Raw genomic sequence first — 57,102 nt, forward strand, 5'->3', positions numbered from 1 at the left:
ACCTCGTCGTCAACAACGCGGGGATCTCCGTCTCCAAGCCGCTGCTGGAGACCTCGGCGAAGGACTGGGACCTCCAGCACGACATCATGGCCCGCGGCTCGTTCCTCGTGTCCCGTGAGGCGGCCCGGGTGATGATCGCGCAGGAGCTCGGCGGGGACATCGTCTACATCGCCTCGAAGAACGCCGTGTTCGCCGGGCCCCACAACATCGCCTACTCCGCGACCAAGGCCGACCAGGCGCACCAAGTGCGTTTGCTGGCAGCGGAGTTGGGCGAACACGGCATCCGTGTGAACGGGGTCAACCCGGACGGTGTGGTGCGCGGTTCGGGCATCTTCGCCGGTGGCTGGGGCGCGCAGCGGGCGGCCGTGTACGGGGTGGAGGAGGAGAAGCTGGGCGAGTTCTACGCGCAACGCACCATCCTCAAGCGGGAGGTGCTGCCGGAGCACGTGGCCAACGCCGTGTTCGCGCTGACCGGCGGCGAGTTGACGCACACCACCGGGTTGCACGTCCCGGTCGACGCCGGCGTCGCGGCCGCCTTCCTCCGGTGACCGCCGTGCGCTCGTACGCCGCGGTCGACCTCGGCGCGTCCAGCGGGCGTGTGATGGTCGGCCGGGTGAGCCCCGACTCGCTGGAGCTGACCGAGGCGCACCGGTTCGCCAACCGGCCGGTGCGGATTCCCGAGGGGCTGCGCTGGGACGTGCTGGCGCTGTACGCGGGCGTCCTGGACGGGCTGCGGGCGGCGGGCGTCCGCTGCGGCGGGCGGCTCGACTCCGTCGGCGTGGACAGCTGGGCCGTCGACCACGGCCTGCTGGACGCCGACGGGGCGCTGCTCGGCAACCCGGTGCACTACCGCGACGCGCGCACGGAGGGCGTCGCGGAGAAGGTGTGGGCCACCGTCCCGGCGGCGGAGCTGTACGCGGCGACGGGGGTGCAGTACGCGCCGTTCAACACGCTGTATCAGTTGGCCGCGGCGCATGACACACAGCAACTCGCGCACGCGGAGCGGTTGTTGCTCATTCCCGATCTGCTGACGTACTGGCTGACCGGCGAGCAGGGCACCGAGCTGACCAATGCCTCCACCACCCAGTTGATCGACCCCCGGACCGGGGACTGGGCGTACGACGTGGCCGCCCGGCTGGGCATCGACCTGAGCCTGTTCGCGCCGCTGCGCCGGCCGGGGGATGCGGCCGGACTGCTGCGGGCTCAGGTGCTGGAGGAGACGGGTCTCACCGGGCCCGTGCCGGTGACGGCCGTCGGCTCGCACGACACCGCGTCCGCGGTGGCCGCCGTGCCGGCGACGGGCGAGCGGTTCGCGTACATCTGCACCGGCACCTGGTCGCTGGCCGGGCTGGAGCTGGACACGCCGGTGTTCGGCGAGGAGAGCCGGGCCGCCAACTTCACCAACGAGCTGGGCCTGGACGGCACGGTCCGCTATCTGCGCAACATCATGGGCCTGTGGCTGCTCCAGGAGTGCGTACGGGCCTGGGGCGACCCGGATCTGGGCGTGCTGCTGCGGGAGGCGGCCGGGGCGCCGGCGCTGCGGTCGGTGATCGACGCGGGGGACGCGGCGTTCCTGGCCCCGGGGCGGATGCCGGAGCGGATCGCCGAGGCGTGCCGGGCGTCGGGGCAGCCGGTGCCCGGCACGCCGGGCGAGATCACCCGGTGCATCCTGGACTCGCTCGCGCTGGCCCACCGGCGGGCCGTCGAGGAGGCGCGGGAGCTGGCCGGCCACCCGGTGGACGTCGTGCACATCGTGGGCGGGGGCACGCGCAACGCGCTGCTGTGTCAACTGACCGCCGACGCCTGCGGGCTGCCCGTGGTGGCCGGTCCGACGGAGGCCGCCGCGCTCGGCAACGTGCTGGTCCAGGCGCGGGCGCACGGCCTGGTGGGCGACCGCCACGCCATGCGGCGGCTGCTCGCCCGCACCCAGCCCCTGACCCGCTACGAGCCGCAGGGCGGCACCGGCCGCTGGCGCGAGGCGCAGGCCCGGCTCGACACGTGACGGGGCGGGGCGGGGCTCCCTGCGAGAGGATCCGCCCGATTACGCTGCACTCATCCGATGACAGACCCGAGGAGCCGCGATGCGTGTCGCACTGTTCCTGACCTGTGTCAACGACACGCTGTATCCGGACACCGGCCGTGCCGTGGTGAAACTGCTGACCGGACTGGGCGTCGAGGTCGACTTCCCGATGGCGCAGACCTGCTGCGGCCAGGCCCACTACAACACCGGCTACCGTCACGAGGCCGAGCCGCTCGCCCGGCACTTCTCCGATGTCTTCGGCGGGTACGAGGCGATCGTGACGCCCTCGGGGTCGTGCGGGGCGATGGTGCGGGAGCTGTATCCGCGGATGGGCGAGCGGGCCAGGGCGGAGGGGCGCGGGGGCGCTCTCGCGGCGACGCTGGCGCCGGTGGTGCCCAAGACGTACGAGCTGACCGAGTTCCTGGTGGACGTGCTCGGGGTGACGGACGTCGGGGCGTACTATCCGCACACGGTGACCTACCACCCGACCTGTCACGGGCTGCGCGGGCTCGGGCTGGGCGAGCGCCCGCTGCGGCTGCTGCGGGCGGTGAAGGGGCTGGAGCTGGTGGAGCTGCCGGGCGCGGAGGAGTGCTGCGGGTTCGGCGGCACGTTCGCGGTGAAGAACCCCGACGTCTCGGCGGCGATGGGCTCGGACAAGGTGCGCAATGCGCAGGCGACGGGCGCGGAGGTGCTGTGCGCGGCCGACAACTCGTGTCTGATGCACCTCGGCGGCATGATGGCGCGGCTGCGGTCCGGCATGCGGCCGGTGCACATCGCGGAGATCCTGGCGAGCACCGAGGAGGAGTCGGCCCTGTGAGCGGAACGTTCGTGGGAATGCCCGCGTTCCCGGAGGCGGCGCGGGAAGCCGTCGGCGACCGCACCCTGCGCGGCAACCTCCGGCACGCCACCCACACCATCCGCGCCAAGCGGGCGAAGGCCGTGGCGGAGGTGTCCGACTGGGCGGAGCTGCGCGAGGCCGGCAAGCGCATCAAGGACCACACGCTGCGCCATCTGGACGACTACCTGGTGCAGTTGGAGGACGCCGTCGCGGCGGCGGGCGGCACCGTCCACTGGGCGGCGGACGCCGAGGAGGCCAACCGGATCGTCGTCGAACTCGTCAAGGAGACGGGCAAGTCGGAGGTCGTCAAGGTCAAGTCCATGGCCACGCAGGAGATCGGGCTGAACGAGGCGCTTCAGGCCGAGGGCATCCGCGCCTACGAGACCGATCTCGCCGAACTGATCGTGCAGTTGGGCAAGGACAGGCCCTCGCACATCCTCGTGCCGGCGATCCACCGCAACCGTGGTGAGATCCGGGACGTCTTCCGCGCGGAGATGGGCGAGTGGGGCCGGCCCGCCCCCGAGGAACTGACCGACACCCCGGCCGAACTCGCCGAGGCGGCCCGGCTGCACCTGCGGGAGAAGTTCCTGCGGGCCAAGGTGGGCATCTCCGGGGCCAACTTCATGGTCGCCGAGACCGGGACGCTGGTCGTCGTGGAGTCGGAGGGCAACGGGCGGATGTGCCTCACCCTGCCCGAGACGCTGATCTCCGTCGTCGGCATCGAGAAGGTGCTGCCGACCTGGCGGGACCTGGAGGTCTTCCTGCAGACCCTCCCCCGCTCCTCCACCGCCGAGCGCATGAACCCGTACACGTCCATGTGGACGGGCACCACCGACGGCGACGGCCCGCGCGTCTTCCATCTGGTGCTGCTGGACAACGGACGCACCGACACCCTCGCCGACGAGGTGGGCCGGCAGGCGCTGCGCTGCATCCGCTGCTCGGCCTGCCTGAACGTGTGCCCGGTGTACGAGCGGGCCGGCGGGCACGCCTACGGGTCGGTGTACCCGGGCCCGATCGGCGCCATCCTGAGCCCCCAACTGCGGGGCACGCGGTCCGAGATCGACGCCTCGCTGCCGTACGCGTCGTCGCTGTGCGGGGCCTGCTACGAGGTGTGCCCGGTCGCCATCGACATCCCCGAGGTACTGGTGCACCTGCGGGAACGCGTCGTCGAGGGAGGTCCGGCGACCCGGGACGGCAACAGGGTCGTGCTGCAGCCCGCCAAGGGCCACGCCGGTGAGCGTGCGGCGATGCGGGCGGCCCGCTGGGCGTTCGCCCGCCCCGGAGCCCTGCGCGCCGGGCAGCGGCTGGCGTCCCGTACGCGCCGTTTCCATCCGCGTGCCCTGCCCGGCCCCGGCAGGGCGTGGAGCGCCTCGCGGGAGCTGCCGGCGGTGCCCGCCGAGCCGTTCCGCGACTGGTGGCAGCGGACCCGTGGCGGCGAGGAGGACCCCAAGTGAGCAGCAGGGAACGGATCCTGGGCCGGGTGCGGCGCGCGCTGGCGGACGTACGGCCGGACGAGGAGCCGTACGAGAGGGCGGTGACGCGTGACTACGCGCGCGAGCACGGCCCTCTGAGCGCCTCGGAGGCGGTGGATCTGCTGGCCGAGAACCTGGCCGACTACCGGGCGGTCGTGCACCGCTGCGCTGCCGGCGACCTGGCGGCGACCCTCGCCGGCGTGCTGGCGGCGCGCGGGGCGCGAACGGTGCTGGTTCCGCCGGGACTGCGGCCCGAGTGGCTCGCGGCGGCGGACGTCGAACGGGTCCCGGACCTGCCCGGCAGCACACCGCACGAGCTGGACCTGGTCGACAGCGTGGTGACGGGGTGCGCGGTGGCCGTCGCCGAGACCGGCACGATCGTGCTGGACGGCTCCCCCGACCAGGGGCGCCGCCGGATCACCCTCGTCCCGGACCACCACGTCCTCGTCGTCCGCGTGCCCGACCAGGTCGTGTCCTCCGTGCCGCAGGCCCTCGAACGGCTCGATCCGGCCCGGCCGTTGACATGGATCTCCGGTCCTTCGGCGACCAGCGACATCGAACTGGACCGCGTGGAGGGGGTGCACGGGCCGCGCACCCTGGAGGTGATCCTCGTCGGCTGACCGTGATGTCGCGGATCGGCCCGGGCGGTCACAAATCGCGCCGCTCCAAGGGCTCTTGGGCCGGCCCTTGGACGACCCGGCCCTCGGTGTCGAAGCGGGAGCCATGGCAGGGGCACTCCCAGGCCTTCTCCGCACGGTTGAACGACACCAGGCACCCCAGGTGGGTGCAGCGCGCCGACACGGCGTGCAGTTGCCCGGCCTCGTCACGGTGAACGGCGCACCGCTGCCCCGCGACCCGGACGACCGCGCCGTCGCCCGGGGCGATCTCGTCCACGGCGGTGCCGCTCGTGGAGGGCAGCCGGTCGCCCACGAAGTGCCGTGCCACGTCGGCCTGGTGCTTGAGGAATGTCGCGCCCTCGCGGACGACGGAGGCGATCCGGCGGGGGTCGTACAGGTCGCTCCACGCGCAGTCCCGGCCGGTGATCCGCTCGCTCAGCAGCCGGCCGGCCATGATCCCGGTGCTCAGGCCCCAGCCGCCGAAGCCGGTGGCCACATAGGTGTTCCTGCCGCCGGGGTGGAGCGGGCCGACGAGGGGGACGGAGTCGGTGGAGTCGTTGTCCTGGGTGGCCCAGCGGTGGGTGAAGTCGAGGTCTCCGAAGCGGTCGGTCGCCCAGGCGGCGAGCCGCGCGAAGCGCTCCTCGACGTCGCCGCCCGTGCCGGGCGTGAAGTGCTCGCCGGTGACGAGAAGCAGCCGGCGGCCGCCGCCCAGGGGCGCCGTGCGCACCGAGCGGGTGTTCAGCTCCTGGGTGATGTACATGCCGAGCGGGGCGCGGTCGGCGTCCACCGGTGCGGCGAGCACCAGTTCGCGGCGCGGGGAGAGCCGGGTGAACAGCAGGGCCCGGTCGAAGACGGGGTAGTGGGTGGCGACGACGACGCTGTGGGCGGTGACCTTCGTCGTCGCCGTCGGGGTCCGCACGGTCAGTTCGCAGGGTTCGCCCTCGTCCAGGCCGGTGACCCGGGTGTTCTCGTGGATGACGCCGCCGAGCCGCCGGATGTCGTCGGCGAGCGCCATGAGGTACTTGCGGGGGTGGAACTGGGCCTGGCCCCCCACCCGGACCGCGCCGGCGACGGGGAACGGCAGGTCCGTCTCGGTGACGTACTCGGCGGGCAGCCCCGCCTCCCGGGCGGCCTCCGCCTCGGCCTTCAGCTCGTCCGTGCGGCCGGGGTCCTCGACGTAGGTGTAGGCGGCCGTGTCCTCCCAGTCGCAGTCGACGCCCAGTTCCTCGGCGGTGGCCGCGGCATGCCGGACGGCGTCCATCTGGGAACGGGCGTACAGCCGGGCGCCCTGCGGACCGCGGGTGCGGCGCAGACCGTCGTAGACGAGGGTGTGCTGGGCGCTCAGCTTGGCCGTGGTGTGGCCGGTGACGCCTGCCGCGATCCGGTGCGCCTCCAGCACCGCCACCGAGCGGCCCCGCCGGGCCACCTCCCACGCCGTGCACAGGCCCGCGACACCGCCGCCGACCACGGCCACGTCGACGGTGAGCGGCCCCTCGGGCGGGGGCGCCGGTGTGCCGGGGGGCACGGTGTGCAGCCAGTACGAACCCTCGTGAACGTCGATGCCCGCCTGCTCGTCCATGGGGCCCGGGTGCCCGCGACCGGCCCGGTCACACGGGCCCGGGCGCCACTCCCCCCGTCAGGAGTACACCATCGGACAGCCGTGCCGCAGGGAGTACTGGGCGGCGCGCAGGTAGACCGCCGCGTAGAAGGCCGCGTCCAGGTCCTCGCTCCACGGTCCGGGCCGGGACCCGGCGGCCTCGGCGGCCCCGCCCTCGAAGAACCAGAAGGTCAGTTCGAGGTTGCCGCCCGTCGCCGGCACCAGGTCCAGGGGCAGGCCGACGGCCGTGGCCAGCCGTTCCGCGGCTGCGAGGACCTGCGGGGCGCCCGCGATCACCGTCTCCTCCCAGTACCCCGAGCCGAAGGGAAGTTCGACGCGTTCCTCAAGGGAGGGCGGCACGAGGACCGTCCAGCCGTACAGCGTCTCCCGCTCGGCCTCACCGAGGTGCTCCCGGCACCAAACCTCGAAACCGTCCATCGGCGGGAAGACCTTCTCCTCGAACCAGCCGCGGGCGGCCGGGGATCCGGCCCCCGGCCCGCCGACGCTGTCGAACGCCGGCAGACCGCGCCGCCGCAGCTCCTCGTTCAGGGCGGAGGCGACGGCCGCGTGCCCGCCCTCCTCCTCGCCGAACCACTCACGCCCGTCGATGCTCACCAGGTACACGCCCATGATCGGACGGTACCGGGAGGCACTGACACCGCCCCGCGTCCCGGTGCCTGTCCCCCGGAACCGCCCTCAGGCGGGGGCGGGTTCGATGTTCTGGTTGGCGTGGAAGAGGTTGTCCGGGTCGTAGGTCCGCTTGACCTGGGCGAGCCGGTCGTAGTGCCCCCGGTAGGTGGCGCGGACGCGGTCCTGCCGTTCGTCCTGGCCCATGAAGTTCACGTACGAGCCGCCCATGGAGTACGGGTGGGTCTCCTCCCAGTAGTCCACGCACCACTGCCGCAGGACCTCGGCGTTCGCCGGGTCGGGGTCGACTCCGGCGAAGACGCCGGACCAGACGGCGTCCCGGTAGCCCCACGCGGTGTCCTCCGGAGGCACCCGGTGGGCGGCGGCGTCGACCGGGTACAGGTGCATCAGGGAGAGCGGCGTGGGCAGGTTCTCGCCGTACTTGAGGTGCACGTCCACGGCCGCGTCGGGGATCCGGTCGAAGAAGTCGCCGCGCCAGTACCACTGGTAGCCGGTGGGGATCAGCTCGTCGAACATGCTCTGCAGCGCGGGGTACGGCATCGGCGCGGTGAAATGGAAGGCGGGCCGGGCGGGTTCGTCCACCACGGCGAGGACGTCCCCGGTGCGCTCCGGGTCGCCGGTGTGGCACCACACCACCGCGCACATCTTGTGCCCGTGGAGATCCTCGGGGAACGGCGGGGCCGGCGGGACCGTGAGCAGGGCGAAGAAGCCGTAGACGTCCTCGGGGGCCTGCGGGAGGAAGTCCCGGTACCAGCCGAGCACTTCGCGGGTCCGGTCGACGGGCCAGACGGTGATGCCGGCGCCGACGGTGTCCACGGGGTGCAGACGGTAGGTGAAGGCGGTCACGACGCCGAAGTTCCCGCCGCCTCCGCGCAGGGCCCAGAACAGGTCGGGGTGGTGGTTCTCGTCTGCGGTGACGAAGCTGCCGTCGGCGAGGACGACGTCGGCGGCGATCAGATTGTCCATCGTCAGGCCGTACTTGCGGGTCAGGTATCCGTGGCCGCCGCCGAGGGTCAGACCGCCGACGCCGGTCATCGACACGATCCCGGTGGGCGTGGCCAGGCCGAAGCCGTGCGCGGCGTGGTCGAGGTCGCGGAGCTGGCTGCCGCCGCCCACCTGGGCGGTCCGGGCGACGGGGTCGACGCGCACCCAGCGCATCGGTGACAGGTCGACGGTGACGCCGCCGTCGACCAGGCACAGTCCGGGGCCGCTGTGCCCGCCGCCCCGTACGGCGAGTCGCAGGCCGCTGTCACGGATGTGGTCGACCGCCGCCATCACGTCCGCCGCGTCCGCGCACCGCACGAACGCGGCGGGACGCTTGTCGATCATCGCGTTGTACACCCTGCGGGTCCGCTCGTACTCCGCGTCCTGCGGACCGATGACGGGTCCGCGCAGAGAGGTCTTCATCGCGTCCAAAGCCGCGCTGTCCATGGGTGGTCTCCTCGGGGAGGGCACTCAGGGGTCCTTGCACTGTGCCCGTCCGGGCCGCGCGGCCCGGCACCCCTCAGCCGGGCGCCGGGCACGGGCGGAGCGGCACCGGGCGGAAAGCGACCGCACACCGTGTGGCGTGCGGTCACCGCCTTGCGGTCAGCCCTCCTCGGTCTTCGCGTACTCCGTGGCCATCTGTCCCGCGAAGTCGTACATGATCACCTGCTCGTCCCCGACCACCCAGGCGTCGTGGCCCGGCGGGCACACGAACACGTCGCCCACGCCCACTTCGCTCTCGCCGCCGTCGTCCATGCGGATGTGCATACGGCCCTGGACGACGAAGCCGTTGTGGTGCACCTGGCAGCTGTCGGTTCCCGCGAGCGGTCCCACGGACTCGGTCCAGCGCCAGCCGGGCTCGAACGTCGCCACGGCGAAGTCGAGCCCCGTCATGTGGACGGCTTCCAGGTGGCCGCGTGGGAAGTCGCGCCGCTCGTCAGGCTTGTCGAGCGTCTTCACTTCCAGCATGACGCTCCTCCCTTCCGGCCGCGCACGCCCGCGGCCGGGGCCGGTCCCCCGGCGGCCCTGGACGTCACCGGTGGGGGCCGGTCCCCACCCCTCCATCGTCCGCCCGCGTCCGGGGACCCGCCATCCGGGGACGGCCCTTGAGTCCTTGCTTCGTACGGCGGGTGAGTCCTTCCCTCATACGGCGGGTGCGGCCGGCCCCGACTCGTGATCAGGCGGCGGCCCCGCCGCACAGCCGCGCGAAGCGTTCCGCGTCGACGTTGCCGCCGGAGACGATCACTCCGACCCGGCGCGGCAGGTCCTCGATCCGGCCGGACAGCAGCGCGGCCAGCGGCGTCGCCCCGCTCGGCTCCACGACGATCTTCAGCCGCTCGAAGGCGAAGCGCATCGCGGCGCGGATCTCGTCGTCGGAGACCAACGCGATCGCGTCGACCAGCCTGCGGTTGACGGAGAAGGTCAATTCGCCGGGGGTGTGCAGGGCCTGCCCGTCGGCGATGGTGCGCGGCACCGGCACACTCACCCGACGGCCCGCCTCCAGCGACCGCTTGGTGTCGTCGCCGGCCTCCGGCTCGACGCCGACGATCCGGATGCCGTCGTACAGCGCCTTGGCCGCCGTGGCACTGCCCGCGATCAGCCCGCCGCCGCCGACCGGGGCGAGCAGTGCGCCCAACTCTCCCGCTTCTTCGAGCAGTTCGAGAGCGGCGGTGCCCTGCCCGGCCATGACGTGGGGGTGCTCGTAGGGCGGGATGAGGGTGAGTCCGCGTTCGGCGGCGAGGGCCTCGGCGATCGCCACCCGGTCACCGTCGTAGCGGTCGTACGTCACGATCTCGGCGCCGTAGCCTTCCGCGGCCGCCCGCTTGGAGCGGGGGGCGTCCTCGGGCATGACGATCACCGCGCTGGTCCCGAGTTCCCGGGCGGCCAGGGCGACGGCCTGGGCGTGGTTGCCCGAGGAGTAGGCGGCGATGCCGCGCGCGAGCTGCTCCGGGGTCAGCCGGGAGGCCGCGTTGTAGGCGCCGCGGAACTTGAAGGCGCCCACGCGCTGGAAGTTCTCGCACTTCAGCAGCACCTCCGCGCCGACGGCCTCGTCCAGGGTCCGGGAGTTGAGCACGGGGGTGCGGTGCGCGACCCCCTTGAGCCGGGCCGCCGCGTCACGGACGTCGTCGAGGGTGATCGGCGCGGGTGTGGTCGTCACGGGGTGGCTCCCTCAGGGGTGTCGGGGCGGTCGGGCGTGTCGGGACGGGGGCGTTCGGGCGCGTCTGGACGGTGGGCGTCGGGGGCGTCACGGCTGGGGCGATGGCGGCGGTCGGGGTCGTCACGGCCGGGGCCCTGGCCGTCGGGGTGCCCGGCCGCTCTGGCCTGGGACAGGTAGCTGTAGGCGGAGGCCCGCGAGATGCCCAGGCGGGCGGCGACCTGCTCCACGGCCCGCCGCACGGCGAACACCCCGCGCTCGTCCAGCCCTCGGAAGAGGGCGAGCCGGCGGGCCCGGTCGAGAGCGGCCCAGGTCTCGTCCTGGCGTGCCAGATGGGCGTCGAGCAGGGCGTCGACGACGGAGTCGATGTCGTCGCCGAAGGTGGTCACGGGCGCGTCCGCGGGAGGTGCGCCCGCCCCGGCGAGCGCGGCGAGCAGGCTCCGCGCCCGGTCGACCTCCGTGACGTCCACATTGACACAGAGGGAGCCGAACACCGCGCCCCCGCTGTCGCGCAGCATCATCGTGGACGCCTTCACGAGGCGACCGGAACCGGTGCGGGTCACGTAGTTGAGCTCGTCGGCCGCGTCGTCGCCACGGGCGAGGAGCCGCATGCCGATCTCGCTCATCGCGCCACCCACCGTGCGCCCGGTCACGGTCCCGGCGACGGCGACCACGGAACTCTCCGGCCGCCGGTAGTCGTGCAGCACGACCTCGCAGACGGGACCGAAGGTGGCCGCGATCCCGTCGATGACGGGCGTCAGCGCCCTCAGGATCGCGTCCCGCTCCCTCTCGCGCGCCGCCGGGCGCTGCTCCTTACCCGTCATCCGGCCTCCCTCACCGCCACACACACCCGCAGGCGTCACCCTGCCTTGTACGAGCTTAGACCATGAATCCAGCTTCTGGATATCCAGTCCAGAAGCTCATCCCGAGACGACTCCCGTGTCCCGCCTCCAGGGGAACCTCGATCAAGGGGTGGCACCGCCAATTGCCGTTTCCCTAGGATGGGTTGTCGACCGCGCCGGACCACGGCACGGCTCGGATCTGGGGGAAGAGATGCAGCCTGGCAAGCAGCTGTCCACGTCGATCGACGCCACGGTTCCCACCGCCGCGCGCATGTACGACCACTACCTGGGCGGCAAGGACAACTACGCGGCGGACCGCGCCGCCTGCGAGGAACTCGACAAGGTCGTCCCCAGCACCCGGGCCCTCGCGCTGAACAACCGGCGTTTCCTCCAGCGGGTGGTCCGCACGCTGACGCAGGAGCACGGCATCCGGCAGTTCCTCGACCACGGCTCCGGCCTGCCCACGCAGGACAACGTGCACCAGGTCGCGCAGCGCGTCGACCCGACCGCGCACGTCGTCTACGTCGACAACGACCCGATGGTGCTCGTGCACGGCCGTGCCCTGCTGGAGCAGGACGAGCGCACCACCGTCATCCACGCGGACATGCGAGAGACCGAGGCGATCTTCCAGCACCCCGACACCGAGCGCTTGATCGACTTCTCCCAGCCGGTCGCCGTGCTGTTCAACTCGGTGTTCCACTGCATCCCGGACAGCGAGACCGACGGCCCGCAGGCGGTGGTCCGCAAGGTGACCGAACGCCTCGCGCCCGGAAGCTTCCTGGTGATGTGTCAGCTGGTGAGCGAGGACCCGGCGGTCCGGGACTTCGTCACCAACTTCATGGACCAGGCCACGCAGGGGCACTGGGGCCGGGTGCGCGAGGAGAAGGACGTCGCGGCGCTGTTCGACGGCCTGGAGATCCTCCCTCCGGGGCTGGTGGAGGTCTCCACCTGGCGCCCCGACACGGAGGTGGCGCCCCGCCAACTCACGCAGGAGTGGATCGAGTTCGGCGGGGTAGGCCGGCTTCCGTGACGGGTCAGGAGCCGGGGTAGCGCTGGTCCATCGTCTCCGTGAGCAGCTTCAGGGAGTCACGGGGGTCCAGCGCCTCGTCGGCCAGCCGGTCCAGCGAGACCCGGTACTCCTCCGTCTCGTCCCGGTCCTCCAGGAACGTGGCGCTCCTGATCTGCTCGAGGTAGACCACGTCGGGCAGGTCGGAGCCGCCGAACCGGAGGTAGGTGACCGGCAGGGCCGGAGCGGAGGCGTGGGTGACGTCCAACGGCACGACCTGGACCGTCACATGGGGCAGCCGGGCCATCCTGACGAGGTGGGCGAGCTGTTCGCGCATGACGTCACGGCCGCCGAGGACGCGCAGCAGCACCGACTCGTCGAGGATCGCCCACACCTGCGGCGCGTCCGCCCGGTTCAGCAGCTCGGTGCGCCGGGTCCGCAGCTCCACCCGGCGCTCGACCTCCCGGCGGGAGGCCATGGGCAGCCCGCGCTCCACGACGGCGCGCGTGTACGCGGGGATCTGCAACAGGCCCGGGACGTACTGGATTTCGAAGGTCCGGATGGCCGTCGCCGCCTCCTGGAGGCCGACGAGCCGGTCGAACCACTCGGGCATCAGCCGCTTGTCGTAGCGCTGCCACCAGCCCGGCTCCCCCGCCTGCCGCAGCAACTGCAGCAGTACGGAACCCTCGTGCTCGTCACACTCGTACAGGCCGAGCAGGGCGCGGACGTCGGCCTCCGCGGGCGGACGACGCCCCTTGCCCGCCTCGATGCGTGACAACTTGGCCGGGCTGAAACCCAGTTTGCGCGCGGCCTGCTCCTGGGAGAGGCCGGCGTCCTCCCGGATGCCGGCCAACTGCACACCGACCAGCATTTTCAGCAAGGTCGGGGCGGGCTCGGCCCGGTTCAGATACGGTTCGAGACGGGAGACGCGAGGCGACTCGGCAGGCATCCTGACTCCCCGTGGACCGGCAGACGACAAGCTCATTATCGCACCCCGAGGCCTCCCGCCGCACTCCTCGACGGAATTGCCTTGCTCCGCAACGGTGTTGAGGCGCGCCCCACTCAGCCGCTAGAGCAAGTGATCGAACTCCCCGCCCTTGGCCCCGGCCAGGAACGCGGCCAGCTCGGCCGGCGTGTAGACCAGCGCGGGACCCTCCGGATCGCGGGAGTTGCGCATCGCGACGCCGCCCCCCTCCAGGGCCGCCACCTCGACACAGTTGCCCTCGGCGTTGCTGTGACTGCTCTTGATCCAGCGGACGCCCAGCTCGCTCGCCCGCACTCCGTTCGCCACTGACGACACTGCACTCTCCTCGGACTTGCGCGCAATTTCCCGTGAAATTGCACGAGACCATCGTCAGCGTGGATAATAACCATGTCGTCAACCGCAGTTCAGCCGTTCCGTCCAGCGTCGCGTGCAGCCGTACCGTCCTGACGTCGCCTCAGATGCCCCCAGGGAGATGCCGTGTCATCACCTGCGCAGTTCCGGAACCATGAGCCAGTAGGCGACTCGTCGCCCAGAACCGCCGTGCTGCACCTCACGGGCAGCCGGAGGGGCTTCGCGGAGGCCCGAGACTTCACCCACCGCACCCTGGACGCCTGGTCCCTGGAGCACCGCGCGGACGACGCGCTCACCGTCGTCACCGAACTCGCCGCCAACGCCGTCCTGCACGCCCTGGCAGACCTGCCCGAGCCCGCGGGTCAGCGGCAGGACGCGGCCGCCGGCGCACGGCTGCGACTCAGCCTGCGCCCCCACCACCTGGTCTGCGCCGTCACCGACCCGAGCGACGTCCCACCGGTGTACGCGCACACCGACGACCCGTTGCTGGAACACGGCCGCGGACTGCACATCGTCGAAGCCCTGTCGGAGCACTGGGGTTGGACCCGGCGCTGCCCCGTGGGCAAGACCGTCTGGGCCATGCTGCCGACCCGTCCCTCACCACTGACATGACTGCCATAAACAGACCCGTACCGCTCGAGGACCTGGGGCACGTGCCGTGGCCCGAGATCAAGGACTCCACCGGTTCCGCCGCGGCCATCCCCACCCTGCTCACCACCGTCGCCCGCGGCGACGCCGACACCGCGGGCCCCGCGCTCGGCCAACTCCGCCAGCGCATCTGCCAGTACGGCTTCGTCGTAGGCCAGGCGACGGCGGCCACGGTGCCCTTCCTGTGGGAACTCGTCCGGCTCCCCCAGGTCACGTGCCGCGTCGAGATACTGCATCTGCTGAAGTGCATCGCCGTCACCCGGCAGTGGGAGATCACGGCCACCGCCTACCCCAAACTGCTGCGCCGCCGCGACAACTACGTGCAATGGGAACGCGACGCAAGGCACGCCGTCCACGCCCAGAGCGCGGTCCTGCACCAACTGCTCGACGAACCGGACGGGGAGATCGTCCGCGCGAGCGAGGACCTCGCGGCCACCCTCGGCGGCCGCTGAAGCGGAACGCGGGAGGGGTGGGGCCCGCGGTGCGGCGCACGGGCGCGGCGGGCGCTAGGTTGGGCGCCATGAGCAACCTTGACCGCGCGCCGGTACCCAGCGTGTGCGGCGGCCGTGGATTCGTCGTCGCCGAGCCCGTCCGCGAGCTGCTGAACCCCCGGCACGTCAAGCTCGGTGAGGCGACCGAGGTACGCCGGCTGCTGCCCAACCTGGGCCGCCGCATGATCGGCGCCTGGGCCTTCGTCGACCACTACGGCCCGGACGACATCGCCGACGAGCCCGGCATGCAGGTCCCGCCGCACCCGCACATCGGTCTGCAGACGGTGAGCTGGCTGCATGAGGGCGAGGTGCTGCACCGCGACTCCACGGGCAGCCTCCGGACGATCCGCCCGCGCGAGCTGGGACTGATGACGTCGGGGCGCGGGATCAGCCACTCCGAGGAGAGCCCGAAGGCACACGCGCGGTTCCTGCACGGCGCCCAGCTGTGGGTGGCGCTTCCCGACACCCACCGGCACACCGAGCCCCACTTCGAGCACCACGCCGGCCTGCCCACGGTCACCGCCCCCGGGCTCACCGCCACGGTGATCCTCGGCGACCTCGACGGCTCCGTCTCCCCCGGCACGGCGTACACCCCGATCGTCGGCGCCGACCTGACCCTCGCCCATGGCGCCGACGTCCGCCTGCCCCTCGTACCCGACTTCGAGTACGGCGTGCTGTCGATGTCCGGCGAAGCGCATGTGGACGGCGTGCCGGTCCTGCCGGGCTCGATGCTCTACCTCGGCTGCGGCCGAACGGAGTTGCCGCTGCGCGCAGAGTCCGACGCAGGCCTGATGCTCCTGGGCGGCGAACCCTTCGCGGAGGAGCTGATCATGTGGTGGAACTTCGTCGGGCGCACGCAGGACGAGATCACCCAGGCCCGGGAGGACTGGATGAGCGGATCGCGATTCGGGGTCGTGAAGGGTTTCGACGGAAGCCCTCTACCTGCCCCGGAACTGCCTCCGGTGCCGCTGAAACCACGGGGTCGAGTGCGCTGAGCTGTTAGTTTCCTGCTCGGCGCACACATTGCGGGGCGAAGGGGAGCACACCTCGACCGGTTCACTCAGATCACGCGAGCAAACCCCCTTCGCACCCCTCGTTCCACCCCACCTCAAGGTGCAGGTTCGCCAGCCGTAGTCAGCTTTGGTCGGACTGATGCTGACCCTTTGCTGTCTTTACTGACATGCAGTCAGGTATCTGCAGGGAGCTCTGCTCGCACTCCCGCACCCCTCTCACCACCGCGTTCTCCCACTCGATCCGCGAGCCGCCGGCAGGGCTCCCTTCCCTGAGTGAGCGCGGAACCCCACCCTCTTCGGAACCATGCTGACCACACGCCTCCGGTTATGGGACCCCCACAAAGTCAACGCGTGCGCTTCCTTGCGTTCTGCCACTGCGCAGCACCTCCCATTTCCGTCCCAGCCGGCGGATGCCGACACCGTGCACAACGTCCACACCCGGCCCGGCCACCACATCCCACCCAGATCGGCAGTCAGCGCGACGTGGCCGTCTCGTTCCGGTTCAGTGGCCTGAGGGGACACGGCCCAACCAGCGTGGAGGCCTCGGCTTTCACGGCCTGTTCCGGAGGTCGGCCAACCTGTTCACCCCCACCTCTCGGGGCCGCGACTGCCTCCTCCGGGCACACTCTCGACCTGCCCAGCCACGCTCTCGGCCAGCAGCGGAGGGACGAGCTGAAAGAAGGAGGAGGCGGAGGCGTCGGAGCGGCGCCGCGGGGACTCGGCGGACCCGTGGATTGCGATCGCCTTGTCCCATCGGTCCATCCGTTGCCGTCACTGCCCTGGTTCGGAATCCATCAGAGCGTCCCCGGTCCCGCCCCGAGCCGCCGGTCAGAACCCGGAAGGCGCCCCGATGTTCGTGCTGATCTTGCCGTGCTGGGAGTGCGATCCGTAGGCGACCCTGATAAAGATGTTGGAGCTGCGGCCGTTCAGCGTGGCGGTCTTCGTCGTCCAGACACCGTCGCACTCGCTGAACGAGGCGCTCTTCCCCGAGTCGGATGCGATCGCGTTCGCCTTGGCACACACACCGTCGGTGTCGTCGTCGAGCAGCTGGAACTTCACGGTCTGCCAGTAGACGTTGTCGTGGATGTTCTTGCCCCAGGTGACCGTGCAGTTCCTGGTCCTGGCGTGGACCGTGCCGCCGCTGTCCGACACGTACAGCGATGCACAGTTGACGGTCCTGGTGCGGTCGCCGTTGTCCGCGGAGGCCGTTGTCGGCGCGACGGCCGCACCGGCCAGCGACACGGTCAACGCCAGACCGGAGACGGCCGCGAGCCTCGGCCGTGACGGGCGGGGCGAGGATACGGACGAGGAAGCGGACATGAGAGTCCCCTTTCTGGAATCACTGATTACTGGGATCACCACGAAGGCCATGCCCGCACGGTCTCTCAGGGGCGCGCGGCGCATACGCGCATCGTGCCGCCGGGACCTTGCGGAAACCTTGTGGCACGCGTGCCGCTCCCGGCACGGCGCCCGATGGCATCCATGGCCGCGGTACCGGAATTGCTCCACCACCGCGGCGGTGCGGTCGGTTTCGGCACGGCGCGGCGCTTAAGCAGCATCGTCACCGACATCCTCGGCCTGCTGCTCGGGGTGGTGCTGGTCACGGCCGCGAGCGTGCAGGATTCTTTTCTGAGCGCTTTCGGTCGGGGCCGGGCGCGCTGGTACCGTCGCTCGTATGGACCAGAACGGACGTCAGGTTCCGTCCTTGGCGCCTGAGAAGTACGCGCGCGTCGAGGCGGCCGCCCACCTCGCCGGCAAGTCCCCCGAGGACTTCGTCCGCGACGCGGCGCTCAAGGCCGCCGACGACCCGTTCCTCAAGGCCCTCGGCAGGACCCGCGACCGCGTTCCGCAGCTCGCCGACGTCTTTGCCACACAGGACCCCCAGGCCGCCGACACCAGCACTGCCTAACCTGACCCCGCTCCCACGGGCAGCCGCGACCTGCGCGAGATCCAGCAGCACAGTCACGCCGCGTGACACGGTTCCTCAGGCGACAAGAGCTCTGCAGATCGCGCAGACCCTCCCGGGCGACCCGGCCTGTCTCGACTTGGGTGTCCGGCTTACCCACCGCCAGGCCACGGTCTGGTACGTCGGCGGATACCGCAGCACCACCGGTGGCAGGCGTCCGCGCGGCCGACGAACAGAGCCTGGCCACATTCATCCGCAGCACCACGGAGCACGAACTCTGGCTCGCCGAGCATTTCTGACCCGGAGGTCCGCCAGAAAGGGCACCATCGCGTTCGACTTCGCTAACGAAACTGACAACCCAGTGTGGACAGGGTGTCCTGTGTGACAGCCTGCGGCGGTGCCCCCTCCCCGAACGCAACCAGCCGTTGACGTCATCGAGGCCACCAAGCTCCGTCTCGTCGAAGAGGCGCCGCCGCAGCTGTCCGCTACACACCAAGTTGCACGAGACCGTGTCTGGGACGATCTGGCCCAGGCCAACCCCTTCCTCTTCGACGGACCTGTCGTCGCCTGCACCAGCCTCGACCAGTCGAACCCGCACGAACTCATCCTCGGCTGGGCCCGCGTGACCTACCGCAACTTCGCCCTGCGCTGGGTGCCCGGAGCCCGCTCCCTCCCGTCCCTGTTCGTCCACCTCCGAATCACCCGGCGGGTCACCATGCTCGTCGCGCACAGGCGAGCCGGGGCTCGCACTGCCGGACTCGACCGCGGCAAATCGTCTCGCATCGTCCCGCCGAGGACCTCTACCGCCGCATCGGTGCTGCGCGCCGGTCCACTCCCATGAAGGCATCCCGTCCTCCAGGGCCTCCACGTCGGCCTCAGCCCCGGCCATCGTGCTGCCGCGCCGGCCTTGGCGAGGCCGGATGTAACCGACGACCGCCCATGCGGCCAGTCTCGGCTGCACGGGCGGTCGTTTGTCGCTGGTGCTGGGCTGCCTCAGAGGTGCTGCTCCGTGGACCTGATGCGGTCGTACTCGTCCTGGCGCTCGTCGGTGATGTAGGCCGGGATCGGGAAGTCCCACCAGCCGGGGACCCAGGGGCCCGCGGCATCGCGGTCCGTGGGGACCTCAATCAAGGCGGGGGCCCCGGACTGGACCGCCTTGCGCAGCGTCGGCTCCAGGGACGCGGCGTCGTCGACCTTCCACGACTCGATCCCGAAGGACGGGCCCATGGCCGCGAAGTCGGGGCTGTACGGCGAGCCGTCCGGGTGGGAGAACTCGGTGCCGATGTGCCGGGAGGTCTGCTTGCGCTGGCCGCCGCGGATCGACATGTAGCCCGCGTTGTTCTGGACGACGAAGATCACCGGTGCGCCGGCGGTGACGCTCAGGGCGATTTCCTGTGAGGTCATGAGGAAGTCGCCGTCGCCGAGAACGCACACCACCGGGCTCTCCGGCCGGGCGAGCTTGGCGCCTACGGCCGCCGGGATCGCCCAGCCCATGGAGGAGAAGCCGCCGGAGGTGAGGTGGGTACGCGGCGAGTAGACCGGGAAGGTCTGCTTGACCGCTCCCTGGGTGTTGCCCGAGCCGGCGACGATGATCGCGTCGCGCGGGAGCACGTTGCGCAGGGCGCCGAGCGGGCGCTGGGAGGTGAAGGGGAAGCGGTCGCTGTCGCGGCGGCCGGCAAGCTTCTCCTCCCAGTCCCGCTTGAGGCGGGCGAGTTCTGCGAGGTACTCGGAGCGGTCGACGCCCTTGGAGGGCAGGGAGTCGACGATCGCGGCCACGGCGCGCTGCGCGTCCGCGACGATGCCCACCTCGGCGGGGTAGTTCTTGCCGATCTCGTGCGGGTCGATGTCTATGTGGATGAGCTTCGCGGGCGGGATGGAGAAGCTGATGCCCTTGGCGTAGCTGGAGGCGGACCAGTCGGTGAAGCGGCAGCCGACGGAGATGACGACGTCGGCGGAGCTCGCGATGGCGTTGCCCGTCATGGTGCCGGTCTGGCCGACGCTGCCGGCGAACAGCTCGTGGTCCTCGGGGAAGGCGCTCTTGCCGTTCCACGTGGTGACGACCGGGATCTGCCAGCGCTCGGCAAGCGCGAGAACCTGGTCGGAGGCCTCGGAGGTGATCGCGCCGCCGCCGACCACGATGACCGGGCGGGTGGCCGCGCGCAGCACGTCCACGGCACGGTCGACAGCCTCCGGGTCGGGGTGCTGGCGGCCGACCGGGATGCGGCGCTCCAGGTCGTGGAGTTCGACGTTCGCGGCCTCGGCCTGTACGTCCATGGGGACTTCGAGGTGCACCGGGCCCGGGCGGCCGGTCAGCATGGAGTTGAAACAGCGGTGCAGGACGAAGGGGAGTTCCTCGACCCGGGTGACGACCCAGTGCCGTTTGCTGACGGCCTCGGCCACCTTGGGGAAGTCGTTGGCCGTGTAGCGGTCGAGTTCCTGCAGCAGTCCGTGGCCGCGCATGTGGGTCGGCGGGCCGCCCGTGACGACGAGAACACTGGTGGAGTCCGTGAACGCAGTGCCCATGCCGATGACGGTGTTGCTCGCGCCGGCGCCGATGGAGGTCACCGCGGCCTGCGGGCGGCCGGTGACGCGGTAGTAGCCGTCGGCGAGGTGGACGGCGCTCTGCTCGTGGAAGGTCTGGATGAAGGGGATCCTGGACTCGTCGTCGAGGAAGGCGTCGGTTAGTGACCAGATGCCGTGGCCGGGGATGCCGGCTACGACGTCGACCCCGTAGTTGCGCAGGGTTCGCGCGACGATCTGGCCTCCGGTGAGGACGGGCATGGTGTGTTCCCTATCAGGTCGGGTCGGACGGTGGGGTCAGGGGTTCTGACGGGCGGCCCAGGCGAAGCCCTGGGTGCACAGGCGGGTGACGTCCGGGTTCTGGAGGTCGTCGAGGTCGTGTCCGACCGCGCTGTAAAAGACGCGGCCCTCGCCCCAGGTGCGGGTCCAGGCCTGGGGGATGGTCTTTCCCTCCAGCCAGGGCAGGTGTTCACCGGTGAAGGCGGTCTCGGCCAGGACGTGGTTGTTGGGGTCGACGGACATGTAGTACTGCTCGGATGCGACCCGGAAGTCCTTCACCCCGGCGGTGATCGGGTGCCCGGTGTCCGTGACGGTGACCTCGTAGGGGTACTTCACGCCTTCGCCGGCGGGGTGTTCGAGGAAGCTGCCGCCGAGCAGCCAGTGGTACTTGAGGCTGGTGCGGAACGCGGCGGCCGCGCCGTGCCAGGCGGCGATTCCGGTGCCGTTCTCCACCGCCCCCAGCAGGTTCGACTCCTGGGCGGCGGTCAGGCCCTCGGACAGCAGGGCGTTGTTCCAGTTGAGCGCGATGAGGTCGTAGCCGGTGAGGTCTGCGTCGAGGGAGAAGATGTCGTTGGTCTCGTCGACGTCGTATCCGAGGTTCTTGAAGATCGGGAGGGCCCATTCCTCGGCCACCTGGTAGGGCTTGTGCCCCGGCCAGCCTCCGTACAGATACAGGACGCGGGTCATGCGGGGTTCCCTTCGGTCGTGCTCTCAAGGGCGGCGGCGCGGCTGCGCAGACGCTCGGCCACCTCTATGGCGTCGCCTTCCGGCGCGGTGGACTTGCGCTCCGGCTTCATCACCAGCAGGTACACCAGACCCACGGCCGAGACGACGAGGAACCCGATGAGTGCGATCCACCGGTCCACGAACGGGGTCCCGGCGTCACCGGTGGGCCAGGCGAGAAGGACCATGCCGAGCACGCCGTAGACCAGGGCCGCCACGGTCACAGCGAAGCCCCAACGGCCCAGCGTCCAGGCTCCGGCGGGACGCCAGCCCTTCATGCGCATCCGCAGCGCGGCCAGCACGACCATCATGAACGCCGCATATCCGGCCAGCATCTGGAACGCCGCGATCTTGGTGAGGGAGTCGGGCGAGTAGTAGACGAACACGAAGAGCAGCAGCGGCAGGACGTTCACGGCCAGCAGCGCGTTCATGGGGACGCGGTGCTTGCGGGTGATCTGCGAAAAGAGGCGGGCACCCGGGAACATGTCGTCGCGGGCGAAGGAGAAGACGATCCGGCTCGCGGCGGCCTGCTGGCTCATCACACCCGCGATGAAGGACGTCATGATCACCGTGAGCACCACCTTCGTGCCGACGGTGCCGACCGAGCTCTGCAGGATTGAGGGGATCGGGTTGGTGTCCTTGCCGGACAGGATCGAGGCGAGGTCCGGAGCCGCGAGTGCGTAACCGACGAAGGCGAACAGCGCGGCCACTCCGCCGACGGCGACGGTCAGCTGCATGGCCCGGGGGATGCTGCGGGAGGGGTTGGGAACCTCTTCCGCGATCTCGCCGCACGCCTCGAAGCCGTAGAAGAGGAAGAGCCCGACGAGTGAGGCGGCGATGAAGGCCATGACGTAGCTGTCATGGTTGGAGCTGCTGGTCTCGAAGAAGATCGCGACGGAGTTGTGCCGTTCGAAGATCAGCAGGTAGAAGCCCACGAGAACGATGCCGATCAGTTCCGCAGCGAGTCCGATCTTCGAGATCAACGCCAGGGTCCTCGTGCCGAAGCAGTTGCAGATCAGGCAGACGACGGTCACCGCGATCGCGATCCACAGGCGCTGGACGGGAGTGGAGCTGATGGCGGGCGCGTCGGCGGTTCCGGCGAAGAGGCTCGCCGCGAAGTCCGAGCTGAACAGTGCGGTACTGGTGATGCCGATGGTGATGCAACAGATGTACGTCCACGCGTTGAACCAGGCATAGCGGCCGTTCCAGAGCCTTCTGACCCATTGGTAGAGCCCGCCCGCGAGCGGGAACTGCGAGACGACCTCCCCGAAGACCAGCGCGACCAGGAACTGCCCGGCCCCGACGATGCCGATCCAGAAGATGGACGGTCCGCCGGCGGTCGCCAGACCGACCGCGAAGAGGGCCACGACGCCCACGAGGGGCGAGAGGTACACGAAGCCCAGGGCGAAGTTCCCCCACAGGCTGACCTTGCGGTCGAACTTCTGCTCATAGCCGAGTACGGCGAGCATTTCGGCGTCCGCGGCCGACGAGAGGGGTCTCGCGGCCCCGCCCGAGGGGCCGACGCGGGTGGATGTGGGCGCCGCGTGCGCCTCGTTGTCCGTAGCTGACATGACGATCTCCGTGGGTCGAGGGGGAGGTGCTCCTTGTCGAACGGGTGCCGCGCTGCGCCCGCGGGCCGGCGTAAGCCGCGATCCGTCATCGCGGATCAGCTCTGCTCGAAGGCGTGGTCGGTCCAGTCCAGCGGTGCCGAGCCGTAGCGCGCGGCGCGGACGTCTCCCGAGCGCGCGTGTCCCTCGAAGTTCTCGATGCGTGAGGCCCTGCCGCAGATCTCGCCGAGCCGGGCGCTGGACCCGGCGTCCCTGATCTCCTGGTATGTCACGGTCTTGAGGTACTTGCCGACCCAGAGACCGCCTGTGTAGCGGGCCGCTCCCAGGGTGGGCAGCACGTGGTTGGTGCCGATGACCTTGTCGCCGTACGCGACGCACGTCTTGTCCCCGAGGAACAGGGCGCCGTAGTTGCGCATCCGGTGCAGGGCCTCGCGGGGCTCGGCGGTGAGGATCTGGACGTGCTCGCTGGCGTACTCGTCGGCGAGCGCGTAGGCGGCGTCCAGGGTGGGAACCACGACCACCTCGCCGTGGTCGCGCCAGGCGGGGCCGGCGACGTCTCCCGTGGGCAGGTCCGGCAGCAGCTTGTCCACCCAGGCGATGGTCCGCGCGCCCACCTTCTCGGACGTCGTGATGAGGACGGTCGGGGAGTCGGGTCCGTGCTCGGCCTGGGACAGCAGGTCCGTCGCCACCACGAACGGGTCCGCGGTGTCGTCCGCGACGATCAGCACTTCCGTCGGTCCGGCGAACAGGTCGATGCCGACCTCGCCGAACAGTTGCCGCTTGGCTTCCGCCACGTAGGCGTTGCCGGGGCCGGCGAGCATGTCGACCGCGTCGATCGTCTCGGTGCCCAGCGCCAGGGCGGCCACGGCCTGGACGCCGCCCATGACGTAGATCTCGTCGGCGCCCGCCAGATGCATCGCGGCGATGCTCACGGGCGGCGGAGCCCCGCGGTCCGGCGGGGTCGTCGCGGCGACCCGCTGGACGCCTGCGACCTTGGCCGTCAGGACGGTCATGTGCGCCGACGCGGTGAGCGGATAGCGGCCGCCGGGAACGTACGCGCCGGCCGCGCCGATCGGGATGTTGCGCTGGCCCAGGAACACTCCGGGCAGCGTCTCCACCTCGAAGTCGGTGAGGGAGTCCCGCTGCGCCCGGGCGAAGCCGCGGACCTGCTCCTGGACAAACCGCAGGTCGTCGAGGACCGTCTCGGGGACGGAGGCCACCACGGAGGCGACCTGGTCGGGGCTGAGCCGGAAGGACGGCGGGCCCCACTGGTCGAACTTCTGCGACCAGCGGCGCACCGCGGCGTCGCCGTCGGCCCGTACGTCGGCGATCACGTCGGCGACGGTCTCGACGATTTCCGGACGGCTGGTCCGCGCCGGTTTCGCGGCGGCGGGACCCTTGATGAAGTGGCGCTCTGACGACACTCTGCACTCCTCGCAAGTGGTCGTGCCTGTGGGGTTGACCTGAAGTCTGGGGAAACAGGCGGGTGCGGCGACAGGCGCAGTGTGTGCAATATTGGCCGTGGAACCAGCACACACCGAGGTAGTGGTTCATGGCTGAATCCCTGACTGTTCGCGCCACACTCGAACTGGAGGTGTTCAAGCGCACCGAAGTGCGCGTGTACGCCGGAGAGAGGAACCTGGACCGCCCGGTGCGCTGGGTGCACACCGGGGAGATCCCGGACATCCACCGCTTTCTCAGCGGCCAGGAGATGCTCCTGACGGCCGGGCTGGGCATGGGCAGCACCGCTCTGCAGCAGCGCGCCTTCGTCCGCCGCGTCGCGGACGCGCGCGCGGCCGTGCTCGTCGTCGAGCTGGCCGGGCGCATGTTCGACTCGATGCCGCAGGCCGCCGTCGAGGAGGCCGAGGCGGCCGGTCTGCCCCTGGTGGGCCTGGCCGACGAGATCCCCTTCGTCGAGACGTCGGCCCAGGTCCACGAGGTGTTGGTCGGCATCCGCGTCAAGCAGTTGATCGCCGAGGAGGCCACCAGCCAGGCGTTCATGGATCTGCTGCTGGCCGACGAGGACTATGTCGGCGTGGTCAGGGAGTTGGCCCGCCGCACCGGGCACGCCGTGGTGCTGGAGGACGTGACGCATCAGATGCTCGCCTACGGGGGCGCGACCCCGGAGGCCGACCGGGTCGTGAACGAGTGGAGCGCGCACTCGCGGGCCATCCACGAACGCCACCACCCTCTCGTCGCGCAGGGCAACGAGGCCCCCGCGGCCTCCGCAGCGTCCTTCAGCCAGGTCGAGCCGTGCGCACGTCAGCCCGTGATCCTTCGGGGCGAGTCCTGGGGCTGGCTCCATCTGCTGCACGGCGAGGTACGGCCGCACCCGGCCGTGCTGCGAACGCTGGAGCGGGCGGCCGCGGCCGTGGCGATCTCGCTGCTCAGCGAGCGGGAGAGCGGCGCCCGCGCCTCCCAGCGCCAGACGGCGCTGCTGAACCGGCTGCTGCTGGGCGACATCACGGGCGAGCGGTTCGTGAGCCTCGGCCTGGCGCTCGGGCAGGACCTGCGCGGGCGGGAGCTGATCGTCCTCACCGCGTGGGCGGGCGACGACGAGCCCGTCAAGGACCACGTCCTCGCTCGTCTGCTGCAGCAGGCCGGTTGGCCGGCCGTCGTGGGCGACACCGGGGAGTTCGACGTGGCGGTCGTGGGCCTGCCCGCACGCGCGGACGTGACCGCTGTGCGCAAGCTGCTGACCGATCACGGCGTGCGGGGCGGCGTCAGCCGGACCGTGGATCCGGCCGCCCTGCCGCTGGCGCTGCGGCAGAGCCGCAGCGCGGCCTGCGTCGCGGCGGCGGCAGAGCAGCCGGAGGTGCGTCACTTCGACGATCTGGGAGCCCTGCGTCTGCTCGTGGCGCTCTCGGACGGTCCCGAACTCAGGCGCTACGTCGAGGACGAGCTGGGCCCCCTGCTCAAGCACGACGCGCTCGTGAAGAACCCGCTGCTGCCCACCCTGCGGACCTTTCTCGACTGCGGCGGCAACAAGGCCCGGGCGGCCGAGGAACTCTTCATCCAGCGGCGCACCCTGTACCACCGCCTCGACCGGCTCTCCGAGATCCTCGGCCTGGACCTAACCCAGGTCAGCAACCAGCAGCGGCTGCAACTCGCCGTGCGGGGCCACGACTTGCTGCGCAAGCCGACGCTTCGGCGGACCTGAGCGCCGAGGCGCCCCAGGGGTCCTGACAGACGTCAGCCCTTCGTCGCCCTGGCGAGGGACGGGGCGATGCGCAGGGCGTTCGCCCCGATCGTCAGGGCCGGGTTGAGCGCCGCGGACGACGGGAAGAACGACGAGTCGGCCACCCAGAGGTTGTCGACGTCATGGCTGCGGCACAGGGGGTCGAGCACGCTCCGCGCCGGGTCGTGACCCGCCACGGCCGTTCCGCACATGTGGGAGTTGGTCTCGATGCCCATGCGCTGGGTGAAGACCAGCGGATAGCCGGACTTGCGGACGGCCCGCGTCACCCGGCGCACGAGTTCGTGGTGGGGCGCGAGGTTGGTCGGGGTCCAGTCGATGAGGATGCGCTCGCCGTCCACGCGTACCCGGTTGTCCCGGGACGGCAGGTCCTCGGTCGTCAGGTAGATGTCCAGGCTTCTGGCCGCCATGAACTTCAGGGCCCAGGTCGGCGCCCACGGGCGCGCGGGCTTGAGCATGGGGGCCTGGAGCTTGCCCAGCATCTGGAGGTTGCCGAGCGGCCAGCGGGTGCCCGGTCCGGCTTCGTAGAAGTCGTTCAGACCGAGCGTCTTCTGCCACTTCGTGGGGTTGGTCCGCAGGGGGTTGACCCCGACGAAGAACGTGCTGTTGTGGACCATGTAGTTGCGGCCGAGCAGCCCCGAGGAGTTGGCGAGCCCCTCAGGGTGCGAGTCGTCGGCCGAACGGAGCAGCAGCGCGGCCGAGTTGACGGCGCCGCCGGCTAGGGCGAAGCTCTTGGCGTTGATCCGGAGGGTCCGGCCCGCGTGCCGTGCCTCGGCGGCGACGACCTTGCGGCCGTCGGACGAGGTGATCAGGCGGGTGACCTCCGCGCCCGTGAGGATCCTGACGCCGTCGCGCAGCGCGGGGAGCAGGAGCCGGTTCTCGGCGTCGGACTTCATGCCCGTCTCGTCCGGACAGCCGTCGGCCGTCGTCACGGCGGCGCGGTCCGCCTGCGTGCTGATGTTCAGTGCGTTCGGCGTGTGGAACGGGTGCAGGCCCTGCCGGCGCAGCGACCGGGAGAACCGCTCGATCTCCGGTTCGTGCTGGAGCGCCGGGTACGGGTAGGGCTTGGAGCGGGGCGGCTCGGTGGGGTCCTCGCCGGTCTGCCCGTGCACCTGGAGCAACTGCTCCATGACGGTGTAGAAGGGCTCCAGCTCGTCGTAGCCGAAAGGCCAGGCTCGCGAGACGCCCTCGTGGTGTTCCACCTCGGTGAAGTCACTGCGCCGGAAACGGGGCAGCATTGCGCCGTAGAAACGGGTGTTTCCGCCCACCCAGTAATACACACCGGGCGCGAACGGCTTTCCGGTGCTGCCGTCGTACCAATAGCCCGCGTTCTTGTACCGGCCTTTGATGTACATCTCGGCCGGCTGCGAGTTCTCGGGTTCACGTGGCAGGAAACGGCCCCGTTCCACGACGAGCACGTCGAGACCGGAGTCCTTCAGCGCCCAGGCCAGCGAGGACCCGCCCATACCGGAGCCGATGATCAGGACGTCCGTGCTGATCTCTTCGGCGGTCCCGACTGAGACGAGGGCATCGGGCCGAAGCTCCGGGGGTGTGTAATCCAGACGGACCGGGTCGGACATGAGTCGGGGTCCCCTCTTTGCCGCGATAGTTCGAAGAGAGCCTAAGCAGCGGCACGGATGCAGCACATGCACGAAATGGGTAATGACTGCCGCCCACGTTGCTCACCTCGTGCATGTGCCGGGCATGCCCGACGTCCATAGCCTCTCCAGGAGCCGCAACGCGGCGATCAAGGTGACCGGAGTTCCACGGAGGCGAAATTGGACAGGGAATCGTACGACTACGTCGTCGTCGGAGCCGGCTCGGCCGGTTGCGCGGTCGCGGCCCGGCTGTCGGAGGATCCGGATGCCACAGTCGCGCTGATCGAGGCGGGGCCGCCGGCCCGGGGCCGTCTCTTCGAGATACCCGCGCTGTTCTCACAGCAGCTCAAGACCGCGTACGACTGGGACTTCGAGACGGAGCCCGAGCCGCGGCTCGGAGGGCGCCGCGCCTACCTGCCCCGCGGCCGGGTGATCGGCGGCACCAGCTCGATGAACACGATGCTGTACGTGCGCGGTCACCGCTACGACTACGACACCTGGGAGCGGCTCGGCAATCCGGGCTGGGGATACGACGACGTTCTGCCGTTCTTCAGGAAGTCCGAGGACAACGAGCGCGGAGCCGACGACTTCCACGGCGTCGGCGGCCCCCTCACCGTCAGCGACCCCCGCTCCGTCCACCCGCTGCTGACGGCATGGGTGGAGGCGGCTCAGGACGCGGGCCACAAGTACAACTCCGACTTCAACGGGGCCGAGCAGGAGGGCGTGGGCTACCACCAGGTCACGCAGCGGAACGGCCTGCGGTGCAGCAGCGCGATCGCGTTCCTGGAGCCGGCCGCAGGCCGTCCGAACCTCACCGTGCTTTCCTCGACGACCGCCCTGCGCCTGAGCTTCGACGGCTCGCGGGCTGCCGGTCTGGAGGTCGACCACCTCGGAACCGTCCGGACGATCCAGGTCGACCATGAGATCGTGCTGTCCCTGGGTGCCTACAACTCACCCCACCTGCTCCTCCAGTCCGGCGTCGGACCGGCCGACGAACTCTCCGCGGGAGGGATCGCGCCGCTGCACGACCTGCCGGACGTCGGCAGGAACATGCAGGACCACACCGGGTGCTTCATCAGCTTCTTCAGCGACACCGAGCCGCTCCTGGGACCGGACACCTCCGCCGAGGAGCAGCTCCTGCGCGGGCAGGGCACCGGTCCGATGACCTGGAACGAGACCGGCGGCTTCTTCAGCTCCGGCGACGACGTCCCCGCCCCGGACATCCAGGTGCACGCCGCGCTGGGCATCGTCCGTGACGAGGGTCTCGCCGCGCCGCTGGAGCCGGGCATGTCGTTCGGGCCGTACGTCGCACGGCCCGCGAGCCGCGGCTCGGTGCGGCTGCGGCACTCCCACCCGTACGCCAAGCCGCGCATCTTCCACAACTACCTCGCCGACCCTGACGACCGCCGGCGCCTGCGGGAGGGCGTCCGCCTGTGCATGCGCATCGCCCGTGAGCAGCGGCTGACGTCCCTGCTGCGGTCGGACCTGCGCGCGGCCGCCGACGCCGGACTGGCCCCGCTGTCGGACAGCGACCAGGACATCGACGACTTCATCCGCACGCAGTCGTTCTCCTTCTACCACCCGTCGGGCACCTGCATGATGGGCAAGGTCGTCGACCATGAACTCCGTGTGCGCGGGCTGGAGAACGTCCGCGTGGCGGACACGTCGATCATGCCGACCCTCGTCACCGGCAACACGAACGCTCCCGCCATCATGATCGGCGAGAGGGCCGCCTCGTTCATCCGGTCGTGAACGGCACGGCTCGCGACGACGTCGCCTCACACGGTCTGCACGACCGTGCCGCCGCCTTGCAGCGCGGTTACCTCGTCGGCGGCCGCGCCGGTGTCGGTGACGAGGGTGTGCAGGCGGGCGGCGGGGCTGACGACGGCGTAGGCGGTGTGGCCGAGTTTGCTGCCGTCGGCGGCGGCGATGACGCGGCGGGCGGAGGCCATGCCGGCCTTCTTCACCGCGGCGTCGTCGAGGTCGTAGGCGGTCAGGCCGTCGGCCGCGGTCAGCCCGCAGCAGCCGATGACGGCGGTGTCGAAGCGCAGGGCGGCCAGGGAGGCGAGGGTGAGGGGACCGGTGAGGGCTCCCTCACCGGCACGCGGCTGTCCGCCGGGCACGACGAGTGTGGCGGGGCCGGGTGTCTCGGCGAACAGGCGGATGGCCTGCAGGGACAGGGGCATCACGGTGACGGGCCGCTCGCGCAGGATCCGGGCGACCTCCAGGCAGGTGGTGCCGCTGTCCAGCAGGACACTCTCGCCGTCGGCGATGAGCGCGCAGACGGCGGCGGCGATCCGGCGTTTTGTCTCGACCGCCTCGTGGGCGCGCAGCGCGAAGGGAGGCTCCTCGCCCCGCAGCAGCAGGGTGCGCGCCCCTCCGCGGACCCGTTCGAGGACGCCTTGGGCGGCCAGGGTGTCCAGGTCGCGCCGGATGGTCATCTCCGAGGCCCCGGTCAGCTCCGCGAGTTCCTGGACCGTGGCGGCCCCGGAGTCCCTGACCGCCTTCGCGATCAGCCCATGCCGGTCTGCGTTGCTCATGCCGTGATTGAACACCACCAGACAATGAACAAACAATCTGTTCGTTATCCCGAGTTTCAAACACAAGAAATGTTCGTTAGGCTGGCGGATATGGAACGTTCCCTGCGAGCCGCCCGCGTGGCGACCTATGTCTACTTCGTCCTGTACGGCACCTTGCTGGGCACCTGGGTGGTGCACATCCCCGCGATCGAGGAGCGCGTCGGCATCAGCCACGCCACGCTCGGCGGCCTGCTGGTGGTGCTGGGGCTCGGAGCCTTCGCGGGGATGCAGGTCGCGGGTCCGCTGACCGACCGTCTGGGCACCCGCACGGTGGTGCCCGCCGGCGGCGTGCTCTGCGGCGCGACCCTGTTCCTGCCCGGTCTCGCCCACGATCCGTGGACGCTGGCCGCCGCGCTGCTGGTCTTCGGGCTCTGCAACGGCTGCCTGGACGTGAGCATGAACGCCCACGCCGTGCACGTGGAGAAGGCGTACGGCCGGCCCGTCATGTCCGGCTTCCACGCCACGTTCTCCGTCGGCGGCGTCCTCGCCGCGCTCGCCGGTGCGGGCACGGCGAGCGCGGGCCTGCCCCCGGCCGCGGCCATGGCGGCCACGGGGTCGGTGGGCGTCGTGGTCGCCCTGGCCTCGGCCCGTGCCCTGCTGCCCTCCGCTCCCGCCGCCGAGGGCACCGGCTCGGCCGAGGAGGCCGGCACGTCACCGGCCGACGGGCGCCGCACCACGGGCCGGGTGTGGCTGCTGGCCGTCCTGGCGCTGATGGTCATGCTGTGCGAGGGCGCCGCCAACGACTGGAGCGCCCTGCACCTGAGGGACGTCATGGGCGCGTCCGCGAGCACGGCGGCCTTCGCGTACGGCACCTTCGCCGCGGCCATGACCGTCGGCCGGCTGCTCGCCGACCGCTGCGTCACCCGGTTCGGTTCCATGGCGATCCTGCGCCACGGCGCGGCCGTGGCCGCCGTCGGCATCACACTCGTGACGGTCGGCCCGTGGATGTGGACCGTGTTCGCCGGCTGGGCGCTGTTCGGCCTGGGCCTGTCGGGCTGCGTCCCGCAATTGTTCAGCGCGGCGGGGCACGCCGACCCGTCGGCCGCCGGCGCCAACGTCTCCCGCGTTGCCGGGCTCGGCTACGTCGGCATGCTCGCCGGCCCCGCCGCCATCGGCTGGCTGACTCACGTCGTGGCCCTCAACCACGCCTTCGTCCTGCTGACCCTGCTGTGCGTGATCACCGCCGTGGGCGCCGGGGTCCTGCGCACCGGTTCCGATCGGAACGGATCCGATCGGAACGGATCCGACCCCGGGGAATCCGACCTCGACGGATCCGACAGCGCCCGCCGATGCGAGATGGCAGCCGGCAGCCACTGACCGCTTGTGCGGCACGGCCCCTGACACCCGTGCCGCACAAGCCCTCTCCTCCCGGTCACCAGGCCGGGCAGGGAAGTCCTCAGCCGAAGGAGCCCCGATGTCCGAGTCCAGCGCACTGCCCGCCCGTGGCCCCGTCGGTGTCATGCTCCCGCTCGACCTCCCCGTCGGCGAGGTGGTGCCCTACGTCCGGCGCGCCGAGGAGCTCGGGTTCGACCAGGTCTGGGTGGTGGAGGACCTCGGCTGGCGCGGCGGTGTCGCCCAGGCGGCCACGGTCCTCGCCTCCACCACGAACCTCACCGTCGGCATCGGGATCATGCCCGCCGGCGCCCGCAACGTGGCCTTCGCCGCGATGGAACTGGCGACCCTGGCCCAGCTCCACCCCGGCCGGCTCATCGCCGGCATCGGCCACGGCATGCCCGGCTGGATGCGCCAGGTCGGGTCCTGGCCCGCCAGCCCCCTGACGCTGATCAAGGAGTACGCGAGAGCGCTCCGCCTGCTCATCGCCGGCGAGCCCGGCCCCGAGAACGGCCGCTACGTACGCTGCGAGGGCGTGGTCATCACCGAGGTCCCGGACATCGTCCCCCCGGTGATCCTGGGCGTCCGCGGCCCCAAGTCGCAGGCCGTCGCGGGCGAGGTCGCCGACGGACTCCTCCTGGCCGAGCCCGCCGCACCCGGCTACATCACCGCTTCCCTGCGCAATATGGGCCGCGACGCCTCCAGGCAGGCTCCGGAGATCGTCGGCTACGACGCCGCCGCCGTCGACGACGACGAGGAAGCCGCCCTGGCCCGCGTCCGCGCCTCACTGGAGACAGTCGGCGAGCCGCAGTGGGCCGCGCACATCGACCCCCTGCCCTTCGCCGCCGAACTGCGCGCACACCGCGCCGCCAGCCCCGACGCCCGGCACTTCGCCCGGACGATGCCCGCCGACTGGGTCCGCGCGCTGAGCGTCGCCGGCACCCCCGCCCGGGCCCGCGCGGCGATCGAGGCCCGCCACGCGGCCGGTGCGACCAGCGTCGTTCTCGCCCCGGCGGGCCCCGACCGCCTGGCCGCACTCGACTCACTCGCCCGCGCCCTGCCCCACCGGCGCTGAACCCGACGCCCTGAGGGAACCGACCGCCAGTCGCCGGCACACCCCCGCCGCGTACGGGACGGCCGAGAAACGCCCGTTCACGTCGCGGTGACCCATTGCCCCGCCTCGAAGACCATTTTCCGCAGCCACATGTGCGCGGGCTCCGCTCGCGCAGGGGGTGCCGCCACAGGGCCTCCACCAACGGCCCCGCCTCGAAGGGCAGGTCGACGACGACCGTGCCGGCATCGGCGGGGAACAGGCGGGCGGCACGTTGCGGGACCACGCCCACCCGGCCCGTTCAGGCGACCAGGTGAGGCACGGTCAGGAAGCTCTCTCTGCCCGCAGCCAGTGGAGCGGCGGAAGGGCGAGCCCGGGTGCGTTGTACGGCATCACCCAGGGACGCGCGGCGAACTCCACGGGGCTCATCGGCCGCGCGGCGGTGGAGTCCGAAGAGACCACGCCGACCCAGCGGTCCTCGTACAGGTCGACGCCCGGGACGGTGGCCAGCAGCCCCTGCGGGAGCAGGATGCCGTCGACGGTGCTCAGGTGTTCCTGGGCGCGCCGGACGATCTGCGAGGTGAGGTGCTGGAACTGCACCCGCACTCCCGGCGCGACCTCGCGCATCAGTCCGGTCGACGCCGTCGCGGCGATCGCCGACCACTTCGAACTGCCCGCCGGTGCCCAAGGGCGGCGTACGGCCTGAAAAGCCCTGTGCGTGAGGGGGTGGTCCGGCCTGCCGGACCACCCCCTCACGTCTGGCGTACGGATCCGTCACCCAGCGGGCGTCGGCGCCGGGTTGCCGTAATAGGCGTCGGGGCCGTGCTTGCGGGTGTAGTGGCGGTTGAGGAGGTGCGGGGGCGGCGAAGAGTCCTGGGACAAGGACAGGGTGTGCAGCGCGATGTCGGCGACGGCCTCGCAGACGATCGCGTGTTCCAGGGACTTGCGGGCGCTCGCGCCCCAGGTGAAGGGGCCGTGGCCGGCGACCAGCGCGGCGGGTACCTCGACCGCCTTCCGGTCGTCCTCCTTGAGCAGACCCACGATGACGCGGCCGGTGTTGTACTCGTAGTCCTTCGCGCACTCCTCGGCGGTGAGGTCGCGGGTGACGGGGATGGGCCCGTTGAAGGTGTCCGCGTGCGTGGTGCCGAGGACCGGTATCTCGCGGTGTGCCTGGGCGAAGGCGACGGCGTGGGTGGAGTGGGTGTGGGTGACCCCGCCGACGGACGGGAAGGCGAGGTAGAGACAGCGGTGAGTCTCGGTGTCGGTGGAGGGGCGCAGGTCCCCGTCGACGACCTTGCCGTCGGACAGCCGGACGGTCACCAGATGGTCGAGGGCGAGGTCCTCGTAGGGCACTCCGGACGGCTTGATCACGAAGACCCCCGCCTCCCGGTCGACGCCGCTCACGTTGCCCCAGGTGAGGGTGGCCAGGCCGACCTGGGGGATGGTCAGGTTCGCGTCCAGCACCTCCTGTCGCAGGCCGTCGCGGACTCGTACGGTCATCGGTTGTCTCCCGGGATCCGGTTCGCGGCCCTCACAGGGCCTGGGCGAGGCGGTGGTAGGCGGCGTTCCAGCGGACTTCCTTGGCGAAATGGTCCGTGGTGGTGGTCTCGTCGATGGTGAGCAGTTCGACGCCGCTCATGGCGGCGTAGTCGGTCAGCGTCTCCAGGTCGACGGCCGAGCTGAGCACGGTGTGGTGCGGGGCGCCGGCCAGCAGCCAGGTCTCGGCGGACTCCGCGAGCGAGGGGCGGGGCTTCCACACGGCCCGGGCCACCGGCAGGCGGCGCAGCGGCTCACTCGGGGGGATGACGTCGACGGCGTTGGCGGTCAGCCGGAAGCGGTCGCCGAGGTCGGAGAGTCCGACGACCACGGCGGGGCCCTCGGCCGCGTTGAAGACGAGGCGGACGGGGTCCTCGCGGCCGCCGATGGACAGCGGGTGGATCTCGCAGCTCGGGCGGTGGGCGGCCAACGAGGGGCACACCTCGAGCATGTGGGCGCCCAGGACGCGCGGGGTGCCGGGGCCGAGGTGGTAGGTGTAGTCCTCCATGAAGCTGGTGCCGCCGGGCAGTCCCCGGCCCATGACCTTCATGGTGCGCAGCAGGGCGGAGGTCTTCCAGTCGCCCTCGCCGCCGAAGCCGTAGCCGTCCGCCATCAGCCGCTGCACGGCGATGCCGGGCAGCTGGCGCAGTCCGCCGAGATCCTCGAAGTTCGTGGTGAAGGCGGTGAAGCCGCCCTCGGTGAGGAAGGCGCGCAAGCCCAGTTCGATGCGGGCCGCGTACACCAGGGAGTCATGGCGCACGTTGCCCCGGCGCAGGGCCGGGACGACGTCGTACGACTCGCAGTACTCGTCGGCGAGTTCGGCCGCGGCCTTGTCCTCGACCGCGTCGACGACGGCCACCAGGTCGTTGACGCCGTAGGTGTTGACGGAGAAGCCGAACCGCAGCTGCGCCTCGACCTTGTCGCCCTCGGTGACGGCGACGTCGCGCATGTTGTCGCCGAAGCGCGCGAGGCGCAGGCCGCGCGAGGTGTGGCGTCCGACGGCCGCGCGCGCCCAGGCCGCCACGCGCCGCACGACGCGGGGGTCGGTGGCGTGTCCGGCGACGATCTTGCGGTCGACGCCGACCCTGGACTCGATGTGGCCGAACTCGCGGTCGCCGTGGGCGGCCTGGTTGAGGTTCATGAAGTCCATGTCGATGCTCGGCCAGGGCAACGACAGGTTGTACTGGGTGTGCAGGTGCAGCAGCGGCCGGTCCAGGGCGCTGAGTCCGGCGATCCACATCTTGGCGGGCGAGAAGGTGTGCATCCACGCGATCACGCCGACGCAGGTGTCGGAGGCCGAGGCCTCCTGGCAGATCCGCCGGATGGACTCGGCATCGGTGAGGACCGGCTTCCACACGATCCGCACCGGGATCTTGCGGCCGAGAGTCTCACCGATGCTGCGGGACTGGTCGGCGACCTGGCGCAGAACGTCGTCGCCGTAGAGGCCCTGGCTGCCGGTGAGGAACCAGACCTCGTGGTCGGTGTAAGGGCTGGGAGTGGTGTCCATGAGGGTTGTTTCCTTTCAGGAGGACGCGGTGGCTTCGGCCCGCATCCGGCGCAGCCGGTGCATGACCTCGTTGGCGCCGCGGCCGAAGTAGTCGTGCAGCAGCCGGTATTCGGCGTACAGGCGGTCGTAGGCCGCGGCCCGCTCGGGGTCGGGCTGGTAGACGGCGGGACGGGCCTTGCCCATGGCCTGCGCGGCGGCCCGGATGTCCGGGTGGGCGCCCGCCGCGACCGCCGCATGTATCGCCGATCCCAGGGCGGGGCCCTGCGCCGAGTCGATGACGCCCAGGGGCAGACGCGTGACGTCGGCGTAGATCTGCATGAGCAGCGCGTTCTTCGTCAGGCCGCCTGCGATGATCAGTTCCCGCACGGGGACGCCGGACGACTCGAACGCCTCGATGATGGTGCGGGTGCCGAAGGCCGTGGCTTCCAGCAGTGCCCGGTAGACGTCCTCGGGGCGGGTGGACAGCGTCAGGCCCACCAGGACGCCGCTGAGGTCGTGATCGACGAGGACGCTGCGGTTGCCGCTCTGCCAGTCCAGCGCGATCAGCCCGTGCTCGCCCACTTTCTGCTCTGCCGCGAGGGCGGTGAGGTGTTCGTGCGGGTCGCGTCCGAGGGCGGCGGCCTCCTCGGCGTACGACGCGGGGAGGTGGGTGCGCACGAACCAGCCGAAGATGTCGCCGACGCCGCTCTGCCCGGCCTCGTAGCCCCACAGTCCCGGCAGGATGCCGCCGTCGACGACCCCGCACATGCCGGGTACCTCGGCCCACTGGTCGGAGCTCATCACATGGCAGGTGGAGGTGCCCATGATGGCCACCATCCGGCCGGGCTCCACGGCGGTCGCCGCGGGCGCCGTCACATGGGCGTCGACATTGCCGACGCACACCGCGATGCCTTCCGGCAGCCCGGTCCACTCGGCCGCCTCGGCCGTCAGCCCGCCTGCCAATGAACCGAGTTGGCCGATCGGGTGCTCCAGCTTGTCCGTCACGAAGTCGGCGAAGGCCGGGTTGAGGGCGGAGAGGTACTCGCGGGAGGGGTAGACGCCGTCCTGGAACTGGCCCTTGTAGCCGGCGGTGCATGCGTTGCGGAGGTAGGTGCCGGACAGGCGCCACACGATCCAGTCGGCCGCCTCGATCCAGCGGTCGGTCTTCTCGTAGAGCTCCGGGTCCTCCTCCAGCAGTTGCAGCGCCTTGGCGAACTCCCACTCCGAGGAGATCTTCCCGCCGTAGCGCTTCAGCCACGGCTCCTTTCGCTGCTCGGCCAGTTCCGTGATGCGGTCGGCCTGGGCCTGCGCCGCGTGGTGGCGCCAAAGCTTGACGTAGGCGTGCGGGCGGCCGGCGAGGCCGGGGAGTTCGCACAGGGGGGTGCCGTCGGCCAGCACCGGCACCATCGTGCAGGCGGTGAAGTCCGTGCCGATACCGACGACCTGCTCGGGCCTGACGCCGGAGCGGGCCAGCGCCTCGGGTACGGCGGTGCGCAGGACGTCGATGTAGTCGGAGGGCACCTGGAGCGCCCAGTCGGGCGGCAGCGGGGTGCCGTCGGGCAGTCGCCGGTCGAGGACGGCGTGTGCGTAGGGGTGTTCGGCGGCGGCCAGTTCGGCTCCGTCGGACACCCGGACCACCACGGCCCGCCCGGACAGCGTCCCGTAGTCGACGCCGATGACATAGGTGTCGGGACGGGCCTGCCGGCTGTTCTCGGCGTTCTCCATCGCACCGCTTTCTGTTCGTGATATCGAAAAACGTTCGGTTTGCCGGTCGAGGGGCAGTGCGGCCCTGCGGTGGGTGTGGTCGGGGTCCGGCACGGTCGCCGGACCCCGGCCTCTGTCCCGTCCGTCAGGGTCGGAAAGACCTGAGGGCCCAGGGGGAACGCGTCCTAGCTGACGAGCTTCCAGTCCTGCGAGCCGTCGCCGGCCGCGTTCTGCAGGGTCAGCGGTGCTCCTGCGGAGGCGCCGGTCAGATAGAGGTTCGTGTTCTTGACGGCCTGGAACCTGTAGTAGCCGTCCGCCGTCCTGACGAGGTTCCAGCTGCCGGAGGCGCTGTTGTCGACCCACTGGCCGATCCGCTGGCCGACGGTGGCGTTGCCCGTCCAGATCGCGGCCGCGCGTCCGCCGGACTTGTTCAGCAGGGTCGTGCCGCCGTTCGGCTCGGTCACCACGTGCCAGTACTGGGTGTCCGGGTCGGCCGCCGCTCCGGCGTCCTCCAGGACCACGTCCGGCGTGTTGGCGTTGCCGAGGTTGGCGTCGTTGGTCCTGTTGCCGGTGCCGATCACCTGGCCGGTCCTGCGGTTGACGAGCCGGTGGTAGGCGCCCTTCGAGTGGCCCAGGTCCGTCTCGGCGAAGGCGATCTGGGACGTCCCCTGGTTGTTGAGGATCGCGACGCGGCCGGTGACGTCGACATACTGAAGGTTGCGGCTGTAGCCGGCCGGCGAGGTGGTCTGGTACTCCGTCCACACGCCGTCGCTGCGTCCGCTGTCGTTGACCCACACGCTGCCGCTGTTCGCCGCGTTGTACACCAGTCGCCCGTCGGGCAGCCGGATCAGCACCGGGCTGCCGCCGCCCGCGAGCGGACGGGACCCGGCGACGACCGGCAGAGAGCCGACCGACATGCCCGTCTGACTGCCGCGGAAGAACTTCGTCGGGTCGTCGGAGATCACGTACCGGGTGTTGGCCCCGCCGCCCCAGTACTCGAAGGTGAGCATCCACTTGCCGTCGGTCGTGGGGACGACGTTGGTCATGCCCGGCCGACCGCCGCCGATCTCGGTCTTGCCGCCGCCCATGTCCTGGACGGATCCGGAGACGTCGACGACGGGGTCGCTCCACTTCTTGTTGTTGCCGTTCCAGGTCTTGTGGACGAGGATCTGGCCGTGCGAGTCGGTGGCGGTGCCGTTGGCCGGGTCGGGGGTCGGGACGCCGGTGACCGGGTCGAAGCCGGTGAAGTCGTTCTCGTCGGAGTAGTAGCAGACCAGCTTGTTCTTGTAGACCATCAGGTACGGCTCCCACAGCGGGTCGACCTGCTTGGTCGTGTTGGCGGCGGCGATGTTCTGGCCGACCGCGCCGGCGCTGCCGCCCTGCCAGCCGCCGGTGGCGATGAGGTTGACGACCTCCCAGGTCCTGCCTTCGTCGGTGCTGGAGTACAGGGCGATCGCCAGGTCGCTGCGGTCGCCGTCGTTGTTCGGCGTCCAGTTCGGGTCGGCTGCCTTGTGCTCTTTGTAGTAGTGGTCGTCGCCGGAGACGACGCTGGCGAGCAGCAGGGTGCCCTTTTTGAACGCGCCGACCTTCTCCGGGAGGACGTAAAGGTAGGGGTTGGTCCAGTTGCTGGTGTACTTGGCGTACTTGGGGTCCTTGGACAGGTACGCCGGGGCCTTGACCTCGGACAGCGGCTGCCAGCTCGTCCCGTCGTCGTCGCTCTTGTAGACGGGCAGGGTCTGCCCGTCGGCGCTGCCCGACTTCGGCACGACGGTGGACTTCTCGAACGCCGCGACCAGGCGTCCACTGGGGAGCTGGGCCGACTTGGGGTAGACCGCGCAGTTGCCTCGCCCCTTCAGGCACGGGTCGCTGCCGAGCTGGTAGAGGATGCCGCCCGTCGGGTTGTAGGCCAGCGCCCCGGACGCGGGAACGGCCAGCAGCGCGGCAGCCGCGCCGAAGGTTCCCAGCGTCTTGCCCAGGTTTCTTCTCTGCATGATTCCTCCTTCAGAAATGACCACGGTGATACGGGGGGCTTCGGCCACCGGGGCGGTGCACTGCTTCGTGGGGCCGCGCGGCAACCCGGTCGGATGGACGTGCCTATCGGGCGGTCGGAGTCGTCTCGGGGTCGTCGGCGACGAGCACGCGGACGTCCCACGGCCCCAGTTCCAGTTCCGACGCGGCCGGCACGGCGTCGCCGCTCAGGACGTCGGACAGGTCCGCCGGGGACTGGACCCGGGTGGGCTCCCAGCTCCAGTTGTGGACGATGTGGACTCGGCGTCCGTCGGGTGAGGCTCCGGTCGTCGCCGTCACGGACGCCGGGAGGTTCTGCCAGCCGCCGGGGGTGTCCGGGGCCAGCCACGCGGCCAGGGTCCGGGCGAGGTCGCGGCCGGGAACGGTGCCGACGCAGGTGACACGGCCGGCGCCGTGCTGCCGGGTGGTGACGGCCGGCCAGTGCCCGAAGTGCGGGTGGTCGTAGGAGGCCAGCACGTCGGCGTCGACGGGGGTGAGGCATTCGACCCAGTGGGTCGCCGTGGCCTCCCCGGCCGCCTCCAGCGGGCCGCCGGGGACGGCGCGGACCGCGACGGGACCCACCAGGTTGCTGAACTCGTCGTACCGGACACCGGCGGCCTGGGCGAGACGCCCGGGGGCCGGTTCGTGCCGGGCGCGGGCCTCGTGGTCGGCGTATCCGGTGCGGGGGCCGAGGACGAGGTGGCCGCCCTCTTGTGCGTAGGCGGCGAGCCAGTCGAGGGTGGCGTCGGCGGCGATGTACAGCGCCGGCACGACCAGCACGGGGTGGCGGCGCGCGGCCTCCTGCGGTGTCATGCCGTCGACCAGTTGCCGCACGTGCGTGATCCGCACCTGCCGGCCGGCGTCGAACGCGCCGCGGTAGAAGGGGTCGAAGATGCGGTGGTAGGCGGCCGGGTCGGGGGTGCCGTCCGTCTTGGCGAGCGCCGGGTACTTCTGCATCAGCCACTTGCTCGGCGTCGAGTAGAGCATCGTGATGTCGGCGTCGGGCTCGAGCCCGGCGACGAGCGGGCCCGCCTTGTCGAACTCGGCGCCCAGGCGTGCGATCTCGTCGTAGGCGCGTCCTGGCCGGCCGCTGTGCGGGAGGACGCCGCCCCAGTAGGTCTCCGCGCCGAAGCGCAGGGTCTGCCACTGCCAGTACTCGATCATCCGGGCGCCGCGTGCGACGTGCGCCCACGCCGTCTGCCGCCACTGGCCGTCGTAGCCGGGCCGGTTGTCCCAGGGGAAGCCGATGGAGCTCGCGTTGGTCTCGGTGACCAGAAAGGGTTCCTGGCGGGAGGAGAACATCCAGTCGGCGGTCTGGTACATCGACCAGACGCCGGTGGTCTTCCAGACCTGCTCGTGCTCGTCGGGGGTGGGGTCGGGCAGCAGCAGGCCGTCCTGCATGTCGTAGTACGGGTTGCCCGAGGCGATGTCGAGGCGGGCGGCGAGCTCGTCGTCCTCCACGCCCTGGCGGGTGTAGGAGATGCAGGTCGTGACGAAGTGGTCGGGGCTCGCGTACTCGCGGACTATGTCGGCCTGCCAGCCGATGAACTCGGTGACCTGCCGGGCCTGGAACTCCCGCCAGGCGACGTCGTACTGCGGCTGCTCGTTGCCGTCGGGGGTCCACAGGTCGGACCAGTCGGACAGCCGGTGCGACCAGTAGACCAGGCCCCACTCGCGGTTGAGGGTCTCGACGTCGCCGTACTTGCCGCGCAGGTGGTCCACGAACCGCTGGAAGACGCCGCGGTTGTGGAACAGGTGCAGGCCCGGCTCGTTGTCGACCTGCCAGCCGATGACCGCCGGGTGGTCGGCGTACCGGGCGACGATCTTGCGGATGATGCGCTCGGCGTGGAAGCGGAAGGCGGGGTGGGTGAAGTCCACTTCCTGCCGGGCGCCCCAGCCGATGCGCTCGCCGGTGCGCCGTTCGCCCGTGATCTCCGGGTACTGGCGGGCCAGCCACGGCGGCACGGCGTACGTGGGCGTGCCGAGGACGACCGAGATGCCGCGCTCGTGGGCGCCGTCGAGGACCGGCTGCAGCCAGTCGAGGTCGAACCTGCCGTTCTCCGGCTCCCAGGTGGACCAGACCGACTCGCCGACGCGGATCACGGTGAACTTCGCTTCGGCCATGAGGTCGAGATCGGTCTTCAGCTGTTCGTCGGGCCGCAGTTCGGGGTCGTAGGCGGGCGTGTACTCGTGGTAGTACGCGGCGCCGAAGAGCACGCGGGCAGGCAGAACCGCCATGAGGGAACCTCCGGGAAGTCGATGGGGGTGGGTCCGGGCGTCGGCGCGGACGCCGGCGGGGCGCTACTGCTTGACGCCGCCGGCCGCCAGACCGCTCTGCCAGTACCGCTGCAGGAGCAGGAAGGCGACGACGAGCGGGATGACGGAGAGGAGGGAGCCGGTCACCACGAGCGCGAGCATGTTGCTGTTGGCGCCGGCCCCGCCGCCGAAGGCCTGGGACGCCCAGGAGGAGAGTCCGACCGTGACGGGGTACAGCTTCGGGTCGTTGAGCATGATCAGCGGCAGGAAGTAGTTGTTCCAGGTCGCCACGAGCGTGAACAGCACGACCGTCACCAGGCCCGGGGCCAGCAGCCGCAGCGCGATGGTGCAGAAGATGCGCAGCTCGCCGGCTCCGTCGATGCGCGCGGCCTCCAGGAGGCTGTCGGGGATGGCGTCCGCGGCGTAGATGCGCATCAGGTAGAGGCCGAACGGGCTGACCAGCGAGGGCAGGACGACGGCCCAGGGGGTGTTGACCAGGTCCACCTTCGCGAACAGCAGGTAGGTGGGGATGGCCAGGGCGGTGGTGGGGATCATGATGGCGCCGAGAACCAGGGCGAAGGCCGCGTTGTCGCCCCGGAACCGGTACTTGGCGAAGCCGTAGCCTGCGGCGGCCGCCAGGAGCGCGGCTCCGAGGGCGCTGCCGACGGAGTACAGGACCGTGTTGAGCAGCCAGTGCAGGAAGACCCCGTCGTCGTGCGTGGCGGTCTCGCGGATGTTCTCGAGCAGTTGGGGTGCGTGCGAGAACCACAGGCCGAAGCTGGTGAACAGGTCCTGGGTGCTCTTCGTCGAGGACACGGCGAGCCAGAACAGCGGCAGCAGGAAGTACGCGAGGACGGCCAGCATGACGATGGTCAGCGGGGTGCTGCGGCGCCCGGTCGCGTCCCGCCGCGGCCGGCGGGGGGCCCGCGGTGCGGGGGCCGGGGCGGTGGGCGGTGCGGGGCGGGACGTGGAAGGGGTCGTCGCGGTGGTCACGAGGTCCTCCTGCGGTTCGCGACGAACAGGACGGCGTAGGAGAAGATCACGATGACCAGGCCGAGGAAGAAGGACACCGCGGCCGAGTAGTTGACCTGCTGACCGGTGAAGGCCAGGGAGTACGCGTACAGGTTCGCGGTGTAGGCGTTGTCGATGACATCGGGCGCGATGGGCTGGAGCAGCTTGGGCTCGTTGAAGAGCTGGAAGCTGCCGATGACGGAGAACAGCAGGGTGAGCAGCAGGGCGGGGCGCAGAGCGGGAAGCTTGATGGACCAGGCGATCCGCCAGGCGCCGGCGCCGTCCATCGCTGCGGCCTCGTAGAGCTCCTGGGGGACGGTGCGCAGGGCCGCGTAAAGGATGATCATGTTGTAGCCGACGAACTCCCAGGTGACGACGTTCGCCAGGCTACCGAGCATCCATCCCTCGCCGAGGAAGCGCGGGACCGGCAGCCCGAGTCTCTCGCTCAGCTGGGCGAAGGGCCCGAAGTCCGGTCCGTACAGGTAGCCCCACATGAGGGTGGCGACCACGCTCGGTACTGCGTAGGGGACGAAGATGCCGAGGCGGATGACCCGGGCGAGCCGCAGCAGGCCGCTGTCGAGGGCGAGGGCGAAGACCAGGGCCAGCACGAGCATCAGCGGGACCTGGATCAGGAAGAAGGCGCCGACCCGCAGGACCCCTTCCCGCAGCAGCGGGTCCTTCAGGGCGGTGAGGTAGTTGTCCAGCCCGACGAAGGCGGTTCCGCCGATGAGCCGCTCCTGGAAGAGGCTGAGGTAGGCGGCGTAGCCGAGCGGGGCGAGGAACATCAGCAGAAACAGCACCATGAACGGTGCGACGAACAGCGGGCCTGCCGCGCCTTGGCGCAGGCCACCGAGGCGGCGGCGCTTCGGCCCCGCTCGGCGCGGCTCCTCGGTGGAGGCCACGGTCGTGGCAGTCATCTTTCGGGCCTTTCTCGGTGGAAGGGCTGGCCGGGGGCGGGTCCCGTGCCCGTGTGGGAGGGCGCCGGCACGGGACCCGCCGGACCTCACGCGGTCTTGACGGTGAAGCCCTGGGCCTTGGCGTAGGTGGTCAGGCGCGTCTGCCATGCGCCGAGTGCGGCGACCGCGTCCTTCTTCCTGGTGAGGGCGGTGCCCACGGTCTCGGTCCAGTCGGTGACGGCCTGGTCCAGGAACGGCGGCCACTGGAAGTCGGTGCTGACGGTCTTGCCGATCTCGGCGAACACCTGGTTGACCTTCTGTCCGCCGTAGAAGGAGGGGGCGTCGGCGGTGAACGCCGGGTCGGCGAGCAGCTGCTTGGTCGCCGGGAAGAAGGACTGCTTGGTGTTGAACAGCTTCGCGCTGGCCGGGTCGCTGTTGAGGAACTGCGCGAACACCGCGGCCGCGATCGGGTTCTTGGTCTGCTTGATGACGGCGCTGGTGGAGCCGCCCCAGTTGCCCGAGCTGGGCTTGGACGCGTCCCACTGCGGCAGCGGGGCCGCCCGCCACTTGCCGGCGGTGGACTTGGCCGAGCCGGAGAGGAAGACCGGCCCCCAGGCGGCGGTGATCCAGGTGGCGTACTTGCCCTTGTTGAGCGCGGAGAACCAGGCGTCGGTGAAGTCGGGCTCGACGCCGATCACGCCTTCCTGGGCCAGTCCGCCCCAGTAGGCGGCGAGCTTCTTGGAGATCGCGTCGTCGACGTCGATGGATACCTTGCCCTTGCCGGACGTCGCGTATGGCTTGGCCCCCGCCTGCCAGAGCAGGCCGTGCCAGGCGGCCGCCTCGTTGCCGGCCAGGTTGGTGAGGTAGACCTCCGGGTCGGCCTTGTGCAGCTTGCGCGCCGCGGCGGCGAAGTCGTCCCAGGTCTTCGGCGGTTCGATGCCGTGCTTGTCGAAGATGTCCGCCCGGTACAGCATGCCCATCGGGCCGGTGTCCTGCGGGATCGCCCAGATCTCGCCCTTGGGGCCGCTGACCTGTCCCCAGGTCCAGTCGACGAAGGTGTCCTTCAGCTTGTCCGCGCCGTAGGGGGCCAGGTCCAGCAGGCTGTCCGTGATCGTGAACGTGGGGATGGCCTGGTACTCCATCTGCGCGACGTCCGGGGCGCCGCTGCCGGCCTTGATCGCCGTGCGCACCTTCGTGTAGTGCTGCACGCCCTGGCCGGCGTTGACGACCTTGACCTTGACGGCCGGGTACTTCTTCTCGAAGAGCGCTATCTCTTGGTCGATGTCCGGCACCCAGGTCCAGAACGTCAGCTCGGTCGGCGTCTTCATCGCCTTGTCGATGTCGGCCTGGCTGACCGGCTTGGAGGACGAGGCGGTGGATTCGCCGCCACCGCCGCCGCAGGCGGTCAGTGCGGCGCCCAGCGAGACCGCTCCGGCGGCGGTGAGGAGGAGCCGGCGGCTCATCTGGGACGGGCTGGGGATGGCGTCGGGTCGGTGCATGGGAACTCCCGCCGATGGCTGAGGAACGGCACGCCGAGCAGGGGCGTGCGCGGAGAGGTGGTGACACGAGGAAGCTCGGACGTGAGGGCCGGGACGCGGAGGCCGGCGTGGCTCGGGTGCACGTCTTCGCGGACGCCGTCCGACGGGAGCTCCGCCTGCTGCGGAGGGGAGGCCCGTGGACGGAAGGGCGCGGGTGGAGCGGAGAACCGCGGTGGTGAGGCGGTCAGCGCCCGGGGCCCGCACCGTGTGAGGGCGCGGCCGGGGCCATGGGGCGGGTTCGGAGACCGGTGGGGCGGCTCGCCTCACGACTCCCGCCGGGGTGACGGGGCTGGTTCTCGAATCTGTCGATGCTGATCAGCCGTGCGTCGGCGCACCTCCGTCCAGCGGCGGGCCGGGCCGGCCCCCACTCGGAGAAGGGGCGACGGATCGGCCGCGGCGCGGGGTCTTCCGGGCCGGCGGGGGCGCGGTGGAGGCGCGGACCACGAGGTCGACCGGTGGGTCGTCGGCCGGCAAGGGGGGCGCGTCCGGGTTCTCGATGGAGTGCACGAGGCGTTTGAGCCCTTCCTGCGCCACGGTGTCGAAGGGCTGACGCATCGTGGTGAGCGGAGGGGTCACATAGGCGGCGACGGGGATGTCGTCGAAGCCCACGACGCTGACGTCCTCGGGTACGCGTCGGCCGGCTTCCGCCAGCGCCCGAATGAGCCCGATCGCCATGTCGTCGTTGGCGGCGAACACTGCGGTCAGGTCGCCGTCGGCGGCCAGTTCACGGCCCGCCGTGTAGCCAGTGGATGCAGACCAGTCGCCCTCCACGACGGGCGGTATCCGCCGGCCGTGCGCGGCGAGCGTCGACCGCCAGCCCTCCAGCCGGTCCCGGGCGGCGTACCAACGCTGAGGACCGGCGAGGTGGTGGACGGTCTCGTGCCCCAGCTCCAGCAGGTGCTCGGTCGCCGCGCGCGCCATCAGATCGGCGCCGACGCCGGCGGCGAGCGTCCTGGGCGTGGACAGGGCGGGCGAACCTAGGACGAGCACCGGCACGTCGCCGCGGGCGGTGAGGTTCTCGCCCTGTCCGTCGTCGATCGGCTCGGAGATGATGATGCCGTCCACACCCTGCTCGAGGAGCGAGTCGACGGCGCCGGCGACGCCTGTCGGGTCGCCTTCCAGGGTGTTGACCACGCGGAGGGCGTAGCCGGTGTCCCGTACGGCGCGCTCGACCCCCATGATCAGGGAGGCGGGGCCGTACAGGGCGGTTCCCAGCGTCACCACACCGATGGAGCGGGTGCGTCCGGAGGCCAGTGCGCGGGCCGCGTTGTTCAGCCGGTAGCCGAGTTCCTCACCGGCCTCCAGTACCCGGCGGCGCACCTCCGCGGAGACGTACGGCTCGTCGTTGTAGACCCGGGAGACCGTCTTCTGCGAGACGCCGGCCAGCCGGGCCACGTCCACACTGCGCGGTGCAGCGGAACTCCCGCCCCGCCCTGCGCCTCGCCTCATGGTGACTCCGGATACCTCGTGACCGATGACGGTCCTGGGACTGTCTGACTGCGCTGTCATGTCTACGCAGTCAGAAGGCAGTCGTCAAGTGTCCGACACGAATTCGTAACCCGGTGCGGATCCGGGCCCGGAGCAAGCTGGCCGATGACGGCGGCAGAAGCGTTGGGGTCTTCGAGCCGGTCGTCGGGCTTCTGCGCCCACTGACCCCGCGCATCCGCAGGGCAAGACGAGCATTCGCTCACCGCGGCGGCCGCCCGCCCGCACGGGGCGCCGTTCCACAGCCTCTTCAGGCGGGACCCGGCGCGCTGAAACGCGGCCCCGCCTCACGATCGGCGTCTTCGTATGGCTCCCGCCCGGCCCGCGTGACCACCGGATCAGGGCACCCAGCGGGTACGTCACCCTCGGGCTCCGTGGCGCCTAGTACTCCAGCAGAACGAAGGGAGTGACGGTACTCGCCGGCCATGATCGACCCCGACCGACGCACCTACGTGCCCTATCCGGCTGCCTCATGCCTTGCGGAGCTCGTAGAGGATGCCCCAGGACGGCCTTGCCACACGAGGTGGCCGGAAAGCATCCCTCGAGCTCGAGCGCCGACAATTACACAAACCAGGCTGAATGAGGCACACCTATAGGCGAGCTGGCAGTTCTTGCGATCAGTGCACTACGACAATACACCGAGAAACACCAGCTTCGTTACCAATCTGACACCTTTTCATGTGTAGCAAAACGGACTTAAAGTGCCAACTTCACGCGAGCGCAAGCCTGGATGACGAATGCACGCTTGTGGACACAACCACTTTCAGCCACATGAGGTCGTACGTGCGGCTACGCTCGGAGCCATGTGCGCCAACATTCAGGACCAGGACGGCGACTACTGGGAGTTCTGGAACTAGTACCACTTGTGCACCCTCACGACGCTGCGCCCGGATGGCCGCCCACACGTCGTGCCGGTCGGAGTCACCGTGGACGCCCGTGCGGGTATCGCGCGGGTGTCGAGGTCGCCATCCACCGTGCGATGGGCCACGTAGGTGCGACCAAGCCCACTGCGGCGAACGAAGCGGCCTGAGAACCAGCTTGGCGGCCTCACGCTCTGGATGTCAGTCGGCCCGTGAGGTCGGAAACCCCAAGGCTACGGCTTCCACTCGTCCTCCAGGATCGAGTGCACGATCGAATCGCGCCATCGGCCGGCCTTCTGAATGTGGCCGCGGATCGTACCTTCCTCGACCATGCCTGCCGCTGTCATGGTCTTCGCCGAGGCCTGATTGAGTGGGGAGCGTGCACCCCACACGCGATGCAGGTTGAGCTCCTCGAAGCCGAGACCCAGCAAGAGTCGGACGGTTTCCAGGCCGTAGCCGACACCCCACGCGTCCGGGCGCAGCGCGAAGCCGAACGTGGCCGCGCGCTGCTGGTGCGGGTCTATGGCTAGCCTGCCGAATCCGATCAGTGCATCCGTGTCCCGCTCGACGACGGCGAGTGCATACTCGTTGCGCGGCGCCTCGTTGGCCGAGGCGATGGATCGGGTGATGATCTGGCCGACCTGTTCGCGGGTGCGCGGCTCGAACGACAGGTGCTCTGTCGCTTCTCGGCTGCCATAGATGGCGTACACCCCATCTACGTCGTCACCGGTGAGCTCACGGAGGCTGAGGCGCTGGCTGGAGCGTTGGACCGGGTACATACCAGGAACCTTATCGCTGAGAGCCCGAGGGGAGGGCCGGTCGCCGCGGTGCGTAGACGGCGATCTCCTCTCGCAAGTCGCGAGCCAGTACGGCGGTGTTGGCGCCGGTGGACATGAGCGCCTGTCGAACACGCTGAGCGGAGACGACGATGCCGTTGTTCCGGTAGGTGGGCGGGAGGTCGAGGACGGGGCGGATGGCGTGAGCGGCACCGTCGACATCCCCGCTGTACAGGAGAACGAGGGCCTGGTTGCACTGGGCGCCTGCCAAGTCGCCGAACGCCCAGTTGGGGTTCTCGCGGTCGCTGAAACCCTGCACAGCCCGCTCGGCCTGCAGAGCGAGTTCCGCATCTCCGTGGCCGAGGAGTGCCTCGGACTCGACGGTGTAGTACGTCTGCTTCTCCTGCGAATAGGTGAGGAGTCCGCCCAGCTGGTCGAGATCGTCAAGGACGACATTCTCACGCCGGTCGGTCGCCTCCCGGTTCGCAGAACGGACGGTCTCCTCGTCACCCAGCGCGGCCGCAGCGCGTGACTGCAGGCCGAGAAGCCACAGACCGACGGTGCCGTTGAGGCTTGAGGAGAGCGCCGCCCCCTTCTGCGCGTAAAACAGGGCATCACCGGGCCGGTCCGCCCAGTACTCGACGAGGGATTGCAGGCCGTGGACGAGCGCTGTCAGGCCCGGGTGTTCGGCGTCCTTGGCGAAGGCGGCGGCGAGCAGACTCATCGTCCTGGCCTGCTCGCGGTCCTCCATGTCGTTGAACCCCTTGGCTACGAGGAATGCCAGCACGCCGGCCATGAAGTTGAGGTCACCGAGCTGTGACGGTCGGTGCTTCCCGGTCTCCAGACTGAAGATCACCTGGTCTTGGGCGTCCAAAAGGTCATCCCAGATAGCCGAAAGCGGCACCCGCGGGTAGTCGGTGACCAGCCGAGCCACCTGATCGTGAAGCAGCGGCAGCGTGTTGTTTCCCAGCCTGTCGCGATCCGTCTGCAGGACGTAGTTCCTCGCGCGTCGAACGGCCATTGCGCCGCTCCTTTTCATCTCGCTCAGTTCCATGCCGGGTTCGGCATGGGATGCAATGGGCGACGTGCCGACCAGAGGAACGAAGTCCGGGGCACCGCCCTCGGAGACGTCGGTCCACAGGGCATCGATGGTGTAACCGAGCATTTCGACGATGGCCGGACGAAAGACCTTCTGAGGCTTGCGCCCCTCGTAGAACCATCCCTCGAACGTCTTGGGGGCAGGGTCCACGTTCGCCAGACCGAGCCGCTCAGCGGCCCTTCTGTACGGCGGAAGGAACTCGTCGGCGCTCCGAATGCCGCGCCTTTCCAGCTCGGTCCGGAAGAACAGCACGGTGCCTCCAATCCCGTCCGTCAGCACGTCCCTGACATCACGTTAGAGCTTTGTCATCATCCAGCTGCCTCCCACAGACCGTACTCACCGGTTTCGAGGTACGTCCGAGGAAAAGCCGGGGACGACCGTCAACTTGGCGCCGCGGGCCGAGGACGGCTTGGGGGTAGAGCCGTCCGGCTGCAGTTGCAACGCTCGTACCAGCCCTGGCAGAGAGTGCCCGAGCGAGCACAATCATGGAAAGCAGAGGTCACCGTGAATGCGCAGAAGGTGAGCGCCGCTCTCGGCCTTCCCTCGGTTGACGAAAGCACAGTCGCGGCACCGTCCCTGGGGGACGAGCCACTACCGGGTCGCGAGCCCAACGACGGCAAGGAGCCGACTCCTGTCCGTCCGCAGTCGTGGAAGCGCAGCTGGCGTGCGGAGGCCTGTGTCCCCAGACTTGCTCGTCTGCACGCCCGGACGCGGCTCAGCATGATGTCCTGGTCAGGCGATCAGGACTCAGCCGTGCGGATCGCCACCGAAGTGGTGCGCAACGCCGTGCAACACGTCGGCTCGGGCGTGGTCGAACTGAGGTTGTCCGTCGACCAGGACGAGGTGCTGTTCCTTGACGTGACGGATGCTCACCCTGGGGACGGCGGACTCGACGGGGCTCTCGCCGGCCGTGACGGAACGGGATTGTGGCTCGTGCGGCGTCTGGGCGGCGAAGTCAGCTGGGTCCCCGCCGAGTCAGGCAACGGCAAGACCATTCGAATCCGAGTACCGCCCGGCGAGATCGGCACCACGACCTCGCCCGTCGACGCTCCCTGAGCGGTCGTTGGGCCGCAGCCGCCCCACCTCCCCCACGGTCTGAATCCGGCTGTCGCTCGGCGGCCTTCCAACCCCCCAGAGGTTCTGATGTCTTTCTTATGCGTTCAAGGCGGTCCCCCGCTGTGCCGGTCGTCGTCTGCCACCGGACTCACGGCGGCACGCTGATGGCCGGCAACAGCATGTTCCTCACCCCTCACCCGGCGGGTCAGGACGAGGACTTGCGTCTCGCTCTCGAAGACCTCCTGCTCGACCGCTGGCTCTCCACCAAGTCCCTGCTCGCCAACACCCACACCTGGGCGCTGCGCACGTCCCGCAGCCAGGTCCTGGCAGCCGGCGCCGCTATGGGCGAAGCCATCACGGCGTGGTGCGCTGAGGAGCCCGCCGACGCCAACGCCTTGGTGATGCGGGCTCGCGTCCTGACTCACCGGGTTCTGAGCGCTCACCGCCTCACAACGCGCGGTCACGGTTTGCTCCCCCGCCTCAGCGCCGCCCGCGCCGCGTGCGAGGACGCAGCTCGCCGCTGGCCGGCTGACCCCGTCCCTTGGGTGTGCATGCTGGCCCTCGCTCAGCTGGACGTCGACCACCGGCACCGGCACTCCGTCGACCACTGGGCGAATCCGCCGGAGGCCATGCTGCCCTGCGGGCCGTGGCCGCTGCTGTGGCAGGTGGACCGGCGGGACTCGCCGAACCGGGAGGCGTACCACCGGATGCTCCAGTGCATTCAGGCCCGGGGGCAGGGAGCAGTGGATTTCACGCGATGGGTGGCCTCTCAGGCCAAGCCGGGTTCGGTTTTGCTCACTCTCCCCCTGTACGCCTACGTCGAGGACTTCCGGATCCGCACGGCGAGCGGACAGCTCGCCAGCACGCTCGGGTACTGGACCAACGAGCAGGTGCGGTACTACGTCGAGCTGGCCAGAGACGGATGGTTCGCCCACATCACCGACTGGACCGCCTGCTCCATGGTGGACCTGAACTACCTCGCCTGCACCCTGACCGCCTGCGGCCTGCCCGGCGCGGCAGAGGCGTTCGAGGCGATCGGCTCCTTCGCCATGCCCGCGCCCTGGCAGCAGGTCAGCGAAACACGCTGGTGGCAGGACGACTTCCTGCAGGCGCGCGCCTTCGCCCTGAGGAGGCGGTCCATCAGATGAAAAGCCGCGCACCGCCGCGAGGTCACCCTCGCGCCTTCCCTTCCTTCACCCCTTCGATCCAGAGGATTCTTCGGTGTCTCCGAGAAGTGCCGCCCACAGGCTGGTCGACGACGACGCTGTCCTGGCCGGACTCGGCTACCAAACCGTACTGGCACGTCGTATGGGGCCGTTCGGCAACTTCGCGATCTCCTTCTCCGTCATCAGCGTCCTGTCCGGTTGCATGACCCTGTACGGGTTCGGCCTGAACACCGGCGGGCCGGCCGTGATCATGTGGGGCTGGGCCGTCGTAGGGCTGATGGTCCTGCTACTCGGCATGTCGCTTGCCGAGGTCACATCCGCCTACCCGACCTCCGGCGGTCTGTACTACATGGCGCACCGGCTCGGCGGTCCCCGCTGGGCCTGGGTGACCGGGTGGCTCAACCTGCTCGGGCTTTTGGGCGCCATCGCCGGCATCGACTACGGCGCCGCCACGTTCGTCGGCGCGTTCGCCAACCTCCAGTGGGGCTTCAGGCCGACGCCCGAGACGACGCTTGTGATCTTCGCCGGGATCCTGTTGCTGCACGCCCTGCTCAACGTGGCCGGCGTCCGCCTGGTCAGCGTCTTGAACTCGCTCTCGGTGTGGTGGCACCTCACCGGAGTCGCGATCATCGTCGGCACCCTGGCCCTGGCTCCGGCCGATCACCGGAATGCCGAGTTCGTGTTCACGCAGTTCAACAACGACACCGGCTTCAGCAACGGGCTGTATGTGACCGCGCTCGGACTGCTGCTGGCGCAGTACACCTTCTGCGGCTACGACGCCTCCTCTCACCTTTCCGAGGAGACGACGCAGGCTCAGGTATCGGCGCCAAGAGGTATCGTCCGCTCGATCTGGATCTCGTGGATCGCAGGGTTCGTCCTGCTGGCCGGTCTCACGTCCTCGATCCAGGACTATGGGGGCACCCAAAGCAGCGTCACCGGCGTGCCGCCTGCTCAGATCTTCCTCGACGTCATCGGGCCTTCCGGTGCCAAGACCCTTCTGCTGCTAGTGATCGTGGCCCAGCTGTTCTGCGGCAATGCCGAGACCGCCGCCGCCTCCCGCATGGTGTTCGCTTTCTCCCGCGACGGGGCGGTGCCCTTCGCAGCCACCTGGCGTCGCGTCAGTACCCGGACCAAGACACCGGTCGCCGCAGTGTGGCTGTCGGTGGGTGCCGCACTCGTCCTCGCCGCGCCGTCGTTGTACTCACCAACCGCCTACGCCGCGGTCACCGCGATCAACGTCATCGGGATCACCCCTGCTTACGCCATCCCCGTCTACCTGCGGCTGCGAGCCGGAGACAGCTTCCGGCCCGGGCCTTGGAACCTCGGCCGGTGGAGCAAACCCGTCGGCTGGACCGCCGTCATCTGGGTCGGATTCGTCACCGCCCTGTTCTGCCTGCCGCAGGTATCCCCGGTCACCGCCTCCTCGTTCAACTACGCCGGCTTCGCCCTGGTTACCGTCCTCGCCCTGGCCTGGCTTCTGTGGATCACACAGGGGCGCCGCAACTACCGCATCCCCGCCTTGGGTGACACCGCGACCCACGCCTCCCTCGCTGAGGACGTGGTCTGATGGGCAGCCGGCACACCGGACACGAAGACTCGCTCGCCGGGCTTGTCTCCCTTGAGGACTTGCAGGCCGCAGTGGAACGCGAGGACATCACCACGGTCATGGCGGCAGTCCCCGACATGCTGGGCCGTCTTCAGGGCAAGCGCCTCAACGCCCCGATCTTCCTCGACCGGATCGCCAACGGACTGACCGCTTCGGAAGCATGCGCCTACATCCTGGCCACCAACGTAGGCATGGATCCACTCGGCGCCTTCGACCTCACGGGCTGGGACAAGGGCTTCCAGGACATCGGCGTGGTCGCCGACCTGGACACCCTGCGGATCCTGCCCCACCAGCCCGGCGTGGCCCTCGTGCACGGCGACGCGGTTCACCCTGACGGGGCATCCGTACCCATCGCGCCGCGCCACGTCCTTCGCACCCAGCTCGATCATCTGGCTGCCCTCGGCTTCGAGGCCCGAGTTGGGCTGGAGAGCGAGTTCGTCCTCTGCGAGGGCGGTCAGCCTGTGGCCCGGCACAACCTCGACTACGCCCTCGATCACCCCCCGGCCCTGAGCGACTTCATCCGGTGCCTCGAAGAGGTCCTGCCCAAGTCCGGCGTGCCGGTCGAGGCGACCAAAACAGAAGGCGCGGCAGGGCAGGTGGAGGTCACTTTCCCATACGGCCCGGCGCTCCCGGCGTGCGACGACTACACGGTCTACAAGCAGACCGTTCGGGACCTGTCCAGACGTCGCGGCCTGACTGCGACGTTCATGGCCGCACCGTTCACCGGCGTGGGCAGCGGGCTGCACATCCACTTGTCTCTCTTGAAGGACGGCTCGCCGGCCTTCACCACGGGTGCCGGCGAAGACCTGCCCGAGACAATGCAGCACAGCATCGCCGGACTGCTCTCCGCCATGCCGCACCTGGCCCCTCTCTACGCGCCCAATCCCAATTCCTACAAGCGGTACGCCACCGCACACTCCTTCGCGCCCCAGTACATGAACTGGGGCCGCGACAACCGGGGATGCGCCGTCCGCGTCACAGGCCACGGCGAGGGCAGCCGCCTGGAGATCCGCCTCCCCGGGGCCGACGCCAACCCTTACCTCGCGCTGGCTGCCTCGCTCGCCGCGATCGTGCACGGCCTCACTGAGGAATTGACTCCGCCTGATCCCTGCCGGGGCGACGCTTACGCAGACCTGCAGGCACCCCGTGTTCGACGGGATCTGACCGAAGCAGTGGCGTACTTCGACGGCAGCGACCTCGCGGAGGGCCTCTTCGGAGCTGGGGTGGTCCGCCACTACGCCATAGCGGCTCATACCGAGGTCGCCGAGCACCGCAGACAGGTCACCGACGTCGAGCGGGAACGAGGGTTCGAGCGAGCCTGAGCGACCGGCGCGTAGCCGCTTCCAGCGACGGCTCCTGGTTGGCGTCCTCGCTGGCGACGAGCCCCCGGCTAAACCACCGCAAGCACCCCAGAGAACAGGTAACCGGATGACTTCCAACGATGACTCGACTGTTCGCGAACCCGCAGTATGGCGTGCGGACATGGTCCGCGCGCTTCGTGACCAGGATGCGATCGTCTCCGAGCGTGTCAGTGCTGCTTTCGCCTCAGTGCCCCGGCATCGGTTCGCACCGGACGCGCCCTTGGAGGTCGCCTACGACCTCCACCGCACCGTGCCGGTCAAGAAGGACGAGCACGGGCAGGACATCAGCGTCATGTCCGCCGCTCACCTCCAGGCCGTGATGCTGGAGCAGGCGGACATCGCGCCCGGCATGAAGGTTCTGGAGATCGGCTCGGGCGGCTACAACGCCGCCCTCATCCAGGAGCTCGTGGGCAACGAGGGGATGGTCACCACGGTCGACATCGACCGTGACATCGTCGACCGTGCCCGCCAGTGCCTGGACCACGCCGGCTACGACCTGGTGAAGACGGTCCTCTCGGACGGCGAGGCCGGTGTCCCGGGCGGCGCGCCTTACGACCGGATCATCGTCACGGTGGCCGCGTGGGACATTCCCCCGTCGTGGATCAGTCAGCTCGGCGAAGCGGGCAGGCTGGTCGTCCCACTGACTGTGCGGGGCACGACCCGTTCGATCGCGTTCGACCGCGACGGCGAGGACTTGGTCAGCCGCTCGTACCGTCTGGCCCGCTTCGTGCCCATGCAGGGCGAGGGCGCCTCCAAGGAACGCAAAGCACTGCTGCGGGAAGGCGTTGCCGTACAGACCGACGACGCACGGGTTCCTTTCCACGCCAAGGCGTTGAACAGCGCCCTTGACACGGCCAGGCGGGAGTTCTGGTCGGGGGCCGCTTACGATCTGCCCGACGAGCTGGAGCTGTACCTCTCGCTCAATCTGTCGAGCCCTGCTCGGCTGCATGCGTCGAAGGACGTCGTCGACAGCGGGCTCGTGGAGGCATCGGCTTTGCTGGGTGTGCCGGCGCTGATCAGCGAGGACAGCATCGCGTACCGCACCCGCCGTGAGAACGAGGACACCGGAGGCTTCGAGAGCGGGGTGGTCGCTCACGGCCCCCAGGGCGAGGCTCTCGCGGACGAGTACCTGAAGTTGCTGCGGTGCTGGGCCCAGAACCACCGCCGCCGAGGCGCGGCAACGATCAGGTTCCTGCCGGGCCCCGCCTCCTCGTCTCTGCCCGAGAACAGCGTGCCCAAGAGACACGGCGTCGTCGCGGTGTCCTGGCACTGAAAGCTCCGGGGCCCGATCACGGGCTTCGGCCTCTTGCACCATCACCCACTGCCAAGGAGGCATGCATGACCGTTCAGATGGACCGCCCGGTTACTCAGCCGGACACCCCTCAGGGGGCGTTCGGCCAGGACGACTTCGACCTCGACATCACGATCGTCGAGGGCGGCCCCGCCGCGGATCAGCTCATCCGTCTGACGAACGACGGCTGCGGCTCGACGTGCGCGTCCGCGTGCACGAGCTGCCCGTAACGACACAAACCGCGTAATCGCGGTGCCCGGCCGTGCCGACTGCGCGGCCGGGCACCGCGCAGCCAAAGGAGGGTGTGTGTATCGCTACGTCGACGCAGCAGTGGTACGGGCGGCCGCGTTGGGCTCCGCCCATCAGATGGATTGGCCCGACCTGGTCGGACCGTCCGCGAACACAGCGTCCTGGCGGGCGTGGCTGCAACGGACCTGGCAGACCGTCGACTTCGCGACCGCCGTCGAGACCGCCAGCCCCGACTTAACGAATCGAGTGGACCAGATCTGCGCTGGTCAACCGTTTTCAGGCACCATGGCACGCCGCACGGTGCTCTCGGTGATGCGCTACCTGCTGCGGGCCCGTACGCGCGCGACACCGTTCGGACTGTTCGCCGGCATTGCGGCCGCGCGCATCGGTGCCGCTCCCACGCTGCGGGTGGGCACCGAGCATCAGGTATCCACCAGACCCGACGCAGCACAGGCTGCGGCCCTGATCGACCGTTTCGAGCTGCACAGCGGGGTACGGCCTCATCTGATGCTGCTCACGTCCAGTCTCGTCGTCGCGCGAGACGGATATGTGGTGATCGAGCACCGTCCACGCGGACGCGACGGCGCCCGCGACCACGTGCAGATACGCATGACCGAACCGGTCTGCACAGCGTTGAACGAGGCGCGGACTCCGATCTCGTGGAGCCACCTCACCGCAAAGCTCTCAGCCTGTTTCCCGACCGCGTCGCACACGATGATCGAGAAGCTGCTCGCGGGCCTGGTCAGGCAACGGTTCCTGATCACCAGCCTCCGCCCGGCGATGACGACCACCGACCCGCTCGCCACCCTCCTCCCCCACTCGCGGCACCTCGCGCCAGATGGGGCGCAGCAGTTACGCGAGGTGCCCAAGACCGTGGTCGACCTGCGGCTGGACTGGGACCTGGTCATCCCGGAGACGGTGGCACAGGAAGCGGCAGCGGCAGCCAGGGCACTCACCCGTCTCGCACCCCGCCCGGCGCTGGCCGGATGGGCCGAGTGGCACAGCCGTTTTCTTGAGCGGTACGGGCCGAAGGCGGTTGTCCCCGTCGTGGACGCAGTCGAGGCGCTCGGGTACCCGTCCGGCTACATCGGTTCCCCCACTGCGCCGATCTCGTTCCCTCAGCCCGACCGTGACAGCCGGCTCATCAAGCTCGCCCACACCGCCGCGAGGCAGCGTCTCCTCGAAGTCGAGCTCGACGATGCCGCGCTCGAGGAGCTGGCAACCACTGATCCGGACCACTGTGTCCAGCCGAGCACCGAGGTGACCGTCCGAATCGACGCCGCGAGCGTTCCGGCACTGC

50 protein-coding genes and 1 pseudogene (2 of these 51 cut by a window edge) are annotated in these 57,102 nt (G+C 70.2%); 24 read left to right on the plus strand and 27 right to left on the minus strand.

The window, feature by feature from the left end; translation table 11 throughout:
• The 5 genes from ACIOC0_RS30665 to ACIOC0_RS30685 all read left to right on the plus strand — a co-directional run.
• A protein-coding gene (locus ACIOC0_RS30665) for a bifunctional aldolase/short-chain dehydrogenase (RefSeq protein WP_402158987.1) crosses the window boundary here: on the plus strand, positions 1-548 show its final stretch. 1,492 nt of this gene lie to the left of the window's left edge; the window shows 548 of its 2,040 coding nt (coding positions 1,493-2,040); the start codon falls outside the window, past its left edge; it ends in the stop codon at positions 546-548.
• 5 nt (positions 549-553) lie between these two features.
• Positions 554-2,002 (plus strand): rhamnulokinase family protein, encoded by a 1,449-nt coding sequence (locus ACIOC0_RS30670; RefSeq protein WP_402159077.1) that lies wholly within the window; start codon positions 554-556, stop codon positions 2,000-2,002.
• 79 nt (positions 2,003-2,081) lie between these two features.
• Complete coding sequence (locus ACIOC0_RS30675) at positions 2,082-2,837, plus strand: (Fe-S)-binding protein (protein ID WP_402158988.1); 756 nt, start codon at positions 2,082-2,084, stop codon at positions 2,835-2,837.
• Entirely contained in the window at positions 2,834-4,312 is a 1,479-nt protein-coding gene (locus ACIOC0_RS30680; protein WP_402158989.1) for a LutB/LldF family L-lactate oxidation iron-sulfur protein, read from the plus strand. Before ACIOC0_RS30675 ends, ACIOC0_RS30680 begins: the two co-directional genes overlap by 4 nt.
• A complete protein-coding gene (locus ACIOC0_RS30685; protein ID WP_402158990.1) occupies positions 4,309-4,950 on the plus strand; it encodes a lactate utilization protein C in 642 nt (213 codons plus the stop codon). The genes ACIOC0_RS30680 and ACIOC0_RS30685 overlap by 4 nt, the downstream gene beginning before the upstream one ends.
• A 28-nt stretch (positions 4,951-4,978) precedes the next feature.
• Here the strand turns inward: ACIOC0_RS30685 and ACIOC0_RS30690 are convergent, their stop codons facing one another.
• From ACIOC0_RS30690 to ACIOC0_RS30715, 6 genes are all read right to left on the minus strand, one after another.
• On the minus strand, positions 4,979-6,526 hold the full coding sequence (locus tag ACIOC0_RS30690; RefSeq protein WP_402158991.1) for an FAD-dependent oxidoreductase: 1,548 nt from the start codon (positions 6,524-6,526) through the stop codon (positions 4,979-4,981).
• Between the two features lie 57 nt (positions 6,527-6,583).
• The gene (locus tag ACIOC0_RS30695) at positions 6,584-7,174 is read right to left on the minus strand and encodes a hypothetical protein (protein ID WP_402158992.1); all 591 of its coding nucleotides are present in this window, start codon (positions 7,172-7,174) and stop codon (positions 6,584-6,586) included.
• Positions 7,175-7,240: 66 nt separating this feature from the next.
• Positions 7,241-8,623, minus strand: coding sequence for an FAD-binding oxidoreductase (locus tag ACIOC0_RS30700; RefSeq protein ID WP_402158993.1), 1,383 nt, complete (start codon positions 8,621-8,623; stop codon positions 7,241-7,243).
• A 156-nt stretch (positions 8,624-8,779) separates the two neighbouring features.
• Positions 8,780-9,145, minus strand: a complete 366-nt coding sequence (locus ACIOC0_RS30705; protein ID WP_402158994.1) for a cupin domain-containing protein — start codon at positions 9,143-9,145, stop codon at positions 8,780-8,782.
• Positions 9,146-9,353: 208 nt separating this feature from the next.
• The gene (locus ACIOC0_RS30710) at positions 9,354-10,334 is read right to left on the minus strand and encodes a pyridoxal-phosphate dependent enzyme (RefSeq protein WP_402158995.1); all 981 of its coding nucleotides are present in this window, start codon (positions 10,332-10,334) and stop codon (positions 9,354-9,356) included.
• Entirely contained in the window at positions 10,331-11,155 is an 825-nt protein-coding gene (locus ACIOC0_RS30715) for a transcriptional regulator (protein WP_402158996.1), read from the minus strand. The genes ACIOC0_RS30710 and ACIOC0_RS30715 overlap by 4 nt, the downstream gene beginning before the upstream one ends.
• Positions 11,156-11,384: 229 nt before the next feature.
• On the opposite strand from ACIOC0_RS30715, the gene ACIOC0_RS30720 reads away from it, so the two are divergent.
• Entirely contained in the window at positions 11,385-12,203 is an 819-nt protein-coding gene (locus ACIOC0_RS30720; RefSeq protein WP_402158997.1) for an SAM-dependent methyltransferase, read from the plus strand.
• Positions 12,204-12,207: 4 nt separating this feature from the next.
• On the opposite strand, the gene ACIOC0_RS30725 is transcribed toward ACIOC0_RS30720, so the two are convergent.
• On the minus strand, positions 12,208-13,128 hold the full coding sequence (locus ACIOC0_RS30725; RefSeq protein WP_402158998.1) for a helix-turn-helix domain-containing protein: 921 nt from the start codon (positions 13,126-13,128) through the stop codon (positions 12,208-12,210).
• A gap of 120 nt (positions 13,129-13,248) precedes the next feature.
• Positions 13,249-13,479, minus strand: a complete 231-nt coding sequence (locus ACIOC0_RS30730; protein WP_402158999.1) for a DUF397 domain-containing protein — start codon at positions 13,477-13,479, stop codon at positions 13,249-13,251.
• A gap of 225 nt (positions 13,480-13,704) precedes the next feature.
• On the opposite strand from ACIOC0_RS30730, the gene ACIOC0_RS30735 reads away from it, so the two are divergent.
• The 3 genes from ACIOC0_RS30735 (at position 13,705) to ACIOC0_RS30745 (ending at position 15,649) form a co-directional block, all read left to right on the plus strand.
• On the plus strand, positions 13,705-14,127 hold the full coding sequence (locus tag ACIOC0_RS30735) for an ATP-binding protein (RefSeq protein WP_402159000.1): 423 nt from the start codon (positions 13,705-13,707) through the stop codon (positions 14,125-14,127).
• The gene (locus ACIOC0_RS30740) at positions 14,124-14,615 is read left to right on the plus strand and encodes a hypothetical protein (protein ID WP_402159001.1); all 492 of its coding nucleotides are present in this window, start codon (positions 14,124-14,126) and stop codon (positions 14,613-14,615) included. The genes ACIOC0_RS30735 and ACIOC0_RS30740 overlap by 4 nt, the downstream gene beginning before the upstream one ends.
• A gap of 68 nt (positions 14,616-14,683) precedes the next feature.
• Positions 14,684-15,649: a pirin family protein gene (locus ACIOC0_RS30745; protein WP_402159002.1), complete on the plus strand. Its 966-nt coding sequence runs from the start codon at positions 14,684-14,686 to the stop codon at positions 15,647-15,649.
• An 846-nt stretch (positions 15,650-16,495) separates the two neighbouring features.
• On the opposite strand, the gene ACIOC0_RS30750 is transcribed toward ACIOC0_RS30745, so the two are convergent.
• Positions 16,496-16,915, minus strand: a complete 420-nt coding sequence (locus ACIOC0_RS30750; protein WP_402159003.1) for a hypothetical protein — start codon at positions 16,913-16,915, stop codon at positions 16,496-16,498.
• 234 nt (positions 16,916-17,149) lie between these two features.
• Here ACIOC0_RS30750 and ACIOC0_RS30755 point away from each other — a divergent pair, with 234 nt between their 5' ends.
• The 3 genes from ACIOC0_RS30755 to ACIOC0_RS30765 all read left to right on the plus strand — a co-directional run bounded on the left by ACIOC0_RS30755 (position 17,150) and on the right by ACIOC0_RS30765 (position 18,414).
• A complete protein-coding gene (locus ACIOC0_RS30755; RefSeq protein WP_402159004.1) occupies positions 17,150-17,383 on the plus strand; it encodes a hypothetical protein in 234 nt (77 codons plus the stop codon).
• The gene (locus ACIOC0_RS30760; RefSeq protein ID WP_402159005.1) at positions 17,373-17,576 is read left to right on the plus strand and encodes a hypothetical protein; all 204 of its coding nucleotides are present in this window, start codon (positions 17,373-17,375) and stop codon (positions 17,574-17,576) included. Before ACIOC0_RS30755 ends, ACIOC0_RS30760 begins: the two co-directional genes overlap by 11 nt.
• 394 nt (positions 17,577-17,970) lie before the next feature.
• A complete protein-coding gene (locus tag ACIOC0_RS30765) occupies positions 17,971-18,414 on the plus strand; it encodes a hypothetical protein (protein WP_402159006.1) in 444 nt (147 codons plus the stop codon).
• A gap of 152 nt (positions 18,415-18,566) precedes the next feature.
• Here the strand turns inward: ACIOC0_RS30765 and ACIOC0_RS30770 are convergent, their stop codons facing one another.
• From ACIOC0_RS30770 to hisD, 4 genes are all read right to left on the minus strand, one after another.
• Positions 18,567-20,354, minus strand: coding sequence for a thiamine pyrophosphate-binding protein (locus ACIOC0_RS30770; RefSeq protein WP_402159007.1), 1,788 nt, complete (start codon positions 20,352-20,354; stop codon positions 18,567-18,569).
• 36 nt (positions 20,355-20,390) lie between these two features.
• On the minus strand, positions 20,391-21,059 hold the full coding sequence (locus ACIOC0_RS30775; RefSeq protein WP_402159008.1) for a ThuA domain-containing protein: 669 nt from the start codon (positions 21,057-21,059) through the stop codon (positions 20,391-20,393).
• The gene (locus tag ACIOC0_RS30780) at positions 21,056-22,666 is read right to left on the minus strand and encodes an APC family permease (RefSeq protein WP_402159009.1); all 1,611 of its coding nucleotides are present in this window, start codon (positions 22,664-22,666) and stop codon (positions 21,056-21,058) included. The genes ACIOC0_RS30775 and ACIOC0_RS30780 overlap by 4 nt, the downstream gene beginning before the upstream one ends.
• Positions 22,667-22,761: 95 nt before the next feature.
• Positions 22,762-24,066 carry a histidinol dehydrogenase gene (gene hisD, locus ACIOC0_RS30785; RefSeq protein ID WP_402159078.1) on the minus strand — a complete coding sequence of 435 codons (1,305 nt, stop codon included), beginning with the start codon at positions 24,064-24,066 and terminating at the stop codon, positions 22,762-22,764.
• Positions 24,067-24,215: 149 nt separating this feature from the next.
• Here hisD and ACIOC0_RS30790 point away from each other — a divergent pair, with 149 nt between their 5' ends.
• Entirely contained in the window at positions 24,216-25,823 is a 1,608-nt protein-coding gene (locus ACIOC0_RS30790) for a PucR family transcriptional regulator (protein ID WP_402159010.1), read from the plus strand.
• Positions 25,824-25,855: 32 nt separating this feature from the next.
• Here ACIOC0_RS30790 and ACIOC0_RS30795 read toward each other — a convergent pair whose 3' ends face one another.
• Positions 25,856-27,439: a GMC oxidoreductase gene (locus tag ACIOC0_RS30795; protein ID WP_402159011.1), complete on the minus strand. Its 1,584-nt coding sequence runs from the start codon at positions 27,437-27,439 to the stop codon at positions 25,856-25,858.
• Positions 27,440-27,637: 198 nt separating this feature from the next.
• Between ACIOC0_RS30795 and ACIOC0_RS30800 the strand changes: the two genes are divergently transcribed.
• The gene (locus ACIOC0_RS30800; RefSeq protein ID WP_402159012.1) at positions 27,638-29,209 is read left to right on the plus strand and encodes a GMC family oxidoreductase; all 1,572 of its coding nucleotides are present in this window, start codon (positions 27,638-27,640) and stop codon (positions 29,207-29,209) included.
• 26 nt (positions 29,210-29,235) lie between these two features.
• Here the strand turns inward: ACIOC0_RS30800 and ACIOC0_RS30805 are convergent, their stop codons facing one another.
• Positions 29,236-29,997: a DeoR/GlpR family DNA-binding transcription regulator gene (locus ACIOC0_RS30805; protein WP_402159013.1), complete on the minus strand. Its 762-nt coding sequence runs from the start codon at positions 29,995-29,997 to the stop codon at positions 29,236-29,238.
• Between the two features lie 90 nt (positions 29,998-30,087).
• On the opposite strand from ACIOC0_RS30805, the gene ACIOC0_RS30810 reads away from it, so the two are divergent.
• Both ACIOC0_RS30810 and ACIOC0_RS30815 read left to right on the plus strand, forming a co-directional pair.
• Positions 30,088-31,353 (plus strand): MFS transporter, encoded by a 1,266-nt coding sequence (locus tag ACIOC0_RS30810; RefSeq protein WP_402159014.1) that lies wholly within the window; start codon positions 30,088-30,090, stop codon positions 31,351-31,353.
• 97 nt (positions 31,354-31,450) lie between these two features.
• Positions 31,451-32,443 (plus strand): LLM class flavin-dependent oxidoreductase, encoded by a 993-nt coding sequence (locus ACIOC0_RS30815; RefSeq protein ID WP_402159015.1) that lies wholly within the window; start codon positions 31,451-31,453, stop codon positions 32,441-32,443.
• A 300-nt stretch (positions 32,444-32,743) separates the two neighbouring features.
• Here ACIOC0_RS30815 and ACIOC0_RS30820 read toward each other — a convergent pair whose 3' ends face one another.
• The 10 genes from ACIOC0_RS30820 to ACIOC0_RS30865 all read right to left on the minus strand — a co-directional run bounded on the left by ACIOC0_RS30820 (position 32,744) and on the right by ACIOC0_RS30865 (position 46,302).
• The gene (locus ACIOC0_RS30820; protein WP_402159016.1) at positions 32,744-33,046 is read right to left on the minus strand and encodes a hypothetical protein; all 303 of its coding nucleotides are present in this window, start codon (positions 33,044-33,046) and stop codon (positions 32,744-32,746) included.
• Between the two features lie 147 nt (positions 33,047-33,193).
• The gene (gene araD, locus ACIOC0_RS30825; protein ID WP_402159017.1) at positions 33,194-33,919 is read right to left on the minus strand and encodes an L-ribulose-5-phosphate 4-epimerase AraD; all 726 of its coding nucleotides are present in this window, start codon (positions 33,917-33,919) and stop codon (positions 33,194-33,196) included.
• A 31-nt stretch (positions 33,920-33,950) separates the two neighbouring features.
• Positions 33,951-35,462, minus strand: a complete 1,512-nt coding sequence (araA, locus tag ACIOC0_RS30830; protein ID WP_402159018.1) for an L-arabinose isomerase — start codon at positions 35,460-35,462, stop codon at positions 33,951-33,953.
• 15 nt (positions 35,463-35,477) lie between these two features.
• The gene (gene araB, locus ACIOC0_RS30835) at positions 35,478-37,166 is read right to left on the minus strand and encodes a ribulokinase (protein ID WP_402159019.1); all 1,689 of its coding nucleotides are present in this window, start codon (positions 37,164-37,166) and stop codon (positions 35,478-35,480) included.
• A gap of 164 nt (positions 37,167-37,330) precedes the next feature.
• On the minus strand, positions 37,331-39,136 hold the full coding sequence (locus ACIOC0_RS30840) for an RICIN domain-containing protein (RefSeq protein ID WP_402159020.1): 1,806 nt from the start codon (positions 39,134-39,136) through the stop codon (positions 37,331-37,333).
• A 103-nt stretch (positions 39,137-39,239) separates the two neighbouring features.
• The gene (locus tag ACIOC0_RS30845) at positions 39,240-41,390 is read right to left on the minus strand and encodes a beta-galactosidase (RefSeq protein ID WP_402159021.1); all 2,151 of its coding nucleotides are present in this window, start codon (positions 41,388-41,390) and stop codon (positions 39,240-39,242) included.
• A gap of 63 nt (positions 41,391-41,453) precedes the next feature.
• A complete protein-coding gene (locus ACIOC0_RS30850; RefSeq protein ID WP_402159022.1) occupies positions 41,454-42,401 on the minus strand; it encodes a carbohydrate ABC transporter permease in 948 nt (315 codons plus the stop codon).
• On the minus strand, positions 42,398-43,336 hold the full coding sequence (locus ACIOC0_RS30855; RefSeq protein WP_402159023.1) for a carbohydrate ABC transporter permease: 939 nt from the start codon (positions 43,334-43,336) through the stop codon (positions 42,398-42,400). Before ACIOC0_RS30855 ends, ACIOC0_RS30850 begins: the two co-directional genes overlap by 4 nt.
• An 86-nt stretch (positions 43,337-43,422) precedes the next feature.
• Positions 43,423-44,814 (minus strand): ABC transporter substrate-binding protein, encoded by a 1,392-nt coding sequence (locus ACIOC0_RS30860; RefSeq protein ID WP_402159024.1) that lies wholly within the window; start codon positions 44,812-44,814, stop codon positions 43,423-43,425.
• 354 nt (positions 44,815-45,168) lie between these two features.
• A complete protein-coding gene (locus tag ACIOC0_RS30865; RefSeq protein WP_402159025.1) occupies positions 45,169-46,302 on the minus strand; it encodes a LacI family DNA-binding transcriptional regulator in 1,134 nt (377 codons plus the stop codon).
• An 899-nt stretch (positions 46,303-47,201) separates the two neighbouring features.
• Between ACIOC0_RS30865 and ACIOC0_RS30870 the strand changes: the two are divergent.
• Positions 47,202-47,294: pseudogene (locus ACIOC0_RS30870) on the plus strand (pyridoxamine 5'-phosphate oxidase family protein); the annotation flags it as partial.
• Positions 47,295-47,431: 137 nt separating this feature from the next.
• Here ACIOC0_RS30870 and ACIOC0_RS30875 read toward each other — a convergent pair.
• Positions 47,432-47,977, minus strand: coding sequence for a GNAT family N-acetyltransferase (locus tag ACIOC0_RS30875; protein WP_402159026.1), 546 nt, complete (start codon positions 47,975-47,977; stop codon positions 47,432-47,434).
• A gap of 10 nt (positions 47,978-47,987) precedes the next feature.
• Positions 47,988-49,352, minus strand: a complete 1,365-nt coding sequence (locus tag ACIOC0_RS30880; protein WP_402159027.1) for a hypothetical protein — start codon at positions 49,350-49,352, stop codon at positions 47,988-47,990.
• A gap of 225 nt (positions 49,353-49,577) precedes the next feature.
• Between ACIOC0_RS30880 and ACIOC0_RS30885 the strand changes: the two genes are divergently transcribed.
• From ACIOC0_RS30885 to ACIOC0_RS30915, 7 genes are all read left to right on the plus strand, one after another.
• A complete protein-coding gene (locus ACIOC0_RS30885; RefSeq protein WP_402159028.1) occupies positions 49,578-50,129 on the plus strand; it encodes an ATP-binding protein in 552 nt (183 codons plus the stop codon).
• 164 nt (positions 50,130-50,293) lie between these two features.
• On the plus strand, positions 50,294-51,277 hold the full coding sequence (locus tag ACIOC0_RS30890; protein WP_402159029.1) for a hypothetical protein: 984 nt from the start codon (positions 50,294-50,296) through the stop codon (positions 51,275-51,277).
• 73 nt (positions 51,278-51,350) lie between these two features.
• The gene (locus tag ACIOC0_RS30895; RefSeq protein WP_402159030.1) at positions 51,351-52,862 is read left to right on the plus strand and encodes an amino acid permease; all 1,512 of its coding nucleotides are present in this window, start codon (positions 51,351-51,353) and stop codon (positions 52,860-52,862) included.
• Positions 52,862-54,223 carry a glutamine synthetase family protein gene (locus tag ACIOC0_RS30900; protein ID WP_402159031.1) on the plus strand — a complete coding sequence of 454 codons (1,362 nt, stop codon included), beginning with the start codon at positions 52,862-52,864 and terminating at the stop codon, positions 54,221-54,223. Before ACIOC0_RS30895 ends, ACIOC0_RS30900 begins: the two co-directional genes overlap by 1 nt.
• Before the next feature lie 106 nt (positions 54,224-54,329).
• A complete protein-coding gene (gene fxlM, locus ACIOC0_RS30905) occupies positions 54,330-55,535 on the plus strand; it encodes a methyltransferase, FxLD system (protein ID WP_402159032.1) in 1,206 nt (401 codons plus the stop codon).
• Between the two features lie 65 nt (positions 55,536-55,600).
• Entirely contained in the window at positions 55,601-55,783 is a 183-nt protein-coding gene (locus tag ACIOC0_RS30910) for an FxLD family lanthipeptide (protein WP_402159033.1), read from the plus strand.
• Between the two features lie 76 nt (positions 55,784-55,859).
• Positions 55,860-57,102 carry the 5' portion of a lantibiotic dehydratase gene (locus tag ACIOC0_RS30915; RefSeq protein WP_402159034.1) on the plus strand. Its footprint extends 1,658 nt past the window's final position, so only the first 1,243 of its 2,901 coding nucleotides appear in the window; its start codon is at positions 55,860-55,862; the stop codon falls past the right edge of the window.

The sequence above is a fragment of the Streptomyces sp. NPDC088254 genome, from assembly GCF_044740925.1.
Lineage (GTDB): Bacteria > Actinomycetota > Actinomycetes > Streptomycetales > Streptomycetaceae > Streptomyces.

Coding starts and splice junctions, on each gene's coding strand:
- ACIOC0_RS30675 (WP_402158988.1), top strand. CDS start 2,082: ATGCGTGTCGCACTGTTCCTGACCTGTGTCAACGACACGCTGTATCCG.
- ACIOC0_RS30690 (WP_402158991.1), bottom strand. CDS start 6,526: ATGGACGAGCAGGCGGGCATCGACGTTCACGAGGGTTCGTACTGGCTG.
- ACIOC0_RS30695 (WP_402158992.1), bottom strand. CDS start 7,174: ATGGGCGTGTACCTGGTGAGCATCGACGGGCGTGAGTGGTTCGGCGAG.
- ACIOC0_RS30700 (WP_402158993.1), bottom strand. CDS start 8,623: ATGGACAGCGCGGCTTTGGACGCGATGAAGACCTCTCTGCGCGGACCC.
- ACIOC0_RS30705 (WP_402158994.1), bottom strand. CDS start 9,145: ATGCTGGAAGTGAAGACGCTCGACAAGCCTGACGAGCGGCGCGACTTC.
- ACIOC0_RS30715 (WP_402158996.1), bottom strand. CDS start 11,155: ATGACGGGTAAGGAGCAGCGCCCGGCGGCGCGCGAGAGGGAGCGGGAC.
- ACIOC0_RS30720 (WP_402158997.1), top strand. CDS start 11,385: ATGCAGCCTGGCAAGCAGCTGTCCACGTCGATCGACGCCACGGTTCCC.
- ACIOC0_RS30725 (WP_402158998.1), bottom strand. CDS start 13,128: ATGCCTGCCGAGTCGCCTCGCGTCTCCCGTCTCGAACCGTATCTGAAC.
- ACIOC0_RS30740 (WP_402159001.1), top strand. CDS start 14,124: ATGACTGCCATAAACAGACCCGTACCGCTCGAGGACCTGGGGCACGTG.
- ACIOC0_RS30745 (WP_402159002.1), top strand. CDS start 14,684: ATGAGCAACCTTGACCGCGCGCCGGTACCCAGCGTGTGCGGCGGCCGT.
- ACIOC0_RS30755 (WP_402159004.1), top strand. CDS start 17,150: ATGGCCGCGGTACCGGAATTGCTCCACCACCGCGGCGGTGCGGTCGGT.
- ACIOC0_RS30770 (WP_402159007.1), bottom strand. CDS start 20,354: ATGCCCGTCCTCACCGGAGGCCAGATCGTCGCGCGAACCCTGCGCAAC.
- ACIOC0_RS30775 (WP_402159008.1), bottom strand. CDS start 21,059: ATGACCCGCGTCCTGTATCTGTACGGAGGCTGGCCGGGGCACAAGCCC.
- ACIOC0_RS30780 (WP_402159009.1), bottom strand. CDS start 22,666: ATGTCAGCTACGGACAACGAGGCGCACGCGGCGCCCACATCCACCCGC.
- ACIOC0_RS30790 (WP_402159010.1), top strand. CDS start 24,216: ATGGCTGAATCCCTGACTGTTCGCGCCACACTCGAACTGGAGGTGTTC.
- ACIOC0_RS30795 (WP_402159011.1), bottom strand. CDS start 27,439: ATGTCCGACCCGGTCCGTCTGGATTACACACCCCCGGAGCTTCGGCCC.
- ACIOC0_RS30805 (WP_402159013.1), bottom strand. CDS start 29,997: ATGAGCAACGCAGACCGGCATGGGCTGATCGCGAAGGCGGTCAGGGAC.
- ACIOC0_RS30810 (WP_402159014.1), top strand. CDS start 30,088: ATGGAACGTTCCCTGCGAGCCGCCCGCGTGGCGACCTATGTCTACTTC.
- ACIOC0_RS30815 (WP_402159015.1), top strand. CDS start 31,451: ATGTCCGAGTCCAGCGCACTGCCCGCCCGTGGCCCCGTCGGTGTCATG.
- ACIOC0_RS30820 (WP_402159016.1), bottom strand. CDS start 33,046: ATGCGCGAGGTCGCGCCGGGAGTGCGGGTGCAGTTCCAGCACCTCACC.
- araD (WP_402159017.1), bottom strand. CDS start 33,919: ATGACCGTACGAGTCCGCGACGGCCTGCGACAGGAGGTGCTGGACGCG.
- araA (WP_402159018.1), bottom strand. CDS start 35,462: ATGGACACCACTCCCAGCCCTTACACCGACCACGAGGTCTGGTTCCTC.
- araB (WP_402159019.1), bottom strand. CDS start 37,166: ATGGAGAACGCCGAGAACAGCCGGCAGGCCCGTCCCGACACCTATGTC.
- ACIOC0_RS30840 (WP_402159020.1), bottom strand. CDS start 39,136: ATGCAGAGAAGAAACCTGGGCAAGACGCTGGGAACCTTCGGCGCGGCT.
- ACIOC0_RS30845 (WP_402159021.1), bottom strand. CDS start 41,390: ATGGCGGTTCTGCCTGCCCGCGTGCTCTTCGGCGCCGCGTACTACCAC.
- ACIOC0_RS30855 (WP_402159023.1), bottom strand. CDS start 43,336: ATGACTGCCACGACCGTGGCCTCCACCGAGGAGCCGCGCCGAGCGGGG.
- ACIOC0_RS30860 (WP_402159024.1), bottom strand. CDS start 44,814: ATGCACCGACCCGACGCCATCCCCAGCCCGTCCCAGATGAGCCGCCGG.
- ACIOC0_RS30865 (WP_402159025.1), bottom strand. CDS start 46,302: ATGAGGCGAGGCGCAGGGCGGGGCGGGAGTTCCGCTGCACCGCGCAGT.
- ACIOC0_RS30875 (WP_402159026.1), bottom strand. CDS start 47,977: ATGTACCCGGTCCAACGCTCCAGCCAGCGCCTCAGCCTCCGTGAGCTC.
- ACIOC0_RS30890 (WP_402159029.1), top strand. CDS start 50,294: ATGGCCGGCAACAGCATGTTCCTCACCCCTCACCCGGCGGGTCAGGAC.
- ACIOC0_RS30900 (WP_402159031.1), top strand. CDS start 52,862: ATGGGCAGCCGGCACACCGGACACGAAGACTCGCTCGCCGGGCTTGTC.
- fxlM (WP_402159032.1), top strand. CDS start 54,330: ATGACTTCCAACGATGACTCGACTGTTCGCGAACCCGCAGTATGGCGT.
- ACIOC0_RS30910 (WP_402159033.1), top strand. CDS start 55,601: ATGACCGTTCAGATGGACCGCCCGGTTACTCAGCCGGACACCCCTCAG.